Source organism: Microcoleus sp. AT8-B5 (assembly GCF_036705565.1).
Classification (GTDB): Bacteria; Cyanobacteriota; Cyanobacteriia; order Cyanobacteriales; family Microcoleaceae; genus Microcoleus.
In genome coordinates this window covers 1-52239 of record NZ_JAUBUY010000015.1, presented here as the reverse complement: position 1 = coordinate 52239, position 52239 = coordinate 1, and the positions used below count along the sequence as shown (strand labels likewise).

57 protein-coding genes and 3 pseudogenes are annotated in these 52239 nt (G+C 45.9%); 34 read left to right on the top strand and 26 right to left on the bottom strand.

Annotated features, from left to right (window positions below; genetic code table 11):
* The first annotated feature begins 219 nt into the window (after window positions 1–219).
* From QUB39_RS12705 to QUB39_RS12650, 12 genes are all read left to right on the top strand, one after another.
* On the top strand, window positions 220–1065 hold the full coding sequence (locus QUB39_RS12705; RefSeq protein WP_333207696.1) for a hypothetical protein: 846 nt from the start codon (window positions 220–222) through the stop codon (window positions 1063–1065).
* A gap of 3 nt (window positions 1066–1068) precedes the next feature.
* Window positions 1069–2598, top strand: coding sequence for a glucose-6-phosphate dehydrogenase (zwf, locus tag QUB39_RS12700; RefSeq protein WP_333055741.1), 1530 nt, complete (start codon window positions 1069–1071; stop codon window positions 2596–2598).
* 162 nt (window positions 2599–2760) lie between these two features.
* Entirely contained in the window at window positions 2761–4125 is a 1365-nt protein-coding gene (gene opcA, locus QUB39_RS12695; protein ID WP_333207697.1) for a glucose-6-phosphate dehydrogenase assembly protein OpcA, read from the top strand.
* 521 nt (window positions 4126–4646) lie between these two features.
* Window positions 4647–6137, top strand: coding sequence for a cobyrinate a,c-diamide synthase (locus QUB39_RS12690; RefSeq protein ID WP_333055743.1), 1491 nt, complete (start codon window positions 4647–4649; stop codon window positions 6135–6137).
* 151 nt (window positions 6138–6288) lie between these two features.
* Window positions 6289–6780: an ureidoglycolate lyase gene (locus tag QUB39_RS12685; RefSeq protein ID WP_333055744.1), complete on the top strand. Its 492-nt coding sequence runs from the start codon at window positions 6289–6291 to the stop codon at window positions 6778–6780.
* Window positions 6781–6879: 99 nt separating this feature from the next.
* The gene (locus QUB39_RS12680; RefSeq protein WP_333055745.1) at window positions 6880–7800 is read left to right on the top strand and encodes an FkbM family methyltransferase; all 921 of its coding nucleotides are present in this window, start codon (window positions 6880–6882) and stop codon (window positions 7798–7800) included.
* Entirely contained in the window at window positions 7785–8069 is a 285-nt protein-coding gene (locus QUB39_RS12675) for an amidohydrolase family protein (protein WP_333207698.1), read from the top strand. The genes QUB39_RS12680 and QUB39_RS12675 overlap by 16 nt, the downstream gene beginning before the upstream one ends.
* Before the next feature lie 26 nt (window positions 8070–8095).
* Window positions 8096–8404, top strand: coding sequence for a hypothetical protein (locus tag QUB39_RS12670; RefSeq protein WP_333207699.1), 309 nt, complete (start codon window positions 8096–8098; stop codon window positions 8402–8404).
* Window positions 8405–8415: 11 nt separating this feature from the next.
* Window positions 8416–8868 carry a hypothetical protein gene (locus tag QUB39_RS12665; protein WP_333207700.1) on the top strand — a complete coding sequence of 151 codons (453 nt, stop codon included), beginning with the start codon at window positions 8416–8418 and terminating at the stop codon, window positions 8866–8868.
* 95 nt (window positions 8869–8963) lie between these two features.
* Window positions 8964–9365, top strand: a complete 402-nt coding sequence (locus QUB39_RS12660; RefSeq protein ID WP_333207701.1) for a KGK domain-containing protein — start codon at window positions 8964–8966, stop codon at window positions 9363–9365.
* 116 nt (window positions 9366–9481) lie between these two features.
* Entirely contained in the window at window positions 9482–9658 is a 177-nt protein-coding gene (locus QUB39_RS12655; protein WP_333055763.1) for a DUF4089 domain-containing protein, read from the top strand.
* Between the two features lie 13 nt (window positions 9659–9671).
* Window positions 9672–11132, top strand: coding sequence for an AtzE family amidohydrolase (locus QUB39_RS12650; RefSeq protein WP_333207702.1), 1461 nt, complete (start codon window positions 9672–9674; stop codon window positions 11130–11132).
* A gap of 11 nt (window positions 11133–11143) precedes the next feature.
* Here QUB39_RS12650 and rpsU read toward each other — a convergent pair whose 3' ends face one another.
* The 3 genes from rpsU to QUB39_RS12635 form a co-directional block, all read right to left on the bottom strand.
* Window positions 11144–11338, bottom strand: a complete 195-nt coding sequence (gene rpsU / locus QUB39_RS12645) for a 30S ribosomal protein S21 (RefSeq protein WP_006632476.1) — start codon at window positions 11336–11338, stop codon at window positions 11144–11146.
* A 172-nt stretch (window positions 11339–11510) separates the two neighbouring features.
* A protein-coding gene (gene prfB, locus QUB39_RS12640; protein WP_333055751.1) for a peptide chain release factor 2 occupies window positions 11511–12645 on the bottom strand; the annotation gives its coding sequence in 2 pieces (ribosomal slippage) (window positions 11511–12572 and window positions 12574–12645; 1134 coding nt in all).
* Between the two features lie 66 nt (window positions 12646–12711).
* Entirely contained in the window at window positions 12712–12894 is a 183-nt protein-coding gene (locus QUB39_RS12635) for a hypothetical protein (RefSeq protein ID WP_333207703.1), read from the bottom strand.
* A 51-nt stretch (window positions 12895–12945) separates the two neighbouring features.
* Between QUB39_RS12635 and QUB39_RS12630 the strand changes: the two genes are divergently transcribed.
* Window positions 12946–13092, top strand: coding sequence for a hypothetical protein (locus tag QUB39_RS12630; RefSeq protein ID WP_333055753.1), 147 nt, complete (start codon window positions 12946–12948; stop codon window positions 13090–13092).
* A 13-nt stretch (window positions 13093–13105) separates the two neighbouring features.
* On the opposite strand, the gene QUB39_RS12625 is transcribed toward QUB39_RS12630, so the two are convergent.
* Entirely contained in the window at window positions 13106–13324 is a 219-nt protein-coding gene (locus QUB39_RS12625; protein ID WP_333055754.1) for a helix-turn-helix transcriptional regulator, read from the bottom strand.
* Window positions 13325–13623: 299 nt separating this feature from the next.
* Here QUB39_RS12625 and QUB39_RS12620 point away from each other — a divergent pair, with 299 nt between their 5' ends.
* Window positions 13624–14094 (top strand): hypothetical protein, encoded by a 471-nt coding sequence (locus QUB39_RS12620; protein WP_333055755.1) that lies wholly within the window; start codon window positions 13624–13626, stop codon window positions 14092–14094.
* Between the two features lie 403 nt (window positions 14095–14497).
* On the opposite strand, the gene QUB39_RS12615 is transcribed toward QUB39_RS12620, so the two are convergent.
* The 9 genes and pseudogenes from QUB39_RS12615 to QUB39_RS12575 all read right to left on the bottom strand — a co-directional run bounded on the left by QUB39_RS12615 (window position 14498) and on the right by QUB39_RS12575 (window position 21348).
* On the bottom strand, window positions 14498–15886 hold the full coding sequence (locus QUB39_RS12615) for a UDP-glucose/GDP-mannose dehydrogenase family protein (protein ID WP_333055756.1): 1389 nt from the start codon (window positions 15884–15886) through the stop codon (window positions 14498–14500).
* 185 nt (window positions 15887–16071) lie between these two features.
* A pseudogene (locus tag QUB39_RS12610) lies at window positions 16072–16500 on the bottom strand (GDP-mannose 4,6-dehydratase); the annotation flags it as partial.
* A pseudogene (locus tag QUB39_RS12605) lies at window positions 16501–17856 on the bottom strand (LAGLIDADG family homing endonuclease); the annotation flags it as partial.
* Window positions 17839–18357 (bottom strand): annotated as a pseudogene (locus QUB39_RS12600) (GDP-mannose 4,6-dehydratase); the annotation flags it as partial. The pseudogenes QUB39_RS12600 and QUB39_RS12605, both read right to left, overlap by 18 nt.
* Before the next feature lie 742 nt (window positions 18358–19099).
* The gene (locus QUB39_RS12595; RefSeq protein WP_333055764.1) at window positions 19100–19381 is read right to left on the bottom strand and encodes a DUF5615 family PIN-like protein; all 282 of its coding nucleotides are present in this window, start codon (window positions 19379–19381) and stop codon (window positions 19100–19102) included.
* Window positions 19382–19498: 117 nt separating this feature from the next.
* Complete coding sequence (locus QUB39_RS12590) at window positions 19499–19810, bottom strand: DUF433 domain-containing protein (RefSeq protein ID WP_333104155.1); 312 nt, start codon at window positions 19808–19810, stop codon at window positions 19499–19501.
* A gap of 97 nt (window positions 19811–19907) precedes the next feature.
* Window positions 19908–20336 (bottom strand): HNH endonuclease signature motif containing protein, encoded by a 429-nt coding sequence (locus QUB39_RS12585; protein WP_333207704.1) that lies wholly within the window; start codon window positions 20334–20336, stop codon window positions 19908–19910.
* Window positions 20333–20692: a hypothetical protein gene (locus tag QUB39_RS12580; protein WP_333207705.1), complete on the bottom strand. Its 360-nt coding sequence runs from the start codon at window positions 20690–20692 to the stop codon at window positions 20333–20335. The genes QUB39_RS12585 and QUB39_RS12580 overlap by 4 nt, the downstream gene beginning before the upstream one ends.
* Before the next feature lie 167 nt (window positions 20693–20859).
* Window positions 20860–21348, bottom strand: coding sequence for a helix-turn-helix domain-containing protein (locus QUB39_RS12575; RefSeq protein ID WP_333207706.1), 489 nt, complete (start codon window positions 21346–21348; stop codon window positions 20860–20862).
* Between the two features lie 531 nt (window positions 21349–21879).
* Between QUB39_RS12575 and QUB39_RS12570 the strand changes: the two genes are divergently transcribed.
* A complete protein-coding gene (locus tag QUB39_RS12570) occupies window positions 21880–24279 on the top strand; it encodes a calcium-binding protein (protein ID WP_333240464.1) in 2400 nt (799 codons plus the stop codon).
* Between the two features lie 8 nt (window positions 24280–24287).
* Here QUB39_RS12570 and QUB39_RS12565 read toward each other — a convergent pair whose 3' ends face one another.
* Window positions 24288–24413 (bottom strand): hypothetical protein, encoded by a 126-nt coding sequence (locus QUB39_RS12565; protein WP_333207709.1) that lies wholly within the window; start codon window positions 24411–24413, stop codon window positions 24288–24290.
* Window positions 24414–24447: 34 nt separating this feature from the next.
* Here QUB39_RS12565 and QUB39_RS12560 point away from each other — a divergent pair, with 34 nt between their 5' ends.
* From QUB39_RS12560 to QUB39_RS12535, 6 genes are all read left to right on the top strand, one after another.
* On the top strand, window positions 24448–25029 hold the full coding sequence (locus QUB39_RS12560; protein ID WP_333207710.1) for an Imm30 family immunity protein: 582 nt from the start codon (window positions 24448–24450) through the stop codon (window positions 25027–25029).
* A gap of 120 nt (window positions 25030–25149) precedes the next feature.
* A complete protein-coding gene (locus QUB39_RS12555; protein WP_333207711.1) occupies window positions 25150–25623 on the top strand; it encodes a hypothetical protein in 474 nt (157 codons plus the stop codon).
* On the top strand, window positions 25610–26164 hold the full coding sequence (locus QUB39_RS12550; protein ID WP_333207712.1) for a hypothetical protein: 555 nt from the start codon (window positions 25610–25612) through the stop codon (window positions 26162–26164). Before QUB39_RS12555 ends, QUB39_RS12550 begins: the two co-directional genes overlap by 14 nt.
* A 264-nt stretch (window positions 26165–26428) precedes the next feature.
* The gene (locus tag QUB39_RS12545) at window positions 26429–26599 is read left to right on the top strand and encodes a ribbon-helix-helix domain-containing protein (RefSeq protein WP_333051847.1); all 171 of its coding nucleotides are present in this window, start codon (window positions 26429–26431) and stop codon (window positions 26597–26599) included.
* Window positions 26600–26682: 83 nt separating this feature from the next.
* The gene (locus QUB39_RS12540; protein ID WP_333051850.1) at window positions 26683–27021 is read left to right on the top strand and encodes a nucleotidyltransferase domain-containing protein; all 339 of its coding nucleotides are present in this window, start codon (window positions 26683–26685) and stop codon (window positions 27019–27021) included.
* Window positions 27005–27451, top strand: a complete 447-nt coding sequence (locus tag QUB39_RS12535) for a DUF5958 family protein (RefSeq protein WP_333051853.1) — start codon at window positions 27005–27007, stop codon at window positions 27449–27451. Before QUB39_RS12540 ends, QUB39_RS12535 begins: the two co-directional genes overlap by 17 nt.
* Before the next feature lie 332 nt (window positions 27452–27783).
* Here the strand turns inward: QUB39_RS12535 and lepA are convergent, their stop codons facing one another.
* Window positions 27784–29598, bottom strand: a complete 1815-nt coding sequence (gene lepA / locus QUB39_RS12530; RefSeq protein WP_333207713.1) for a translation elongation factor 4 — start codon at window positions 29596–29598, stop codon at window positions 27784–27786.
* A 328-nt stretch (window positions 29599–29926) separates the two neighbouring features.
* Here lepA and QUB39_RS12525 point away from each other — a divergent pair, with 328 nt between their 5' ends.
* Together QUB39_RS12525 and QUB39_RS12520 are read left to right on the top strand one after the other, a co-directional pair.
* Entirely contained in the window at window positions 29927–30154 is a 228-nt protein-coding gene (locus QUB39_RS12525; protein WP_333051858.1) for a hypothetical protein, read from the top strand.
* 545 nt (window positions 30155–30699) lie between these two features.
* Window positions 30700–32622 carry an ATP-binding protein gene (locus QUB39_RS12520; RefSeq protein WP_333207714.1) on the top strand — a complete coding sequence of 641 codons (1923 nt, stop codon included), beginning with the start codon at window positions 30700–30702 and terminating at the stop codon, window positions 32620–32622.
* 180 nt (window positions 32623–32802) lie between these two features.
* Here QUB39_RS12520 and QUB39_RS12515 read toward each other — a convergent pair whose 3' ends face one another.
* Together QUB39_RS12515 and QUB39_RS12510 are read right to left on the bottom strand one after the other, a co-directional pair.
* Complete coding sequence (locus QUB39_RS12515; protein WP_333207797.1) at window positions 32803–33387, bottom strand: transposase; 585 nt, start codon at window positions 33385–33387, stop codon at window positions 32803–32805.
* Between the two features lie 123 nt (window positions 33388–33510).
* A complete protein-coding gene (locus QUB39_RS12510; protein ID WP_333211284.1) occupies window positions 33511–33738 on the bottom strand; it encodes a hypothetical protein in 228 nt (75 codons plus the stop codon).
* A gap of 583 nt (window positions 33739–34321) precedes the next feature.
* Between QUB39_RS12510 and QUB39_RS12505 the strand changes: the two genes are divergently transcribed.
* Window positions 34322–34960, top strand: coding sequence for a transaldolase family protein (locus QUB39_RS12505; RefSeq protein WP_333057543.1), 639 nt, complete (start codon window positions 34322–34324; stop codon window positions 34958–34960).
* Between the two features lie 467 nt (window positions 34961–35427).
* Here the strand turns inward: QUB39_RS12505 and QUB39_RS12500 are convergent, their stop codons facing one another.
* The gene (locus QUB39_RS12500; protein ID WP_333211286.1) at window positions 35428–37497 is read right to left on the bottom strand and encodes a serine/threonine-protein kinase; all 2070 of its coding nucleotides are present in this window, start codon (window positions 37495–37497) and stop codon (window positions 35428–35430) included.
* A 741-nt stretch (window positions 37498–38238) separates the two neighbouring features.
* Window positions 38239–39360: a calcium/proton exchanger gene (gene cax, locus QUB39_RS12495; RefSeq protein ID WP_333211288.1), complete on the bottom strand. Its 1122-nt coding sequence runs from the start codon at window positions 39358–39360 to the stop codon at window positions 38239–38241.
* 46 nt (window positions 39361–39406) lie between these two features.
* Here cax and QUB39_RS12490 point away from each other — a divergent pair, with 46 nt between their 5' ends.
* The 7 genes from QUB39_RS12490 (at window position 39407) to QUB39_RS12460 (ending at window position 45313) form a co-directional block, all read left to right on the top strand.
* Window positions 39407–39532, top strand: coding sequence for a hypothetical protein (locus QUB39_RS12490; RefSeq protein ID WP_333211290.1), 126 nt, complete (start codon window positions 39407–39409; stop codon window positions 39530–39532).
* A 201-nt stretch (window positions 39533–39733) separates the two neighbouring features.
* Window positions 39734–40846, top strand: coding sequence for a DUF262 domain-containing protein (locus QUB39_RS12485; protein ID WP_333211292.1), 1113 nt, complete (start codon window positions 39734–39736; stop codon window positions 40844–40846).
* A complete protein-coding gene (locus QUB39_RS12480; protein WP_333211294.1) occupies window positions 40843–41493 on the top strand; it encodes an MAE_28990/MAE_18760 family HEPN-like nuclease in 651 nt (216 codons plus the stop codon). Before QUB39_RS12485 ends, QUB39_RS12480 begins: the two co-directional genes overlap by 4 nt.
* A 168-nt stretch (window positions 41494–41661) precedes the next feature.
* Window positions 41662–42045 (top strand): VOC family protein, encoded by a 384-nt coding sequence (locus tag QUB39_RS12475; protein ID WP_333211296.1) that lies wholly within the window; start codon window positions 41662–41664, stop codon window positions 42043–42045.
* 248 nt (window positions 42046–42293) lie between these two features.
* Window positions 42294–42890: a Uma2 family endonuclease gene (locus tag QUB39_RS12470; protein WP_333211299.1), complete on the top strand. Its 597-nt coding sequence runs from the start codon at window positions 42294–42296 to the stop codon at window positions 42888–42890.
* Between the two features lie 154 nt (window positions 42891–43044).
* Window positions 43045–44244, top strand: a complete 1200-nt coding sequence (locus QUB39_RS12465; RefSeq protein ID WP_333211300.1) for an FAD-dependent monooxygenase — start codon at window positions 43045–43047, stop codon at window positions 44242–44244.
* Between the two features lie 253 nt (window positions 44245–44497).
* Window positions 44498–45313, top strand: a complete 816-nt coding sequence (locus tag QUB39_RS12460; protein ID WP_333211302.1) for an alpha/beta hydrolase — start codon at window positions 44498–44500, stop codon at window positions 45311–45313.
* Between the two features lie 27 nt (window positions 45314–45340).
* On the opposite strand, the gene QUB39_RS12455 is transcribed toward QUB39_RS12460, so the two are convergent.
* The 6 genes from QUB39_RS12455 to QUB39_RS12430 all read right to left on the bottom strand — a co-directional run bounded on the left by QUB39_RS12455 (window position 45341) and on the right by QUB39_RS12430 (window position 47439).
* Window positions 45341–45883: a hypothetical protein gene (locus QUB39_RS12455; RefSeq protein ID WP_333211305.1), complete on the bottom strand. Its 543-nt coding sequence runs from the start codon at window positions 45881–45883 to the stop codon at window positions 45341–45343.
* A complete protein-coding gene (locus QUB39_RS12450; protein ID WP_333211306.1) occupies window positions 45880–46377 on the bottom strand; it encodes a DUF4365 domain-containing protein in 498 nt (165 codons plus the stop codon). Before QUB39_RS12450 ends, QUB39_RS12455 begins: the two co-directional genes overlap by 4 nt.
* Window positions 46378–46432: 55 nt before the next feature.
* Window positions 46433–46714, bottom strand: coding sequence for a DUF2442 domain-containing protein (locus tag QUB39_RS12445; RefSeq protein WP_333211308.1), 282 nt, complete (start codon window positions 46712–46714; stop codon window positions 46433–46435).
* A gap of 3 nt (window positions 46715–46717) precedes the next feature.
* Complete coding sequence (locus tag QUB39_RS12440) at window positions 46718–46978, bottom strand: DUF4160 domain-containing protein (protein ID WP_333211310.1); 261 nt, start codon at window positions 46976–46978, stop codon at window positions 46718–46720.
* An 85-nt stretch (window positions 46979–47063) separates the two neighbouring features.
* On the bottom strand, window positions 47064–47216 hold the full coding sequence (locus QUB39_RS12435; RefSeq protein WP_333211311.1) for a nucleotidyltransferase domain-containing protein: 153 nt from the start codon (window positions 47214–47216) through the stop codon (window positions 47064–47066).
* 13 nt (window positions 47217–47229) lie between these two features.
* Window positions 47230–47439, bottom strand: coding sequence for a hypothetical protein (locus QUB39_RS12430; protein WP_333211313.1), 210 nt, complete (start codon window positions 47437–47439; stop codon window positions 47230–47232).
* A 222-nt stretch (window positions 47440–47661) separates the two neighbouring features.
* On the opposite strand from QUB39_RS12430, the gene QUB39_RS12425 reads away from it, so the two are divergent.
* The 3 genes from QUB39_RS12425 (at window position 47662) to QUB39_RS12415 (ending at window position 51268) form a co-directional block, all read left to right on the top strand.
* Window positions 47662–47892, top strand: a complete 231-nt coding sequence (locus tag QUB39_RS12425) for a hypothetical protein (protein WP_333057522.1) — start codon at window positions 47662–47664, stop codon at window positions 47890–47892.
* Between the two features lie 96 nt (window positions 47893–47988).
* Window positions 47989–50757 carry a DUF3536 domain-containing protein gene (locus tag QUB39_RS12420; RefSeq protein WP_333211315.1) on the top strand — a complete coding sequence of 923 codons (2769 nt, stop codon included), beginning with the start codon at window positions 47989–47991 and terminating at the stop codon, window positions 50755–50757.
* Window positions 50758–51034: 277 nt separating this feature from the next.
* Complete coding sequence (locus tag QUB39_RS12415; protein ID WP_333057518.1) at window positions 51035–51268, top strand: ferredoxin-thioredoxin reductase variable chain; 234 nt, start codon at window positions 51035–51037, stop codon at window positions 51266–51268.
* A 429-nt stretch (window positions 51269–51697) separates the two neighbouring features.
* Here the strand turns inward: QUB39_RS12415 and QUB39_RS12410 are convergent, their stop codons facing one another.
* Window positions 51698–51931, bottom strand: a complete 234-nt coding sequence (locus QUB39_RS12410; RefSeq protein WP_333035767.1) for a hypothetical protein — start codon at window positions 51929–51931, stop codon at window positions 51698–51700.
* Window positions 51932–52239 lie beyond the last annotated feature (308 nt).

The window sequence follows — 52239 nt, the reverse complement described above, 5'->3', positions numbered from 1 at the left end:
GGGAAAATTTGAGACCAATTGGTCTCAAAAATCCGACAGAGGAAAATCAAATCCCGATTACTTTGGCTCTTGGCGCTAAGTTTTGAATCTCGAACCGGGAAAATTTGAGACCAATTGGTCTCAAAAATCCGACAGAGGAAAATCAACTGCCTTCTCTAGCAGAAATCTCGCCAGAAGATCCAACTCGAATTTTCCATCTCCGACCGCTGAGGAATTGCCATGCAAACTATCAATACCCTAGTAGAAACCGAATATGGCACTGCCCAACTTGATGTAGCTGAACGGACAAGGCTTCAAGAACTAGAATCCATTGTCGAACATGGACTTCAGATATTTTACGAAGTTGGCAAAGCCCTTGATGAGATTCGGGAAGAGAAACTGTACCGTGAAACTCACAAGACTTTTGAGGCTTATTGCCTTGACAACTGGGGCATCGGAAGACGGACAGCAGATCGATTTATTTCAGCAGCGCAGGTTGTCGGAATTTTGAGACCAATTGGTCTCAAAATTCCGACAAAGGAAAATCAAGTCCGTCCTCTAACAGGATTACCCCCAGAGCTACAACTCGAAATTTGGCAAGAAGCTCTGGAGTTATCGCCTAATAGTATGCCCACTGGTGCAGCAGTTCAGCGCCTGGTAGAGCGGCGATTTCCTTCAAACGGAAACGGGCGAACGCCTAAAGATAGTGCTTCGGAAGTCGAGAAGTTGCGATCGGACAATCAGCGGCTCAGAGAGCAAATCCGACAGCAAAACAGAGAAAGGGATAGGCGTGCTGCTGCTGTGGCTTTAGAGTTAGAGCAGTTGCGCTCAGAGAATAGGCAGCTAAAAGCTGAACTGCTACAGCGGGATAAGGATTGGGAAGTTCGACTGGCTTTTGAGAGGAACAAAATTCGCGAGGAGGTTAGGGGAGAACTCAGAGAGGAACTTAAGGCTGAACTCAGGGAAGAAATCAGAGCCGAAATAAAATCTGAGTATCAGGCTCAAATTAAAGAATTGACGGCTAAATATGAAGCCATAATTCAGGATTTATCAGTAAGGTTGACAGCTATGGAAGGAGCAAAATAAGAAATGGTCGCAATACTTGAAAACCCACTGCGCGTCGGTTTGCGAAAAGAACGAGTGCCGGAACCACAAATTCTGGTAATCTTCGGAGCTTCTGGGGATCTGACCCAGCGCAAACTGGTACCTGCAATTTATCAGATGAAGCGCGATCGACGCTTGCCACCGGAAACTACCGTGGTGGGAGTAGCCCGCCGCCCTTGGAGTCACGATTACTTCCGCGAGCAAATGCGCGAAGGCATAGAAGAATTTGGCGGCGGGATTGGCAATGAAGAATTTTGGCAAGAATTCGCTAAAGGTTTGTACTACTGTCCGGGCGACATAGACAACCCCGAAAGCTATCAAAAACTAAAAGCTTTCTTAGCGGAAATCGACGAAGAAAGGAGAACTCGCGGCAATCACATATTTTATCTCTCAGTTTCCCCGAACTTTTTCCCAGAAGCAATTAGGCAACTGGGCGCGGCTCAAATGCTGGTCGATCCAGTAAAACACCGCTTGGTAATTGAAAAACCCTTCGGCCGCGACTTGAGTTCGGCAAAAGCTCTCAACCGAGTCGTGCAGAAGGTTTGCCAAGAACAGCAAGTTTACCGGATAGACCACTATTTGGGTAAAGAAACTGTTCAAAATTTAATGGTGTTCCGGTTTGCTAACGCGATTTTTGAACCGCTGTGGAATCGGCAATTTGTCGATCACGTACAAATTACAGTTGCAGAAACAGTAGGCGTAGAAGACCGGGCCGGTTACTACGAATCCTCTGGGGCGTTGCGGGATATGCTGCAAAACCACTTGATGCAGATTTTCTGTCTGACGGCGATGGAACCGCCGAACTCGCTCGACGCTGACAGCATCCGCACCGAAAAGATGAAAGTTCTGCAAGCAACTCGCTTGGCAGATTTGAATAACTTGGAGTTCTCAGCGATTCGGGGTCAATATTCCGCAGGTTGGATGAAGGGCAAACAGGTGCCAGGATATCACGATGAACCGGGGGTGGCTCCCAATTCGACAACGCCGACTTTTGTGGCGATGAAGTTTATGATTGACAACTGGCGCTGGCAGGGAGTGCCTTTCTACCTGCGAACCGGCAAACGGTTGCCGAAAAAAGTTAGCGAAATTGCGATTCAGTTCCGGGAAGTTCCGCTGCTAATTTTTCAGTCCGCAGCCCAACAAACTACTCCTAACGTTTTGACCATGCGGGTGCATCCGAATGAGGGGATTTCGCTGAGGTTTGAGGCGAAAATGCCGGGGCCGGATTTGCGGACGCGGACGGTGGATATGGATTTCAGTTACGGTTCTTCGTTTGGGGTGACATCTTCGGATGCTTACGATCGCCTGTTAATTGATTGTATGCTGGGCGACCAAACTTTGTTTACCCGTTCTGATGAAGTGGAAGAAGCTTGGCGGGTGGTAACGCCGGCCTTGATGGCTTGGGAATCGTCCAACGACCAAGATTTGGTTCCTAAATACGAAGCCGGTACTTGGGAACCTGCGGAAGCAGAACTGCTAATTAACAGAGATGGCCGCAAGTGGCGAAGACTTTAAGAGCCATTAGTCAGCAGTCATTAGTCCTTAGTTATAGGTCAGCATTAGTATTAGTTATTAGCTAAGAACGGCTAACTAAGAACGGCTAACTAAGGACTAAGGACTAAGGACTAAGGACTAAGGACTAAGGACTAATAACTAATAAGAAAGGAGAAAAGATTTATGACGATGACACCGATGAAAGCTCCGCCTCTGGTTTCGCTACAAAGTCCTAAAGATGTGTCGATCGACCAAATAGAGGCCGAATTGAGTCAAATTTGGGAAAGTTACAGAGAATCGGGGTCGAAGGGCGATTTTCCGATCGCTAGTAGGGCAACAACTTTTACTTTTGTAGTCTACGAACCGGAAGAAACTCAGCGGTTATTGGCGGATCTGGGGTTTTACGACGGGCCGGTGGACGGTATTACCGGGCCGATGACGGCATCTAGCATCAGGGCGGCTCAAAAAGCTTATGGGCTGCCGAGAACTGGCAAACCTAACGCTGAATTGCTGGCGACTTTGCGGGAAGAAGTGGCTCGCAAAAATTCCACAGGCGAGGAGATGGGATCGAGTGGCTTGGGTTCCGGGGGTTCGGGGGTGGCTGACGCGATTGTGGCTGCCAATCCCTGCCGGATTATTGCTCTGTGCCCGACAGCGGGGGAAGATACGGGCGTGCAGGCTCAAGTGGCTGCTTATTGTCCGGTTCACAAGCGCACCAGTGGCAATCTGATCTGCTGCGAGTACATTACGCTGCGGGGTACGGAAGCTGCGCTGGAACGGGTGAGCGGCATTGTGACGGCGTTGACTATCGCTGATTTGCCGACGCTGCTGTGGTGGAAGGCGAATCCTGATGCCGATCGAGGTTTGTTCCAGCGGCTGGCGGCAGTTAGCAGTTCTGTGATTGTTGACTCTAGCAGCTTTGCTGAGTGTGAAGCTGAATTGCTGTTGATGCAAAGTCTGATCGAGGAGGGAATTCCGATCGCGGATCTGAATTGGCGCCGGTTGGCCGCATGGCAGGAGTTGGCTGCTGAGGCTTTTGACGCCCCGGAACGTCGCGCTGCGATTCGGGAAATCGATCGGGTGACGATCGATTACGAACAGGACAATTCTACTCAAGCGCTGATGTATTTGGGTTGGCTGGCGAGCCGGCTTCAGTGGCGTCCGGTTGCTTTCAAACAGGAAGAGGGCGATTACCACATCAAGCGAATTAAATTCGCGGGGCCGGACGAACGGGTTATCGAAGCCGAGTTGGCTGCTATTCCTACTGCTGATTCGGGCGATGTCGCGGGCGATTTGATTGCTCTGCGTTTGAATTCTACAAACGAAAAGGCTGACTGCGGTACGGTTCTGTGTTCGGAAGCGGGCGGCTGTATGCGGATGGAAACAAAGGGTGGCGCTCAAACCGATCGGTTTAACCAGGTGAGTCCTCTGTTCGATCAGGTGACGGAACAGTTGCTGGGTCAGCACCTCCAGAGTTGGGGCCGAGATGTGCTTTACGAAGAAAGTTTGGCAGTGACGGCTCAAATGCTGAAGTTAGCTAAGCGGTAAAAAGAAGTTCGGCAACGGATTGTGTAGCGGATGTAACGGATGTAACGGATGGATGGAATCAGGAGAAAGGAGAAAGGAATAAGCAAGACGGATTGAGTTAATATTCAGTGGGGCAGGCAATGTCTGCCCTACTTTTTTAGGAGTTATGAATTTTAAGTTAGGAGTTTTGAATTAATCCTGTTATTTAACTCAAAACTCTAAATTACTTCCCAAAAGCCACTAAATTACCTCTCTTCTTCTCATTCTTCCTGGGAGCATCTCATATTTGTAAAAATACTTCTTCTGGCTCCTTCCTTCTTCTGGCTCCTTCCTTCTTCCTCTTTCCTTCTTCCTCTTTCCTTCTTCCCCTTTCCTCCTGCCTCCTGCCTCCTGCCTCCTGCCTCAAAACTCCAATTTCTAGCGGAGGGCTGCAAAGGTGAGATGCTCCCTTCTTCCTTCGCGCCCTAGCGCTTACGCGCGGCTTCGCCTAACGCGTCTTCGCGGTTCGTTAAATATGTATTTTTTGTGAATAACCTAGAACTATGGCTTTAGTAATTGCTGGCGAACGCAGCGGTGCGGGAAAGACTACTGTAACGATCGCCCTTTTAGCTTATTTAATCCGTCGCGGCTTGAATGTTCAATCTTTTAAGGTGGGTCCCGATTACATTGACCCGATGTTTCATGCTTTTGTCACCGGTCGCCCCTGTCGCAATTTAGACCCGGTATTAACGTCTGAATCTTATGTAAAAAAGTGTTTTTCTCGTCATATTCAAGATGTCGATTATGCCTTAGTTGAAGGGGTGATGGGACTCTTTGATGGAGTGAGTCGAAGGAATCAGGAATCAGGAAGGCACGACACGGATTTTGACACGGATACACGGATTAATTATCGAAAAGAAGCAGGCAATTATGATTTTTCCTTTGCTTCTACGGCTCATGTTGCTTATTTGCTGAATTTGCCGGTATTGTTTGTGATAGATTGCAGCAGGCTCTCTGGTTCTGTGGCTGCGATCGCCCACGGTTTCCGTTCTTTTAACCCTGAACTTAAATTCGCTGGTTTGGTGCTGAATCGGGTGGCGAGCGATCGACATTTGGAACTGCTTCAAGATGCTCTAAAACCGCTCAATTTACCTATTTTGGGGGTTTTGCGTAGGGATGAGGCTGTTAGTATTCCCGATCGACATTTGGGTTTGATTCCTGCTGAGGAGTTGCCGAATCTTCATGCTGCGATCGATAAACTGGCTGATTTGGCTGCTGTTAGTTTTGACTGGGAGCAACTTTTGCCTTTGTTGGCTGCAACTCGAAATGAGGGGTCTGAGCAACTTTTGGGTAGGCACGGTCTCCCTTCGGGAATTATAACTCAAAAAGATGATGTTGTCAACTGTTTGGGAAAACAATTTGGAGTGAGGATTGCAGTTGCGCGCGATCGGGCTTTTAATTTTTACTATCAGGACAATCTTGATTTGTTGGAAGAGTTGGGTGCCCAGTTGGTATTTTGGAGTCCCCTTGATGACTCGGTGTTTCCTGACAATGTGCAAGGGTTATATTTTGGTGGCGGTTTTCCCGAAGTGTTTGCTCAAAAATTGAGCGGTAATGTTTTAATTCGGGATGCGGTAAGAAGGGCGATTTTTTCGGGAATGCCGACTTATGCGGAGTGCGGCGGTTTGATGTATTTGTGCGATTCTATTGTAGACTTCGATGGCATTTCTTGGCCAGGGGTGGGTGTGTTGGAAACTGCTGCTGCGATGGGTAAGCGTTTGACGCTGGGATACCGAGAAGCTGTGGCGGTGAGGGATAGTTTGGTGTTAACTGCTTTTGATGAGGTTTGGGGACATGAGTTTCATCGATCGCATTTAACTGTTGAACCGAGTAATCCAGTTTATCACAGTTGGAGGTATGGGAAGCGGGGGGAGGTTGAGGCGGTTGCTGAAGGTTGGGGAGTTTGTCAGGTGCACGCTTCTTATTTGCATTTGCATTGGGGGGCTCGGCCTGATATTCCGGCTCGTTTTTTGCAGCAGTGTGCTGATGCGTGATTGTAAGGGTGTTTTGGGCGATCGAGAAAGCGAACTGGATTTTTTTATTTAATTAACCGCAGAGGGCACAGAGGGCACAGAGAAGAGAAGAGAGAGGAGTTACTGTATTAAAATGTTTTTGATGGAAAGCAGGGAGGGGGTGTTGGGATTTATGAGCGAATCAATTTCGACTAAGCAGTTGTTTGCCCAATGGGTGACACGGGAGAATTTTCGGAGTTACGGTCAAGTTATCTTTACGGCTATTGATGGCAAGTCTTTCGATGCTGAGGATGCTCAGTTAAATTTGCAAAATGGTGTTCCTAGATTTTACATTATGCGGCTCCATAAGGAAGGTCGCAAGTTTCGCAAAATTACGCGGCACGTTCAATGTACTCAGTGTTTGGGTTCTTTGGATGGGAAGGATTGGTTGATGGCGGTTGCGCCTCCTGGGGATAGCTATAAACCGAGTTTAGAGGATATGGCTGCTTTTCGGATTCCGGGCAATTGTTTTATTAAGTTAGATGTGGGGACTTGGCACGCTGGGCCTTATTTTGATGCGGATTTTGTTGATTTTTACAATCTGGAATTGAGCAATACTAATGTGGTTGACCATTTTACTTTTGATTTTGTGAAAAATCACAATCTGGAGTTTGAGATTGTCTGAATTTAAGAAAAATTTATCGTAGAATTTTGATAGTATATCAACGAAGCTGATTATACCTGCTTAACCGTGTTTAATAGTTTTGGGAGAGGTCTAATAATTATGAATTATCCACTCTATTCTCTTTTGATTTTACCATATACGCGCCGGGAACTCCCTGGATGGGGAAAATTGATGACACTCACAGGGGTGTACCGGGATGATTTGTGGAAAAATGCTCCTATACGGGAGATTCGAGGCAAGTTCCACGGTTATCGGATGGCGATGGATCTTTCCAAGTGGAACGATCGCATGAGCTATTTTTTAGGCCGTTATTATGACTTGCCCACGCAACTTTTCATCCAAAATGCTGTACAGCCTGGGGACAGTTTTATTGATGCGGGGGCAAATACGGGCATGATTACTCTTTTGGCTGCTTATCATACAGGAACAACGGGATGCGTACACTCTTTTGAACCAAATCCTCTGGCGTTTCAAACATTAAAAGCTGCGGTAACAGACAATGAATTGCAGAAAGTTTCTCTGCACCAGTGTGGGCTTTCTAACGAGCGAAATGAACTGACACTGACAGTGCCTACAGATGTTACTGGTTTGGGTACTTTCGCTCAACTCCCAGAAAAAGATCGAAGTCTGATTTCTAATCAGTATCAAGTACCTGTGTATCGCGGAGATGAAATGCTCCCAGATAATCTTCCTGGTGCTACTTTTATTAAAATTGATGTGGAGGGGTTTGAGGTGAATGTGATTAAAGGTTTCTCCCAAACGCTGCAAAAGCTTCGCCCTGCGGTGTTGACAGAAGTTGTAGGAAGTCATCTGGAACGGGCTGGTTCAAGTGTAGCAGAACTTTGCTCTGTGATGGGTGACTTTGGCTATGAAGCTTTTAACTTGGAGGCGAAACGGGAAGGTTTGGGCCATCGGTTACAATTGTCTAAAGCGCAAGGAGGAAAGATGACTGATGATGTGGTTTGGCTGTATTCTGAGAGTCCTTTATTTTCTCGCCTGCAACAGTGGATGACACACTGATATTGCAGAGGATAAGAATTGCAAGTGCAGGGAAATCTAGGCTGATTTCCCTTTGTTTTAATATGGTCACTGTCAACGGTGCTAAAACTCTCAATCTGGGAGATGATAATTATGGGATAGATGCGGGAAAACCTGCAAATTTGATTGTGTTGGATGCTGAGGATTGTTATGATGCAATTAGGAGGCGCGCTGCGGTTCGATATGTGATTTCGCGGGGTAAGTTGCTCGCGGAAACTGCACCTGCTAAAATGAGTTTTTATGGTATTTGACAAACAATATTTGAAGCTGTTAAATTGTGAATCAAGGTGCTATTCCCGATGAGAGTCCGAGAAATTTGCAGGAGCAACTTCTGTTGCAAGATGCTAAGGCTGGTAATTGTAGAGCAATTCAGGGCGGGCCTGACGATATACTAGGGGATGTTTCCAGATTGGTTGCCCTCTATGGAGGTAATCCCGAAGACTGGTACAAAATAACCAGCATTCAGGCTTTTACAATTAATGGAGCTTCCGTACAAATACACTGGTTTGAAAATGCAAAATTTTTGCAACAAGTTGAATTAAAGTTTAAACGACAATATCCTAAAATAGCACCTAAGAATTTATAGGTAGATAAGTTATGATTGTTCGCTGTATTGCTAAGACTGGGGAAGTTCTGCCGGAAAATTATATTGATCCGGCAAGAGGTTATACTAAAAAGGTTGAATTGCCGTTGACTGTTGGCAAGGAATATGTTGTTTATGCAATCCGATCGTGGCAGGGAATAGTTTGGTACTATATTTGTGATGATAATTACAGTTATTATCCTATACAGACTCCTGCACCGCTGTTTGAAGTAGTTGATAACCGAGTTTCTAAGTATTGGCAGTTTATGCTTGACCCGAATGGGGTGTTAAGGTTTGCTTTTGAGCAGTGGTTTACTGACCCTTATTTTTATGATAAGCTGACGGATCAGGAAGAGGCGGAGGTTGAGATTTTTGAGAAGGTTAAGGAATTGATGGATGCTGAGGATTTTAGTTTGCCTCCGTTAGATGTGGCTGTTGAGAAGTTGCGGGAAACAGTCAGTGTTTGAGTGGGAAAAGTGCGATCGCAAATTGTTTCTTTACCACCTTGACTCACATACCTTCACATGGTATCAAATAGGAAGCAGCATAATTGGGTTAAAAAATGAACGATAAAATTGAAACTCACAATAACTATGAGATACTAGACGGCGAGGATGATGTTTTGTTATTGGGTCAAGCTACTTTTACGGTGGGTAGGTTTAAACAGCTAGCCGGCAGTAACTTTCAGAAGATGCTTCTGACTAATGCACCAGAAACTAACCAACGTCATAAGGCGATAATTCAGTGGATGACAGAGGTACAGATTAACGAAGAAACAAAAATTAGAGGAGGGGAAATAAACTGGAACTCCCCTCAAGAAGGAATTGATTGTCAAATCCTCAAGATAGGTTCTAAGGGTTGGCAAAAAGGAAAGCTTCAAATAGCCATTAATACAAATTTGCACCCTGGGAAACAGCAGGTATGTATAAAGTTTTGTCCTGATGAACCAGCAAAGCAAAAATAGCCTTTAGATGATATCAGACAATCTGAGGAATACAAAAAGCTGAGCAATAATAACTGACTGCCCGATCGCCCTTACAATACAATAATCGATCGCACTCCAAGGCTAGCAAGAAAAAAATGACAAATATAGAAGAATATGTCGATCGCACCGCCGAACTGATAAACTTACCCTTAGACCCGGAACACCGCCCCGGTGTTGTGGTAAACTTAGAGACGATAGCTGCGATCGCCCGACTCGTTACTGAATTCCCTTTACCCCCAGAAGTAGAAGTCGCGCCGGTATTTGAACCCTGATTTTTAACCGCAGATGAACGCAGAGGAACGTAAATTTTTAGCACAAGCGGATGCAGTCGCCACAGCATCATCGGTTAAAAGTGGCAAAATTACAGCGACAGCGGTTGTGACTGCGGCATTAGAACGAATTGCCGATCGAGATAACGTCCTCAATTGCTTTACTGCAATCACTGCATCAAGCGCACTCGCAGCAGCCGAAAATATAGATAATTCAATTGCAAATAACCAAAACCCAGGCCCTTTAGCAGGCGTTCCCTTCGCTGTCAAAAACCTGTTCGACATCGGCGGAATTACCACTCTAGCAGGGTCAAAAATCAACGCTGACAATCCTCCGGCTACCCAGGACGCGGCGGTGGTCGCCCGACTAAAACAAGCCGGGGCTGTGCTTGTAGGTACGCTCAACATGGATGAGTACGCCTACGGTTTCGTCACGGAAAACAGCCACTACGGGCCGACTCGCAATCCCCGCGATACTACGCGCATCGCTGGCGGTTCCAGCGGCGGTTCCGCAGCCGCAGTCGCCGCCGGTTTTGTACCCTTCACCCTCGGTTCTGATACTAACGGTTCCATCCGCGTACCGGCTGCTTTGTGTGGTGTCTTTGGGTTTAAGCCTACTTACGGCCGTTTGTCCAGGGCTGGCGCTTATTTATTTTCGAGTAGTTTGGATTGTGTGGGGCCGTTTGGGCGATCGATCAGAGACATGGCGCTGCTGTACGATATCCTGCAAGGCCCTGATTCTCGTGACCCAGTTTGCACTCAACGCCCGCCAGAACTTTGTTCGTCGCAGTTAAATCAAGGCATCGAAGGATTGCGAATTGCTGTTGCTGACGGGTATTTCGCCACAGGGGCCGAACCGGAAGCAATGGATGCTGTAGAAATAGTTGCTAAAGCATTGACAAATGTCTTGGATTGTGGTAATGACACACAAAAAACAACAAACCCCCCAAAAATAGGGGGGCTTGCGACTGTCAGCATACCGGAATCCGATCGCGCCAGGGCTGCTGCATTTATCATTACCGCCTGCGAGGGCGGAAACTTGCATTTAGACAATTTACGATCGCGCCCTCAAGACTTCGATCCTGCCACGCGCGATCGATTTTTAGCGGGAACCCTGATCCCTGCGACTTGGTACTTGCAAGCGCAGAGATTCAGACAGTGGTACCGCGATCGAATTCGCGAAATATTCCAAGAAACAGACATCATCCTCGCACCCGCCACCCCGATAGCAGCCCCTGAAATTGGCGTCGAGAAAATGGTAATAGCCAGACAAGAAACAAGAGTGCGTCCCAATCTCGGACTGTTCACCCAACCCCTATCATTTATTGGCTTGCCCGTTCTTTGCGTGCCCGTACAGCGGCCCGGCGCTTTGCCCTTGGGGGTACAAATTATTGGTGCTCCCTACAGCGAAGCGGTGATTCTCCGAGTCGCTGCGGTACTAGAATCGCAAGGCATTATATCTGCCGAATCAATTTAGTGCTAATAATTCTAGGGTTTGTTGTTGCGGTGGAAGCGTCTCTTAGTCCTTCTGGCAATAGCTTTGCGCTTCTGCTTTTCCAACGGGGTTTCAAAGTGGCGGTGCTTTCTCATGTCGGGGAAAATGCCCGCTTTAGAAACTTGTCGCTTAAACCGTCGTAGGGCTGACTCAATCCCTTCATTTTCGCCTATTACAACTTGGGTCATTATTTCTCCTTTTGTTCGGTAGATCAAGTTTTATCATATCAAGCTTTTTGGCCGCGCGACCTGTTGAAGGTCGGGCGATCGACCAAAACCCCAAAATTATACCAAATCCGCTGCCATCACGGCTCTTGATTCTTTAGTCTCCACAGGCAGACTTTGTATGTCAAGGCGCCAATTATATTCCCGCGGTTGAATCAGTTTGGGCTACCAACTGATTTTCCTGCCGCAGGTAAGCTTGAATAAACGGCTCTAATTCGCCGTTCATTACATCTGCGATGGCGGTTGTTTCCACTCCAGTACGCAAATCCTTGACCATTTGGTATGGGTGAAAAACATAATTGCGAATTTGGTTGCCCCAAGCTGCCTCTACCATATCGCCGCGAATCTCGGCAATTTCCGAAGCCCGCTGTTCCTTAGCAACCACCAACAGCCTAGCCTTGAGTAATGCCAAAGCTTTTTCCTTGTTTTGCAACTGACTGCGTTCCTCTGTACAGCGGACAGCCAAACCGGTAGGAATGTGAACGATGCGGACTGCGGTTTCTACTTTGTTAACGTTTTGCCCGCCCTTGCCGCCCGCGCGGGAAGTCGTGATTTCCAAATCTTTTTCTGGAATGTCCAACTTGACGGATCGATCGAGAATTGGCATCACTTCAACGCCTGCAAAACTGGTTTGACGCTTGTCGTTAGCATTAAAAGGCGAAATTCTGACCAAACGGTGAGTGCCTTTTTCCGATCGCATATAACCGTAAGCGTAACGGCCGACAATTTCCAAAGAAGCCGATTTAACACCTGCTTCCTCTCCCTCGGAAATTTCCATTAAATGTACTTTGTAACCTTGACTTTCCCCCCAGCGGGTGTACATCCGCAGCAACATTTCGGCCCAATCTTGAGCATCTGTGCCGCCGGCCCCGGCGTTAATTGTCAAAACGGCGCCGCCTTCATCGTAGGGCCCCGATAGTAATTGTTGCAGTTCCCACTGGTCGAGTTCGCGGGTTAACCGAGAAAGACTTGATGAGGCTTCTTGGAACAGGGACTCGTCGGCTTCTAACTCCAGCAGTTCTAAAATAGCTTTAGCATCTTCCAAGCTTGTTTGCCAGCCGCGATATTGGTCTAGATGAGATTTGAAGTCATTAAGTTCTTGGAGGGTTTCTTGAGCTCGATCTTGGTCGTCCCAAAATGCTGGTTGGGCGCAGATTTGCTCTAAGTCTTGAATTTTGGCTGTGAGTGCGGGGATGTCAAAGATAGTCCTGGGTTGTACCCAGTCGATCGGACAATGTTTCGATATTGTGTTTGATGTCTAGAACTTCCACTGTGAGTTCTCCTAGTTGTGGGGTGTATTTTTGAGTTTAGCTGAAATTTTGCTCTAAATGTGCAAATCAATTTTTCAGCAGCACACCAGCTTTGATAAATGAGTCAAGTTTGTCGCCCGTGCACTTCGGGGACTGCTGTTGTTTGGATTCCTGTACGGACATCCAAAACTTTGTCGGCAGTTCGCACTGTCGCTGGGAAATTGATATTCCCGAATTTGTTGGTTCTGGACTGTTTTTAGGATTTCGCACTGAATGTCTGCAAGCTGTTGAACTCCTGGTCTTTGCATAATAGCAAACAGTTTGGTTCTCCTGACGCGCTGCTGCAAGCGAGTTACTTTAATGATAGGCGATCGAGTTTGGTTGCGGGCGATCGACAATTGCTCAAATCATTACATCAAAACTTCGACGATCGCATCAAAAGTCGATCGCTACCACATTATAATTTAAGCAAAACCTTCTACTATTTTTCTAGGATTACCACGAAATCCTCAATCATCACATCAAAAGTTTGAGCCAGCTTGTGAACTGCTGCAAAGTCAACCATTGCCATACCCTGAGAACGGGCATAATTGCTAATCGTACTGTAGCCCACGCCCGATCGCTCCGCAACCTCTTTGAGCGTCCATCCCTTCTGGGCCGCCAACTCTCGAACCCGCAACCTTACTAAGCCTTTGCTCATATTCACTATTTACAAAATTTTGGATTTAGTATAATATATCAAAAAGCGATCGCCCCCGGTCATTCGATTTTAGATTTTAGATTTTAGATTTTAGATTGACTCTAAAGATGAATCTGGTAGCTGGAACGTTGGTCGAAAATTTTGCGCCTCTCATGGCAGAAGTCGGGGCTTGTCTCCGTTTTGCGGCGGAGTCAACGAAACTAAAGACGATCGCCAGTTAAAATTAATCCCGACAGATAATTTCTGTCGATCGCACTTAGCAGAGATAGATTTAGCTACCACCACCAGATGCAACTACAATGATATCAGAAAATCAGTTAAGATCGTCAACTATCAGCGCCTCAAAAATTATTCACAAATCGTCGATCGTCAATCCGCGATCGAGATTTGTCACCGAAGAAACAGTAGCACTCCTGTTCAACATATCACCGGAACAGATATACCGGATCGATTGCTGCCACAACGTGGTGTACGTTCATGCCAAAGGCCTGAGTCGATTTGTCAGCTACGCCGATTTCCCCCCAATCTTAGAAGTAAAACCGCCCTGTGCTCAAGATTTTGTCGCCTGGTACAAACGCTGGAAACGGACACAAGCACCAGAATTTTGGACTAAATTCTATACGTACAACTTCAAAGCGGCTGTTTCAGTTGACAGCTTGCTTGAGTGGGGTAAATTAGTAGCTACAGTTAAATCGGTAATTTCCGCATCAGCGCTGCAACAGCTACGAGATGTTTACGCTCAAGAAAAAACATTGATGGAAAAGTTTTAAAGCAGGCGGGGCGGATAAATCGGCAATTGTTGGCCACCAGCAAGATACAGCATATTCCATGTATATGTAGTACACACTATCTTGTAGTAAGCATCGGTGCGTCGCCACCCATCAATCTGCAAGTTCTATTTAAAAGGTCGCAGATCCGCACCCTACATACAGCGGATTCCAGGTTTATAAAGTACACCCCAGAAACCGGGTTTCTTCTGGATTTCTCGCCAGAAACCGGTTTTATTCAAGAAACCCGGTTTCTCTGTACTTCACTTACCTGGAAAGTGCTGTATTAAAATCACACAACATAAATATAGTGGCTACTGTACTTCATCAACCACCGAATATGCTGTAAATGTAAGGTGCGCTTCGGCGCACCCTACGGGATAGAGGTTCCGATCAAAACTCTTCTTTACCTTCCAATCCCCACATATTGGAAACCAGCCGCTTCTAAAGCCTTCTTGTCTAAGAAATTGCGGCCATCAATCATCACCGGATGATTCATCAACTTCGCCATTTTATCGTAATCTAAATTGCGAAACTGTTCCCAGTCAGTCACCAACACCAAAGCATCGCAACCGTCGGCCAACCTTTCCGGGTCAGTTTCTACCAAAACTCCCGACAAACCGTGACGCATCCCAGTTTGAGAAACAATCGGATCGTAAGCTTTAACTTTCGCTCCCAACCGATTCAAATTCTCGATTAAAATCAGCGCTGGGGCATCCCGCAAATCGTCAGTATCCGGCTTGAAAGTCAAACCCAAAAGTCCGACAGTTTTACCTTTGAGAATCTTCAAAACGTGCTGCAACTTTTCAATAGCAATGAACCGCTGGCGTTGGTTAACTTCCACTGCCGCTTTCAGCAAATGCGCCTCGTAGCCGTAATCGTCAGCAGTGTGAACTAAAGCCGAGACATCTTTGGGGAAACAGGAACCGCCCCAACCAATGCCAGCTTGCAGAAACTTGTTGCCAATCCGTGAATCTAAACCGATACCTCGGGACACTTGACTAACATCTGCACCGACACGATCGCAAATATTAGCAACTTCATTAATAAAGCTAATCTTCGTAGCCAAAAAAGCATTAGCTGCGTACTTAATCATCTCCGCTGAACTGATATCAGTCATCACCACAGGAACTTCCGGCAAAGACTGATTTTCTGCAAACTTGCGATCGACAATCGGCCGATATAACTGTAGCATCATATCCATAGCCCGCCGAGAGTTGCTACCGAGAACAATGCGATCGGGATTAAAAGTATCAAAAACAGCACAGCCCTCCCGCAAAAACTCCGGGTTGCTAACCACATCAAATTGAACACCTTTGTTTGCTGCTACTTCCTCACCAGTAACCTCATCACCGCTGTGAGGTTTTTGACGTTCTGCTAAACCGTCTAGTACAATTCTTCGCACCCAGTCCCCGGAACCGATGGGCACAGTAGATTTATTAACAATGACTTTGTAATCGCCATCGAGGTGAGCTCCTATTCCCCGAGCAACCGCTTCCACGTAGCGAGTATCGCTTTCCCCAGTAGGCAAAGGAGGCGTCCCCACCGCAATAAACAAAATATCCCCGTGAGACACTCCCGCTGCTAAATCCGAAGTAAATTCTAGATTGCCAGATGCAGATGCAGAAGACATTAATTCAGACAGTCCAGGTTCAAAAATAGGCGACTGTCCAGACTTCATTAATTTAACTTTTTCTTCGTTGTTGTCTACGCAAATCACGTGGTGGCCGATGTGGGCCAAACAAGTGCCGGTGACTAAGCCAACATATCCTGTACCGATGACACAAACCTGCATAGAAATCTCCTCAAAGCTAGTAAATAAATTAGATGGGATGTTGAAACAAGAAGGAAGAAGGGAGAAGCCTTTAGTTATCTAGGAGAGAAGGAAAAAACAGCTTGTAGGGGTAGTGCTACCCCTACTCCCCGTGCCTACCCCTAGAGGCCAACCACGGGGGGTTTGCCCCTACAAATCCCCACTCTCTACTTTTGGTTTCCCTCGATGCGATCGCGAAAATCCTTTATAGTCAACTCTAAACCTTGATCCAGCGGCACAGTTGGCTCCCACCCCAACCAAGTTTTAGCACGAGTAATATCCGGTTGTCGCTGTTTTGGATCGTCTTCCGGCAGCGGTTTAAAGATAATTTCTGCCCCTGGATTAATCGTGTTTTGAATTTTTTGTGCCAGTTCCAATATAGTGTATTCGCCGGGATTCCCCAAATTCATCGGCCCGATTTTGTCGCTATTCATCAAACGAATAAATCCTTCCACCAAATCAGAAACGTAGCAGAAACTCCGCGTTTGGGAACCGTCGCCGTATACTGTCAGCGGTTGATTCCGCAAAGCTTGAGCAATAAAATTGCTGACTACTCTGCCGTCATTTTCCAACATCCGGGGGCCATAGGTATTATGACAGCAAACGCAGTAAGTACCGCCTACAAAATTCTCTCCGTCGGGAACAGAAAAGTCGTATACATCCTCATCGATTTCAAACTCTTCTATGGCTTTAACTTTTGCCCAAGCTAAATCCCCTGTGATTTGAGCTTGCAGTTTTTGTTTAGCATTAGCAAGATTGAGAATGCTGTACTCGTCCAACCCTTGAACAGTTATCCGGTAAGACTTGTATTTTTTGCTGTCTCCTTTTCGCACTGTTGTCTCGAATTCCGACACACTTCCAACTATCCCGAATTTAGCTAGAATTAGCACCAGTTTTTCAATGATTTTTTGGCTGGAACTGTTAAACACTAGCAGCGAACCCGTTGTTTTCGCGTCGTGATTCCCGTCGCCTTCCCAGAAACCGTGTAAAAAGTGAACTAACTGTTCTTTGGGAAGTTGCAAAATCCAATTGGGTATATCTTTTTTGGTGCTTAATTCTTTGCCAAACCCCAAAATATTGACAACTAGATCGACTATTATTTTTGACCTGACGTTAACCGATGGCGCTCTTTTCTCCTCTTTGTCAAATCTGATTTCACACTCGCAGCCAAATAACTCTCGCGTCACCCGGATCAGCTTTTCCAGATATTTGACATTTGAGCTAAATACGAGCTGGCGGTCTTTTTCTGTATGAACCAAACAGCCTTCTGCTAAGTAAAATCCCAAAAACCACAGGAAATCACTGACATTTTCGATGTAATTGTTGATTGCTTTGACGGATTGATAGCCAGCTATTTTGTCTTTTTGGGTCAAAGGTAATCCCAATTCTTGCCAAAGTTGCCAGGGAATTTTGTTGCCTGCTTCGTATTTTTTGATGGTGCTGAAGTATTGGCGATTGCTGATTCCTTTTCGAGCGAAATATCCATATATCTGCTCTCTGAATTTTTCTAAGTATGCGATCGCATCCTCGCTGATTACCCACAGCCCTGGTGCATTAACTTTATCGCTGATGTAAAAAGGTTCCAAGGGACGATCGATAAAAGGAATGTAACTGGGAACAGCTACATCATCCCCAACCTTTAAGTCTTTGCCAAATACGGCTTGAGGCAACCCTTGGCTGTCGCGAGTAAACAAACTGTGGTCTTCAGTAATTTTTACTTGTTTGCCCCAGGTTGTTGCAATTTTATACCCTTTCTTCGTCACTTTGTGTTTCCAAATTGCCGAGATTGGTTTTAAGCGCATTTTTCCCTGTTCGTCAAAGCAAGGAACTGAAACATTTGATATGTCACCTCCGATCCGGCTGTAGCATTCCTCAAATGTTTCGTAATAAAGTCGATCTCCTTTGTAATAGAGAACTTTTTGATCGCCTGTCAAACTGTTAAAAATTCGCACAACTCGAATGTCTACACCATTTTGACGGTGGTAATCAAAAGATAAGGTTTCAGCTACTCGCTTCCCTTCGTCGTAACACGATCTGATCCCGATACAATTAACGTTGCCGCGATAATCTTCTGTTTGTGGATGTACGTCAGGATCTCCGTACACTTCGGAAGTGGAAGCGAGAAAGAATCTTGCTTTTACCCGTTTGGCCAATCCCAACATATTCATCGTGCCGATGACGTTTGTTTTAATTGTCTTGACAGGGTTGTACTGATAGTGTATAGGGGAAGCGGGACAAGCCAGATGGTAAATCTGATCTACCTCTAACCGAATCGGTTCCGTGATGTCGTGGCGGATCAGCTCAAAATACGGGTTGTCCAGCCATTTGAGGATATTGCGTTTAGTCCCGGTGTAAAAATTATCCAGGCAGACTACCTCATGTCCTTGGGCCATTAAGCGATCGATTAGGTGGGAACCGAGGAAACCTGCACCGCCTGTGACTAAAATTCTCATTGTGGAAACTGCCGTTCTGTTTAGGGGTAGGACTGGGGTACAAAAATTCAGTCGCTAGAATGAAACTTACTAATAGAATAACAAAATTGCGATCGACGATGTAAACACTTATGCGTCACCTTTATTAAATCTTTAATTAACTTAGCATTTGCCAATACTTTGAACAAAGTGCTATAATTCGCAAATGTCAGCTAGCAATTTTTAGTGAAGCTTCAATATTTTCGCAAAAATACTGTTGACAATAATTCACTTTTGAGTTAATAGGTATTAATTGTTTGTTAGTTGTGATTGGTGAGGCGATCGCTTCTGTCTTGAGTTATCTAAGAAAAGGCTGATTCCCTAGGTATGGCTACGCTTCACGGGCTTGTTTGAGAATAGGTTAATCCAGTTTATGTAAACAGGGCTGACGCGCGTCAATCGATTTTAGATTTTAGATTTTAGATTAAAGAATTGACTTGCGCGAGATAAATGCGGGGGCAATAAGTGATTTTAGATTTTAGATTTTGGATTGATTTGCGCGAGATAAATCACGTGGCGGGTACCACCTTGGAAATTCGCTTGTCAGAGGCTAGAAACCTGGTTTATTCGTAGATAAAGTTGAGCAAGCAAATATTTTTCCGAGAAACCCGGTTTATTTGGCCTTAGTCGCGATCGACTAACTGTGACGACGGTAATTAGAATTATACAGTATCGCTATCCGATCGCGGTGGAATCTCAGCAGCAGTTAAAGTCACGATTATTTTTAAGAAGACTTTGGGTATTCCTGAAGTATAAATGTCTGTTGACTACCTTTAAGATTCTGTTTCATCACCCGAAGCAGACGATTATCCATTGGCTGTGTATCTTGGGTGAAAAATTCATGAAGTACCTGCACTTTGCCTGCATAGTCTCGATCGGCTTTACAAATTACAATTCCTGCATGATTTGAGGTTGTAGAATGGAGATTGATGAAATCTTGACGATTTTCTGTAATGACTACTCGCCCTGCATTTGTCGCGTACATCAAGACTTCATCATCGGGAATTTTTTGATTGGCTTGTCCAGCGCTCTAGGATGTCAAAACATCATAGCCACGCGCTCGCAGTAAATCAACCATTGCGATCGGAAAGTTTTCATTCGAGTAAAACTTTAGCATTTTTAGTTACTCATTTTCAGCAAGCCACAGCTCGATTTCTTCTCGGTTGTGTTCGTAATAGTTCGCAACCGCTTGCAAATCTTGAAGGGTGAGTCCTGGATAATTATAGAGAAGTTCGGATTCAGTTGCGCCCTGTTGTTGGTAGGCGATAATCGTCCAGACGGGAATGCGGGTATCGCGAATTCGCGCTGCACCGCCACAAATTCCTGGAGTTTTGTGAATGGGATTCTGAAGGGTTTGGATGAATTGTAGGGTTTGTGCTAGCAAGTCATCAGGCAGTGTTTCAATGGTTTGGAGAAGTTGTTCTTTGATGGTCATAATCGATCGCCAAAATCTAAAGAGGATATTGTGTTGGGATTACAGCCGACCTATAAGCATCCGTATACAGGTTATGGTGTGGCTTGAACACGATCGATTAATCGGATTTTGTTAACGATCGAATTTTGATCGATAGCTTACGTTCGGTCAGACATTCTGCACGATTAACCTGCAATAAACGCACAGTGACTCGACCGATCGCAGTTAGAGGTTCGATTGTACCACTTTCAGTTTGAAGTTGAAAATGGTCTTCCCAGCTATCTTTTCTAGGGTTGTAAAGTCGAACCACTTCATCTGTTTCTGGATCGAGGGAAGCAATATCGCTGCCTTTATTTTTGTTACAAATTGAGCAAGACAAAGCCTGATTATTTTCTACTGTTTCGCCACTGTGTTTTTCGGCAATGATATGGTCTATTTGATGAGACGATAGGGCGAGTGTTTCTGGGATTAAACAATATTCGCAGTATCCGTTGGCGCGATCGCATACCATTCGTCGCAGACTAGCTGAAACGTAGGTTTTACTCATGCAGCCTCGCTCAGTTTCAGCAGGGCTTGCGCTTTGGCAATGCGTACTAAATGTTCGACAAATTCGTATTGCTGCCACAAACGCTGCTCCATCGGCGTGAGTCCTTCTGTGCGATTTTTCTCTAATAAAGTATCGATGTCAGCTTGAAGATCGTCGGATAAACGCAGGGCTAATACTTCTTGTGGCGAGGGTAAACTTGCTATAAATTCTAATATCTTCGTGAGTCCAGAAAATCCGCTTGAAGGATTGGCTTCGACTTCCCTCAATCCCAGCATCAAAATCTGTGGTAACTCATCTTTGAGAGTATCTAGCCGCAGTGCTAGTTCGTCGGGAATTTGAAGGGTAATTGTTGCCATTTTTTTACTCACTGACGCTCTCATTGAATGGTAGCACAATAGAAGTGCGATCGCCCTTTTGTGAGAAATGCAGTGTGCGATCGCCCCGCGCGATCGGGTAAAGGTGCGATCGCGCTTCCTGATTTTAGTCGCTTCACCCTACCAATCTGTTGAATAGTGGCTAAATTTTAGTTACCATTGTTATCCTTGATGTCTAGATTTTGTATTGATAGTTCTGAAGGTAGCGGTACAGTTATTTGTAGGTATACACCAATTTTTATTTGATTGTTCTCAAAACTTATATTAGTTACATTAACTTTACTATTTTCAGATACACCGTCTTGAATAGGGAATTTAGCAGGTGGCTTAGTTTTATATCCAGCATCCTCAAGCCATTCAGCAATATTTCTCCAATTTTCTATCTTTTCAATGCCTTTACCCACAAAGGCTTTAACGTATTTATAAATAGTGGCACACAGGTCAGTTTCAACACCCTTGGGATTCTTTTTCAGCTTTTCGGCGATTTCAGCGGGACTGAAGCCACAAAGCAACCCCCGCAGATGCAGCTTTTCTACGGGGGTGAGAGGCTTTCCCTTAACGGCGGCCAAGTCCGAGTACAGAGTTTTTAAGTCCCAGCGGCTTTCGGCTTCGACGAAGCGATCGTTTGTGGATGCCATAGATGGGTGTCTCTAAATTTCCTGATGGAATTCTAACATAACTCCTGATGAGTGTCAGTTTATTGCCAGACTCCGCTAGCGTATGATAAGTGAATGCTAAAGCGCAAGTAATGAAATTTAAAAGTCAAAACCTTTGTGGGATGGCTTTTTAGCCGTGACTGACTACAGTTAGCGACCCGACAGGGGAGTAAGGCTGAACTTTGGTAAGTTTCTCGCTTTGACTCTAATTTCGGCCACTGCCAGTAATTTTTTTAATTTATTTTCTGGGATTTTGCATAATTTTCTGGATTTGCCCCTGATAAATAAATGGGAGGCTGCAATGCGCCTTCTGCAGACTGAGTTATTTGTGAGTGCGATCGCGACGAAAGCTTTGCTATGCAAGAGTTTTGCGATAGCAAATCCCTGACTTCGCATAAATTTAGGACGATCGCAGGATCTAAAAATACAGGCTAGCAAGTCATTTTTTTAGAAATGGAGAAAGACTTGTAGCTCGAATAGGCATAAATCTAGTATTCACACTGAGATTGCAACATGAACATTAATGGAACGTTGGCTGACGATACTCTCAATGGCACCCCCGATGCAGATTTAATATTTGGACAACAAGGCTCTGACTTAGTGTTTGGCGGTGATGGAGACGACTTAATCTACGGCAAGCAAGGAGATGACAAGCTATACGGTAATGAAGGTAATGATACCGTCTACGGTGGCAAAGGTAAGGATACAGTTTACGGCGGCAAAGGTGACGATCGGCTATTTGCTAATGCTGGAGATAACTTGATATATGGCAACGAAGGCGAGGATACAGTTGAGGGCGGAATAGATAACGATACAGTTTACGGTGGTAAAGGTAATGACAGCTTGTTTGGCAACTTCGGGGATGACATTCTCTATGGAGATAACGGAGCAGATACCTTAACTGGGGGGAATGGTAACGACACTTTTTTTATTGGTAAAAATACTGGGGGTTCAGAGATTTCGGATGCCGATTTCATTGTTGATTATACAGAGGGTGAGGATGTAATTCAGTTAAGGAACGATGTTGCCTTTGATGACCTCAAGATTTATGTGGGCACAGGGGTTAATGCTGGCTACACAATTATTCAGGATGACTTAACAGGGCAATATTTGGCAGTTTTGGAGGGTGACGCCAGATTGACTATTGCTGATTCTAGCGGGATTGTGAGTTTGACGCCTGCGCCTTTGCCGACTCCGACGCCTGTGACGACTCCGACGCCTGCACCGACACCTGCACCGACACCTGCGCCGACTCCGACGCCTGCGCCTGTGACGACTCCGACGCCTGCGCCGACACCTGTGACGACTCCGACACCGGAGCCCAAGCCTTCAATCACCCCAAGTGCAACGACGCCTGCGCCGACGCCTGTGACAACGCCGACACCTGTGACGACTCCGACGCCTGTGACAACGCCGACGCCTGTGACAACGCCGACACCTGTGACGACTCCGACACCTGTGACGACTCCGACACCTGTGACGACTCCGACACCTGTGACGACTCCGACGCCTGTGACGACTCCGACGCCTGTGACGACTCCGACGCCTGTGACGACTCCGACGCCTGTGACGACTCCGACGCCTGCACCTGTAAAACCGACAGCGTTTGATGAAAAATTCTACCTGGTCAATAATTATGATGTTGCTAAAGCCGTTTTGACTCGTCAAGTGAAAAGTGCTTTAGAACACTACGAGACTGTGGGTAAAGCTCAAGGTCGGGCTAGCGCTCCTTCCCAGGTAAGCACTTTCAACATTACATTCGACTATCGGTTTGATACTGATGGGTTCTTCAATGACCCCAACCGCAAAGCTACTTTGGAAGCAGCAGCAGACTACTGGGAATCTGTCATCCTAGACGAGTTTCCTAATATTGCCACTGGTACCGAGTTTTGGGTACCAAATCCTCAAACTTCAAAATTGGAAAAGGTCGTTTTAGATAACGAAATCGACGATGTGTTGGTATTTGTCGGGGCTCGACCTATCAGGAATTTCGCGGTTGGAGTAACAAACAGCTCTGGTGCTGGTTATAAAGATGAAACCAGTTTTTCGTATGTTTTGCCCGATCGAGTAAATGGAGTCAATTATGAACCTTATTTAGGAAGTCTTTCCTTTGGTTCTGATATTGCATATAGTGTTGACAAAACTCCATATGACTACAGCGATACTCCCAGTGAAAATGGTAATGAGGCTAGCCTTTTTATCACTGCCACCCATGAACTGGCTCATGTACTGGGGTTTATGGGGGCACCTATAAATAGTGCCCGAGTTAATGGTACATCTTTTAATGGTGTCAACGCCAAAGCCGTTAATGGAGGCAATCCCATTCCTGTAAGCAGTGCAACAGATATCACTCATCTAAGCAATATTACAACGCCATCAGGTGTATCGTCTCTGATGGGTAGTGGCGGTGCTTCATTTGCATTTATCCCCACAAAAGTTGACTTAGCCATTTTGGCAGATATTGGCTACAAATTTGACGGATTTACCGTTCAAGATTCAACGCCAACCACTGCAACTGAGGGAGATGATAACGTCATTGGCACAGATTTGCTTGATACTCTCAACGGTTTAGGCGGTAACGATCGCATTTACGGTGTCGCTGGTAATGATAGCCTGATTGGAGGTTCTGGGAATGACCTGCTCTATGGTGGTGGAGGTCAGGATACTTTTGTCTTTGGGGTAGCAAACGGTCAAGATGAGATCGGTGATTTAGCGGCTGATGACAAGATACAGTTAGCTGCTAGTTTTGGTTTTAGCAGTGGAGCTAATGTTTTAGCAGCACCAGGAAACTTCTTTAATGGCCCAAATTCTTTTACTGGAGAGCTTTTTTCTCGGATCACCCTCAGTCCTGGAAATACAATTCAAATATTCCATAAAGATCCCCTAACTGCCGCGAATTTCATCATCCTCTAATCTAGTCGTCAGACAAGTTTAGAATTAAAGCGATCGCCCTTAAGCTCCAAAAGTGCGATCGCCTCCCATTCACCAAAAGTAATCTTCCATGATTTAATTAAAATAGCTAACCCTTTTTCACTACAAACTGGCATGGTCGGGTAATTTTGAGAAAGTGGGAGAGATAAGATGAACGTTACTCAATTAATAGAAACATTAAATGCTAATAAATTTATGCGCTCTAATGAGGAAGTGATGAGTTTTGAATACGCTTTAGCCGAACTTGCCCTACATCTTAACAGCGAATATTTGCCAGAACTCTATCTGGTTTTAGATGACAGATGCGAACAACATGAAGTCATGTATGGTCTCATTCATTTTCTGGAGTCTTTTGAACTCAAAGACCAGTTGCAGGCGTTTATTGATAGCATAGACCGGATGATTGTTAATGCTAAAGAATGGACAATGATTCTAATTTATGGAATTCTCAATCAGGATTTAGCCCGGGATTTATATAGCCAAATGTTACATTCTACTGATTCTAAAAATCGGGATTTGTGTACGCATTTGCTGCGCGAAATAGCCGCTAATGAATCCCCTCCTTTATCTTCCCATGCTGAGTCAGTTATTTCCAGCGCAACTGCGATCGACATTAATATTGATGAAATTCAGAGGGATCTGTCGAGCTTTCTTAAACTCATCCAAGATGGGAATATCTTGGTACTCTTGCAAGACGATCGGCCAATAGCCCAAATTAAACCTATCAAATAAGATGCAAGCCGCTCTCAGGATGAGCGATCGCCCTTAATCTCCAAAAGTGCGATCGCCCTCCTAAAATTAGTTAATGGTATAATCATCCATCGCATACCATGCCGGAGTAAACCACTTATTTTGAATAATGGCACAGATACTTCTGAAGACACTCCAGAAGTTGTAGAACAGGATATAATAGACCAAACGATTGAAGTAGGAAGTGGTTGTGACTGGACAGGCAGTGGAGTAGAACCTCAGTGGCATAATCCAAAATCCATCAAAGCCTACGACCATATCGATCGCCATCATGGCCCAAAACTGAAACCCCTTAATTTTAGAGGCAGGGCGGCATCCAAAAATCAGCCTCAAGGCCAGTGGCTAAATGCTCAAGACTGGGTAAAAGCTGAACAAGTCACACCGAAATATCCCGGTCGTTACATTATAAATTTCAAGCGTTCTATTGGGGAAGTTCACTATCCAGATGGAACAATAATTGAAAATGTTACCCATGCTTTTATTAAAAGGAAACCAGATGGAACATTCAAATCTGCTTATCCTGTTCTCAATGATGCTACGCTGTCCTCATTAGATAGGAGCGATGATGATGAATAACTATAGCAATTTTACAATTCACCTAGAAGAACCTAATGGCGAACAATATGCTGACCCACCAGAGGACTTATTAGGAGAACTTTCGCATTTTGAGTTAGGCCTGAAACTATTTTGCTTTGAAGGCGATCGCCCAGTATCAATAGAAATTGGTGAAAAAAAACTAAAAGTTCTTTTAGACCCCGATATCTGTATGCTCCTAGAAGATGAACTCCCCAAAAAAATTAGTGAGTTATCCCAAGGGAAACCGATCAAAATAGAATTTGTTGAAAGTGTGTGCCTTACTCTTGAATTGCAGCCATTAACCAACGATAAAATTAGCTGTAATTTCAAAGAATTTGGATATTTATCTCCAAACCAGTTTACCCTAAAATCCAGAAATCAACACTTTGAACTGAATAAAACTCAAGTTATAACAGAGTTAAAGGGATTTGTCGAACAACTCATGGAAATGGCTCTAAATGGCGGCTATATCACCCGCGAAGAAAAGCAAGAATTCCTGATGCCACTCCGCGAAATTGCGCCTGCTTCGGCTATTTGTTAATTAAGTACGATCGCCCTTCATCTCCAAAAGTGCGATCGCCGTCGATAATTTGACAGTTAAATTATCAAAAACCCTCCCTCCAAAAAGTTATCCCCGGCGAGAGGGTAAATCAAACACCACTTCAAATCGGATGTTGGGCACTCGTTGCCGAAACAACTGAAGATGTCCCTCCGCATCCGGCTGCGATAGCGACCGACGATCGCCCATTGCAAGCTGGACGGGCGAGGTGGCACAATAGGGGAAACTTCCAACAGATTGCAGGGCATGAGCGACAGCGAGCGGATTTCAGTGGTTTTGCCAACACAGGCTAAAAAGGATCTCGAAAAGTTGTGCGATCTCGAAAAGCGATCGATCTCCAACTTTGTCTACCTTCTGATTCAAGAGGCGATCGATCGAGCAAAAGCATCCGGCAAGCTCCAATCAACAGATGACTGAAACTAAAACTTGATTTATCGTGCTTAATTTTAAAATCGAGAAGTGCGAAAAAACTCGCCTACGGCAATGCTAATATTCATTAAATGAGAGGTGTAAAAACATGGCAAGAAGCAGGCATATCTCCAGAAGATGCCAGGAGAATTCAGAATGCAGCCGATCGGACAAAACAAACCATCATAGTTGTTGGCAGTCGAGCAAACGGGACAAGTACGCCAACTTCTGACTGGGACTATATAATGTTAGGTAACTCTCGCCAGCGGCATTCCGCTAGCAGTTCCGTCCCTCGCGGTACAAGTGGCGGCGAAATTAATACTTCAGGTCGAGAAACGGGAATCGATATTTTTACTGGCCCCCTCATCTCAGGAGAACCTCACGTTATATTTGAGCCAGACTTAGGAGAGGCAAATGAATCTAGCCGATGAAATTACAATCAATCAAATTAAACAAGAATTAATTAGCCAAGAAGATGCAAAAAACTGGTTTTTAAGCTTCCCAACCGAATACCAGCAGGAAATATTGCAGCGGCTATCCTACATGACCCTCCAAGCAGGGGCGCGAGAAGAAGATGTTTCCCTAGCTATTGCCAAATCAAAACTTCGCCCAACTTACACCCCTTGTGTGTTGCTGAGTAGAGGGCGATTAAAAGAACAAATGGCAAAGCTTTTGAAACTGCCGCCCTCAGAATCTATCAAAACCTTTTTCCTGTTAATGAGTTTATTGGCAATTGCCGATGCGCGCAGGTACGGCAAATATTGTCAAGATGGCTGTAGCCACTGGTGGCATCGCGATTTGAGCGATCGCAAAGTTGTAGATGAAATTCAGCGCGAGTTGCAACAAAGCATTCTTGTTTAACTTGTAGTAAGCTGTGATGCGAGGGGGCGATCGCCACTGACGCTGCAGCCATATTCTGGGCCCCCACAGGGACGGGCAAGATGCCCATCCCACAAGAAAACAGACTCTTTGTGGAACAGGCATCTTGCCTGTTCTAGATGACTGCAAACAACTACAAAAAACTGACTCTTTGTGGAACAGGCATCTTGCCTGTTCCTGACAAAATCCCACAATCAAACTGACTCTTTGTGGAACACGCATCTTGCCTGTTCTAGATGACTGCAAACAACTACAAAAAACACACTCTTTGTGGAACAGGCATCTTGCCTGTTCCTGACAAAAAGCCACACAGATTACGAATCTCGATCGAGCTTCAGCACAGCCATAAAAGCCTCCTGCGGCACATCCACAGTACCCACAGACTTCATCCGCTTCTTACCCTTCGCCTGCTTTTGCAGCAACTTTTTCTTCCGCGAAATATCACCGCCGTAACACTTCGCCAACACATCCTTCCGCAAAGCCGGAATGTGCTCCGAAGCAATCACCTTCGCACCAATTGTCGCTTGAATCGGCACCTTAAATTGATGACGAGGAATCAACTCCTTGAGTTTTTCCGTCAACCCGCGGCCCACATTATAAGCCTTATCCCGGTGTACAATCATCGCCAAAGCGTCAACCGGATCGCCATTAATTAAAATGTCCATTTTCACCAACGGATTTTCGCGATAACCGATGAGGTGATACTCCATGCTCGCATAACCGCGCGATCGCGATTTCATCTGGTCAAAAAAGTCCGTCACCACCTCCGCCAAAGGCAACTCGTAAACCAGCGTAGTTCGGCCTTGACTCAGATACTTCATATCCATAAAAATGCCCCGCCGACTTTGAGACAGTTCCATCAGCGCGCCCACATAAGTTTCCGGCGACAGCATTTCTACCCGCACATAAGGTTCCTCAATTTTCTCCCGGTACTGAGGATCGGGCAAGTGGCTCGGATTGTCAATTGTTAACACTTCCCCTTTAATTGTTGTGATTTGATAAACCACAGAAGGAGCCGTAACAATCAAATCCAAATTGTATTCTCTCTCCAATCTTTCTTGCACAATTTCCATGTGCAGCAAACCCAAGAAACCGCAGCGGAAACCAAATCCCATCGCACTCGAAGTTTCCGGTTCGTAAGAAAGCGCCGCATCGTTAAGTTCTAGTTTTTCTAAAGCTTCCCGCAAATCTGGAAATTGGTCAGCATCGATCGGGAACAAGCCGCAAAAAACCATCGGCTTTGCCTCTGTATAACCCGGCCAAGGCTCCGGCGCCGGCTTTTTGACCAAAGTAATCGTATCGCCGACGCGAGCATCAGCTACTGCTTTAATCGCCGCGCCCAGATAACCCACTTCCCCGGCGTGCAGTTCGTCTACTGGAACTTGAGTCGGTGAAAGAATGCCCAATTCATCGATGACATATTCCTTACCCGAAACCATCAACAAAACTCGATCGCCCTTTTTGACACTTCCGTCCATCACCCGGAAATACACAATTACCCCGCGATAAGGGTCGTAATAACTGTCAAAAATTAGCGCCCGCAGCGGTTTGTCAACAGTATCCTGCGGCGGCGGCACTAATTCGACGATCGACTCCAAAATCTCATCTATACCAATTCCTTCCTTAGCCGAAGCCTCAATCGCCCCGCTACAGTCCAGACCGATAATTTCTTCAATTTCCCCTTTTACCCGTTCCGGTTCTGCCCCCGGCAGGTCAATTTTATTTAAAACAGGAATAATTTCCAGATTGTTTCCCAAGGCAAGGTAGACATTTGCCAGGGTTTGTGCTTCCACGCCTTGAGATGCGTCTACCACCAGCAGCGCCCCTTCGCAAGCAGCGAGCGATCGCGACACCTCGTAAGAAAAGTCCACGTGTCCGGGAGTGTCGATCAGATTCAGCACGTACTCCTGACCGTCCTTGGCAGTATAATTCATCCGAGCCGCTTGCAGCTTGATCGTAATGCCGCGTTCGCGTTCGAGATCCATATTGTCTAAAAACTGCTCCTTCATCTCCCGTGCCTGCACAGTCCCAGTCGCCTGCAACAGGCGATCGGCCAAGGTCGATTTTCCGTGGTCGATGTGAGCAATAATCGAAAAATTACGAATGCGAGATACAGGGACGTTAGTCATGTTTTTTATCGAAGAGCTAATCGGCAAAGGATACTTTTTGTTGTATGATTACACAAGCAAGAGTAGAGTGCTTACTTCAACCTCTTACTGGGGATTGAGATGAAACCACAACTGAGGCAAACCTCAAGAGTATCAGTTATTAGCCTTTCAAGTGTCCGATCGAGGCCGGACACCCAAAAGGAAAAAACTTTTCTCTCTCTCATTGTACAGAAAGCGGTTAAGCGGTTGAGGAAAGGTTGGGTGCAAATCAGGGACTGCCAATATCTAGTTCAGTCGGTTGTCATCAAAAGAATTGAAACTTAAGAATTAAAACTAGGATTTTTTAACTATGAGCGAATCAAGAATACCATCCCACAGTTCGTCAGAAAAAGTCGAACTGTCCATCCATATCGATCCTGAACTGCTAGACCAAATTAAGCACTTGACGAATGACCCCAGCAAAGTCATTGAAACAGCAATCAAGCAGTGGCTCAGAGGCGAGCGCCGCGAAGACGAGCTGGCTCTGAGTTTACGCCGCAACCCCCCAGTCCCGCCCCGCGGTGAGTGGAACGACTGAGGTACTCTCGCCCCAGACGGCGCGCGCAAATCTGCAGGCTGTAAAGTTTCTGGCAATGAAATTTCGATCGCGCGGGCGAGATCCTGCAGATTTCGCGGCGAAAGCTACAAGTGGTGGGCGAGTGAACTCGGCTAAATCACAACCTCGGAACTATTCGAGGTGGTGGTTCGCAGCCTCATATTTTGGCGTAATTTTCACATTTGATAGTTAATCGGTGCAGATTCCTAATTTCTCAATCTTAATTTTTATCTTTAAATTACCCAAAACGGCTGAGAACGAATAGTTTTTAGTTTTGAGTTGAGTTCAGAATTAAATAATAAATGTTTTCTGAGTTCATTAATCACTCAATACTCAATAATAGAAGCCTAAAATTTGTGCTAATTGTGAGTTTTGAGCGATAAATGTTTTAATTAAAAAGCCAACAACTTTTTAATTGATTAATAACTCAAAAATTAACAGTAGAAGCATCAAACAATGGGGAGTATTGAGATATTTATTCAAAACTCAAGACTCCAAAATCCGAACTACTTTCATCCCCTACTCTGATGGACTCTAACACAGATTTTCGGCGATCGAGCCTCGCCTCTACAGTTTTTTTTCAAGAGTTAGGGGCAGAATTAGTATTTACCCAAGACGCAAGGGGTAGATATCTATCTTTTTACTGGCAAAAAGCCGAACAGTACAACCTTACAGCAGAACAAATTGTCGTTAGCGAAGCCCTCGAAGAGGATCGCCCCCTCAGCGAAACCCTGCAACCCATCCCCCCCGCGCCTTATCTCGATATCCTGCGGCGGGCGCTCGAAACCCTCGTACCGCAACGGTTCAGCTATCCATTTTCCCACGCCGGACAATATTTTCTCTTCGATTTGACACTCACTCCGGCGATCGACTCAAACGGCAAAGCTACAAAAGTCTTAGTTATGGGAAGGCTGCTGTCTGACAAACCCACAGACAGACGGCCAGACTCCCCAGAATTCATGCTCTATCGAGCTTTGCCATCCCTCTTGGACGCCCGCCAACGAATGTCGCTTCCAGCGAGCCGTATCCCCGGTCGATCGCTCCCTCCCTACTCGGAAATCGATCGTAAAATCATCTCGCAAATCGCTCAAAACCTCCACAAAACCCTCGATTTAGCAACCATTTGGCAGCAAACTGTTAACAGCTTGGGTCAAGTTTTGAACGCGAGTCGCTGCATCATCTGTTCCTACAAAAAAGACAGCGAAAATCTCGAAACATCCCCCTTCCTCGCCTCCGAAAAACAGCAAAAATCGACCGCCTCAGCAGCCGAATTACAACAGTCAATAGCTAGCTACCCCTCGCCCCCGCTTTCCCCAACTCAAATCGAAAATCTCCAATCGAAAACTTTTAAAGTAGTAGCTGAATACCGCCAAGAAGCTTACTCTTCTATGCTGGGAGTAGAACTGCGCGCAGCCGAACAGCCGGGGTGGATTCAAACTTTAGCCACCTTAAAACCAGTAGCAGTCGATTACGCCTCCCCCGCCACCGATCCCTTCCACCGCCATTCCGTGCTCGTAGCAGCTACCTCCTATGAAGACCAACCCAATGCACTGATATGTTTGCACCGCTGCGGCAATTCTCCGAAATGGAGTCCTGTCGAACTCGAATTCGCCCGCGAGTTAGTCGCTCAAGTCGGCAGTGCGATCGCCCACGCTACACTTTACCAAGAATTAGAACACGCTCGCGCCGAAGCCGTAGCTCTTTCCCAACTTAAAAGTCAATTTCTTGCTAATACTTCTCACGAACTCCGCACCCCCCTCAACGGCATCCTCGGCTTCCTAAAACTGCTTATGGACGGCATGGCAGATGACCCGGAAGAAGCGCACCAATTTATCGAAGAAGCTTACCGATCGGCAGTACATTTGTTCAATGTGATTAACGATATTTTGGATGTCGCTAAAATCGAAGCTGGCAAAATGGAGTTAGACCTCGCTCCCGTCAAACTCGGTGAACTGTTGCAACAAGTTGAGGATTTTACACGGGTTCAAGTCGAGCAAAAGCGATTGCAATTTCAAATCCAAAAACCCCCTGTGGAGGACGAGATTATTGTGTATGGCAACTACCAACGCCTGCTTCAAGTAATCTTGAACCTCACGGGCAATGCGATTAAATTTACCGGGGAAGGGGGAATTCGCATCAGTGCCGAGGTTATTAAGAAAAAGGTGACTGTTCACAACCAGCAGTTCCCCGGAATGGTGAAAATCCGAGTCGCTGATACTGGCATTGGGGTTTCTCTCGACAAGCAAGATAAATTATTTGAGTCGTTTTTTCAGGTGGATGGCGATCGTACCAGGCAATACGGCGGCACCGGTTTGGGGTTGGCTATTTCTCAAAAACTGGTAGAAGCAATGGGGGGTACAGTAAATTTTTACAGTATGGGAGAAGGGCTGGGAGCGACTGTTACTTTTACTGTCCCGCTTTATCAAGAACCACTATGTGAACTAACCTGACGGTCAACTGGGTACAGTTAGACCGCAGGCTTCTTTTTCCTTTTTTGCTCATGCTTTTTTGAGTGACGGAGTTCCCCCGCCACTTTCGTAACTCAGACCAATCTTTCTAATAAGTTTAGCTGAGTTTTCATCTCGATCCAAAGATTCTCCACACAGACAAGAATGCCACCGCTCCGATAATTATTTCGGAACTTTATTTAGGCAGTTCCAGCAATTTTGAGAAGTTCCCTTCGGATCAACAAACAAAACGCTTTTACCCAATTTCCATGCGACATATTTTAGGACGCTAGCGAATTGCCCATGAGCAGCATCAAGCATGGATTTATTCAAGCCACTCTTAGCTGATTGACCGTTGGGCAAATAAACCAAATTACCATCCTCAATATCGGTCTTGGGCTTAGCGCGTCTAGTCAGATTTTTGACACTCAAGTCTTCAACAGCTAAAACTTCACATTTCCCGAACAGCTCATGTGCCGTTTTAAACTGAAAATCCAATCTAGCTCTGGCTACGAACTGATGAAGTCTAGAAATCCTGTCCTTGATAACTTTCCAAGGCTTAGAACCCTTAACTCGGTTAGCTAGCTTCGCTTGAAGTCTTGCCAGCTTCGGGGCCGACTTCCTCAAAAATCTAGGATTCTCAACTCTTTCGCCATTAGAAAGAGCGACGTAATTAGGATCGCGAATTAAATAACTTACAATTTTAATTGTTATTGTGGGATGGGCGTCCCGCCCGTCTTTTTTGGACGGGCGGGACGCCCATCCCACTTTCAAGAGTGGAAGTTATTTAATTCTCATTCCTAAGTCCGGGAGTTGTAAGTTTTGAGTTAAACAAAACTTACAACAAAACTCACAAATCATAGCTGGCCCGTTGCGGTAGTGTTCCATAACTTACTCGCGTTTGGAAAGCCCCGCCAGCGACCAAGTTAGGCTCACCATCATTAAGCGGCCTAGAGCCTTCAAACGCTCTTCGGCGTTATTTTCAACCAATTGAGACAGAGTTTCAGAATTAACATTTATCGACAATTCTTCAGCGGTTTCTGCTGACGTTTCCAACTGAGGTTGTTCAGAAGATGTCTCAAGGCTGACTTGTGGCTGCTGATTTTTTTCTTCGGTCATTTTCTGAGTCACATCCTGGAGTTATTGCATACATAACCCTTAATACAAATGTAATTTATTTGTATCCGGGATTTGGCGAGTCAATCGATTTTAGATTTTAGATTTTAGATTTTAGATTGAAGCATTGACTTGCGCGAGATAAATACGTTCGGCAAGTTTCTCGGATACAGGTTTTTGATTTCTCCACGGATGAATCACGTGGCGGGTATCCTGGATGCGGGAATTGTCAAGTTTTCCGTACCCGACAATCGCAGTTACCAACTGACTTAAAAATTGGGATGTCAGTTGTTAGCTATCTTAAATAGCACTTAGCCAATTTTCCTCAGAAAGCCGATTTGTTCACAGATATGTCGTCGTCAACGAATTTTTTGTAAGAAACGGGATTTCTGAGCCTAAGTCCTGTTAAATTCAAAACTCACACACTACTACTGATGATGCACATCACTGAATTGTTATATTTACTTAACAGTAATATTTCCAAGATTCTGATATTGTTAAAGCTTAACAATTAATTTTGCTCGGATTTATCTCAATCTGCAAGCAAGTGTCTGGAAATTATTAACAAACTGAAGGTGTAGAGCCGATGGCAATTTATGTTGATACTGCAATTGTAGCGGAAGCCGCACGGGCGAGCAAGTTCGGATGGATAGCGGGAATTACTACTAATCCGACACTTTTGGCAAAAAGTGAGTTATCTCCTGAGCAAACCCTTAAACAACTGGCACAACTGATTCCAGGGGAAGTGTATTATCAGCTAATGGCATCTGATGTTGATGGCATGGTAGCAGAAGGAAAAGCGGCTTTTGAATTAATTGGACAGCAAACAGTGTTGAAAGTTCCCGCAACGGCGGCTGGTTTTCAAGCAGTCGCGCATTTGTCACCGTCCATTCCTTGCGCGGTGACAGCTATTTACAGTGCGGCCCAGGCCGTTGTTTCAGCAGAAGCGGGGGCTAAATATGCGATCGCCTACGTGAATCGCGCCACCAGATTGTTGGGAGACGGTTTTGCCTTAGTGCGGGATATGGCAAATGTGTTGCACAGAAGTAATACTGAGATTTTGGCAGCTAGCATTAAATCGCCGGAAGAAGCGGTGAAGACATTATTAGCTGGCGCCCATCATTTAACATTGCCTTTTGATGTGTTGCAGGCGATCGCAGTTCACGAATTATCCCAGCAAACAGTTGATGAATTTGCCCAAAACGGGCGGGGAATTTTGGGATAATACCAAATTTATGTGAAAAGTGCAAATTGCGAATTCCTAGTGGGTAATTGGTATGGGTTTTGAATCACTAATATCAAATAGGCTAACATCCGAATGATGCCGATCGTGCGAGCGTCCTGCTCTCGATGATAGCTCACGAGCGGGACTCTAGCTTGCAGGGTAAATTCCGAGTCACCCTATTTGATAAGACTGATGAGTGAGGAATACTAACTAAGGAGCGCGAATTAAATAACTTACAATTTTAATTGTTATTGTGGGATGGGCTCTTATAGCCCGTCTTTTTTGGATGGGCTATAAGAGCCCATCCCACTTTCAAGAGTGGAAGTTATTTAATTCTCATTCCTAATGACTATTGATACCACTCAAAAAAACAATGCAACTATAAGCCATTACTTCAAACCTTACAAAATCAGTCATTACCAAATCTAAAATCTAAAATCTAAAATCTAAAATCTAAAATAGTAGGACTATGGCATTCGCCAAATCTTAATAGTGCGATCGGGACTGGCGCTCACAAAAGTCTTGCTATCTCTGGAAATAGCAACCGAACTCACAAACTGACTGTGACCCGAAAGACTGCTTCTTTCTTTTCCCGTCTTCAAATCCCAAACTATAATATCTCCGCCCCCGCTGATCAAAGTGCGGCTGTCCGGGCTAAAGGCGATCGTCCTCACCCAGCTCGAATGCCCTTTAAAAGTGCGGGTGCGCTTCCCGTCTTGTACGTTCGACAAACGGATCGTGTTGTCGGTGCTAGCACTAGCCACAATTTGCCCGTTGGGGCTAAAAGCCACAGCATTAACCGGGCCCCCGTGACCTGTGATAATTCTTCTGACTTCTCCGGTACCGAGATTCCACAAACGCACAGTCTTGTCCTGGCTGCCGCTAGCGAGAGTTTTACCATCCCGGCTCAAAGCGATCGCGTTTACTCCCCCCGCGTGGCCGCTCAAAGTCCGCAACCTGCTGCCGGTTCTGACATTCCACAAGCGAACAGTTTTGTCATCGCTGCCGCTAGCGAGAGTTTGACCGTCCCTGCTAAAAGCGATCGCATTGACGGCTGCTTTGTGAGCGGCAATCGTCCGCATCCGTCGCCCCGTCTTCAAATCCCAGAGAATCACATTATTATCGCCGCCGCCGCTGGCCAAAATCGAGCTGTTCGGGCTCACCGCCAGCGTGTTGACCGATTTTTTAGAATGCACCGAATTAAGAGTCCGCACCAGGCGTCCCGTCCTCACATTCCAAATTCTAATCGTCCCAAAGCTTGCGCTTACCAAAGTTTGACCGTCAGGCGACAGGGCGATCGCATTTACACTCCCGACATTATCCAAACTTCTTTGCAAAAAATGAGTGGTAGGTAAAGTCGAAAGCAGCCACACGGGGTTTGCCGGAAACACCCCGTAACGCAGCGAACCGTAAATTTGAGACGCGCCAATACTCACCATCAAAACAGCCGTGCCCGCCAGCAACTTCTTTTTCCAATCAAAAACATCTTTCTGGGTCTTGTTCAATCCCGAATTCAGAGGTCTGAGGCGGTTTATGGAGCTCTGTTTCTTCGCCCCACCCTCCCCGGCAGTTGTGCGAATTTTAGTTTGCCCCGTCGTCGGCAACTGAGTCGGCACCTGAGTTTCTGCGCCGTCGAGATTAATTTCCTCCAAGCACTGCAAAACCATCTGGGGACTTTGAGGTCGATTCCCCGGAAAAGGCGCCATCAGATAATCGATCACATTAGCCACGGAGTCGGAAACTTGAGGAGCTCCTTTGCGCCACATTAATCTGCCCGTGCGCGGGTTCTCTGGAAACGCAGTCGGCGGCTTTCCAGTCAGCAAATAAACAAAAGTGCGCCCCAGAGCAAAAAAATCCGACTGCGGAACAGCCTTGCCATTTGTTTGTTCCGGCGGCGTGTAGCCTGGGGAAACAATACCAGTCACATTTTGCCCCTGGCCCACCTTAGCGAAATAAGTCGCCGAAACTTCCCGAGCAGTCCCGAAGTCAATCAGCACTAACTGCCCGTTTGGCTTGCACATAATATTGTGCGGCTTGATATCCCGATGGAAATAGTTGAGGCGGTGAACTTGGTCTAAAATTTCCGACAGTTGTTTGAGCCAGTTTACAGCTTGTTCTTGACTGATCGGGCGGCCCCGATGTTTCAGCCAGTCTTGCAAATTGGCCCCAGCAATTTTCTCCATCACCAGACAGTGAAAAGACTCTGTGCTGTGAGCTGGCGTAAATATAAAATAACCGTCGCGATCGACTTTTGGAATACCTGGATGTCTGAGCCTGACCAATACGTCAGCTTCTTGCTTAAACAGTTCTACAGCTTTGGGATGTTCTTTGAGCAGGACTTTGAGCACTCTTCGGGCGCCGTTGTCGTCCACTTCAAATGTTCTGCCAAAGCCGCCGCCTCCGAGAGGCGCGACTAGCCGATATCGACCTTGCAACAAAAGTTCTGACCCGCAGTGGATACACGCGGATTTGCCAGAGTTGGCTGGATCGGAGGGATTCGGGCATTTGGGATTGAGGCAATAACTCACAGAAGCCACATAACCCTGATTGAGGTTGCTCTATCAAGTTTTACTTTGACACTGCTCTACAAAAGTTGGCTAAACTTATCTAAGTTTCACCATTCAACTAGAAGTATTTTCTAGAGGGTCTGATTCCTGCTTCTGCCAAGAGAGTCGGCTCTTACTTGTCCACAGGCGTAAATTCGGGTGGAGCAGCACCCTATTTTTGAAGTCTCTACAACTATTTATTATTGTCGAAGCTTTTAGCCATTGTTTAACCATTATTTTCAACCAATTTAACGAATCGTGGTATCCCGTTCGACCTTTTTATAGGCTGGTCAGTTTTAAATCGACCGTCGTTTACTGAGTCCAACTCAATTTTCAACTTATGACGATCGTAGCACACCTAGTAAAAGACTCATGAGCACCCTTGATTGAAATCTTCCAACGTCTCTGAAGTCGAGGGAGGCTTTAGTCTTGCTTGACTTCAGCATCCCGTGTTTTTGTATAACCGGGGCAGTGCGATCGAACGATCGGCTTGAGGCCAAAGGTTTTGTTATTTGTCACAGCCGATCGAGGTCACAAATCCCCGATCGCAGCACATAATGTACAAACAGACCAGAAATAATAACGAGAGAGCATCCACATTTCAATTGTACGATCGCAACCACCACTCTCGAAGAAAGAAGTGAGAGTGGGAGAGTGAACGAGTGAGGGAGTGAAAAAATCTGCCTTCTTCCCTCGAACCTCTTCCCTCTTCCTTCAGCACAAGAAAGCCTTTTAAACAAGTCCCTCAATTACCGGATGGAAGTAGAACGCCAGCGCCAAAACCGTATAAGCTGCCAACAGCAAAGTACCTTCTAGCCAGTTAGAATTGCCATCAGAACTGATAGAATTGGCGATCAGCACCGACACCGCAACTGCTACAAGTTCAAACGGGTTGAAATTCAAGTCCATCGGTTGGCCCAAGACAAAACCTGCCAAAACCAACACCGGGGCAACAAACAAAGCAATTTGCAAACTCGAACCCACGGCCACAGAAACCGACAAATCCATTTTATTTTTCATCGCCACCGTCACCGCCGTCGTATGTTCGGCTGCATTGCCAATAATCGGCACTAAAATCACCCCGGTAAACAGTGATGTCAGCCCCAAACGCGCCGTCGCTTCTTCCAGAGTACCCACCAACAGTTCCGACTCGACAGCTACCATCAGGGTACAGGCCAACAGCACCCCAATCCACAGCGGCAGATTGACTTTGTGGTCAGGACCCTCTGGTGCTAAGTTATTTTCGGCTAAATCTTCCAGCATTTCTATTTCTGCTACCCCCGCATCGTACAGATAACTGTGGGTTTTCATCGAAAACAGCAGCGTCAGCACGTAGACGACAATCAGGACTATAGCAACAGCGCTAGAGAGGTTCTGCATAGTTTGCGGAGGGATGCCAATAGAGGTGGCATTAACTGCAGTTGGCACCAAAATGGCAATCACGGCTAAGTTCATCGCTGAAGCATTCAACCGGGCGACTGTCGGCTGAAATTCTTGTTCTTTGTAGCGCAAGCCGCCCAGCAGCATCGCCAATCCCATCACCAGCAGCAGGTTGCTCATAATTGAACCGGTGATGCTGGCTTTGACAACATCTATTAGTCCGGCGTTGAGGGCGACGATGCCGATAATCAGTTCCGTGGCATTTCCGAAGGTAGCGTTCAGCAAACCCCCCAAATTGGCACCGAGGACGACGGCGATTTCTTCGGTGGCCGTCCCCATCCACGCGGCTAGAGGGATGATGGCTAAAGCCGAGGTGACGAAGATTGTGGAGGATTCCCAGCCGAGAAAGTGTCCGGCGATGGAAACTGGGATAAATAACAGCAGGCTGGAAATAATTGTATTTGTGTTTAGCATTTAGATTCTCAAAAGCTGCCAACCGTCAATCATAGCCTGTGACCAAATGAAAAAAAGGGTGAGGGTGAGGGATTTGGGTGTTTGCTTAAAGCTGGGGGTGGGCGATCCTCTTCTGCAAGCTTCGCTAACGGGCGATCGCTGCATGGCGGCTTTCACTGATGTGACAAACTAAGAGAGGGATTTGTTTAGCCGATCGGTTCAATGGATTTTTGTATTCTACCCGATCGATCGCATCAGCTTCCGCATTGTCTTGAGAGCAAAGTTGACTATTTCTGGGCGATCGTTTTTTCAGATGTTCGTAAGCGTGATATAATCTTTAAATATTGCCATTCTGCAAGTATAGCTATACATAATACTTAGGACTGCTTCAGCCATGCCTCTACAAGAAGAGATTGAAAGAACAAGGCAAGAAATTCGGACAGATAGCTACTCAATGTCTATTGGCGAGTGGATCAGTCTTTATGAGAGTAAGGAAATCGATATTCACCCAGAATTTCAAAGGCTTTTTCGTTGGTCGGATTTTCAAAAATCCAGGTTTATAGAATCAATTCTTTTAGGTATACCGATCCCACCAATTTTTGTCAGTCAAAGAGATGATGGGATTTGGGATGTGATCGATGGTTTGCAGAGACTCTCAACCATATATGAATTTGTAGGTATTTTGAAACCAGACAATCAAGAGCAAGATACATCTTCTGCTGTCGCATTACAAGAAACAACTTACTTACCTTCGTTAAAAGGTAAAAAATGGAACGATCCTGACGATAAAGATAACTCTTTAACTCAGGCGCAGCGTTTATTGATAAAAAGAACCAAAATATACGTCTATATTGTTGCAAAAGAAAGTGATGAAATGATTAAATATGAGCTATTTCAGCGGCTGAATACAGGAGGATCGATTGCTACACCGCAAGAAGTAAGAAATTGCATTCTTTTAATGTTGAATAAAGATTTATATAATTTAATGCGTTCACTTGCGAATCGCCATTCATTTAAAAGCTGCATTGCTTTGAGCGATAGACTTTATGAAGAACAGTATGATATGGAATTAGTATTGCGTTTTATTCTTTTCTTCGATATAGATTATGCAAGTCTTCTAACGCTGGGCGGTGATGTTAGCGAGTTTCTAACGGCTAGAATGTATGAAATGGCTATTAAAAAAGATTTGGACAGCACCCACATAGAGACAGCGTTTGATGTGGCATTCAGTATGCTTAATGAAGCTATGGGAGAGGACAGCTTCAAGCGATATAAATCGGAGAATGATAAATTCCTGGGAGGCTTTCTCTTATCGGCATATGAGGTAATAGCATTAGGAATTGGATACAACTATCAAAATCCGGTTCCAACAGACCAATTACCTAATCGTATAAAAAGTATTTGGTCACATCCAACTTATAAACAATGGTCGGGAGCTGGAGTGAATGCAGCAAGACGCTTACCGTATCTTATTCCGCTTGGTAGAGAGGTCTTTTCCCCTTCATGAGCATCCAAACACCGGAACAATTAATCGATAGATTGGCAACGGATCTTGCTTGGCGAAAGAAGGAACTGTCAGAAATGAAATCTTTGATAGAAGCGAAAAATGTTTCTGACCAAAGACATAAAGTATTAGTTCGGAGTGGAGTATGTATTCTCTATTCCCATTGGGAAGGTTTTGTCAAGTTAGCAGCAAACTCTTATCTAGAATATGTTATCTCAAAAAAGCTTACGTATCAGCAGCTTTCTAGTAATTTTTTAGCTTTGGCTATGAAAGAAAAACTTAAAGAGGCTAAGGAGACACATAAGGCATCATTGTATATACCTGTTTGTGAGTTCTTTCTTTCCGAATTAAATCAGAGAGCTATTCTACCTAAAAATGTAATATCTACTGGATCGAATTTATCTTATGACATTTTAAAAGAAATAACTTATAATCTCGGAATTGACTTTTCAATATACTCTACTAAATTGCCAATAATTGATATCAAGCTTGTAAAGACAAGGAACGAAATTGCCCACGGTGAGTATTCGGTGTTTAATAGGGATGCCTATCTAGAGCTAGACAGACACATTATAGGAATGCTCGATATATTTCGGAACCAGATAGAAAATGCTGCTATTGAGAAAAAATTTAGGCGGGATTCACCTTAGATAATGACAACAGGAGCCAATAATTATCAACCATGTCAAGAAAACTAGATTTTTTCCAAAAACAAATCGATCTGCAAGCGGCAAAGTGGCGAGCATCTCATTAAAATTATGATATTGGAAGTGGCAATTCTTGATGTTAAGCCTAATATGACTGGAGCAACATAACATATGAGTGATATCGGTTTCACACACATCGCACTGCCCGTTTCTGATGTCGATCGCACTATCGAATTCTACTCCAAGTATGCTGGAATGCAGGTCGTTCACCGCCGCATCGATGCAGAAACTGGTGTTGCTGTGGTCTGGCTCTCCGATCGCACTCGCCCTTTTGTAATTGTGCTAATTCAAACAGACTCCGTACATCCCGTTCTGTCTCCCTTTGCACACCTCGGAGTAGGTTGCAAAAGCCGCGAATATATGGACGAACTCTGCGACAAAGCACGTCAAGAAGGCGTATTGCTTGAAGAACCAAAAGATTCTGGATATCCGATCGGCTACTGGGCTTTTTTGCGAGACCCGGACGGTCAATCGATTTTAGATTTTAGATTTTAGATTTTAGATTTACTTGCGCGAGATAAATGCGGGGGCAATAAGTGATTTTCGATTTTCGATTTGGGATTGATTTGCGCGAGATAAATCACGTGGCGGGTACCACATGAAGAAATTCGCTTGTCACACGCTGGAACTATCCTACGGGCAAGAAATCGGATTTACAGTGGAGGATGCTACTTAAAGTTATAATAAACAAATCGCCCTGCAAACCCGATCGTTTCTCATCTGGAAATAGACTGGAGAATCAAATGACTGCAGCAATCATCGCACCACCCAGAAAAGAATCGCCCCTTCTGTTTGAGGGACTCACTTGGAGAGAGTTCAAAGCAGTTGAGCAATTGTTAGACCGTCCAGGATATCGACTTTCTTTCCTGGATGGAATTCTGGAGATTAAACTAATGCCTGGAGAACCCCACGAAACCGTTAAAGCAAGAATTGGTGCATTGGTGGAACTGTACCTGCTGATGGCGGGGTTTGACTTTACTCCAACTGGTTCAATGACTCTGGAAAGTGAAACGGGAAAAGTCAAGCGAGAGGCGGATGAATCTTATAAACTTGCTCCCGGTCGCAGGCTACCCGATTTGGCGATCGAAATCGTGTTTTCCAGTGGTGGCATCAACCAACTGGAGGCATACAAGCGGCTGAAGATAAAGGAAGTGTGGTTCTGGGAAGATGGATTGTTAGAGGTTTATCACCTGCGGGGAGAGGGCAATACACTTCATTATGAAAAGGTTTCCAGTAGTGAGGAGGTGAAAGGGATCGATTTGGATTTGTTGTTGCGCTGCATCAATATGGTGAATCATGTTGATGCAGTTAAGACTTTTCAACAGGCACTCCAAAAATAGCTGGGATTAAGAGACTTCTCCAAAAAAGCAGGTTTTGAACAGGCAGGATGCCTGTTCCACGATAATTATGGGAGATGTCTAATAGATCATCGCGCACCCTTTAACCACCTCTGTTCGCATCTCAATATCCGCAACAAGCAATGGAAAATACCAAATGACACAAGTTGTAATTGTCGGAGCGGGGCCAACTGGTGCGGCACTTGCCTTACTGCTGGTGAAACGAGGTATTGCTGTTACCTTGGTTGAGGCGGCAAAAGATTCCTACCGAGTGTTTCGCGGTGAAGGCTTAATGCCCAGCGGATTGGATGCGATCGCCCAAATGGGCTTATCCACAATCCTAGAAGGTGTTCCACACCGACAAATTGATGCCTGGGAGTTCATTGTGGGCGATCGGCAACTATTTCGAGTTGATGAGCCAATGGGGTCAAATCGACCTTGTACACTGGTATCGCAACCGCCTTTGTTAGAAACACTAATTTCAGAAGCTCAGTTGCATCCAGAGTTTGAATTTATCCCAGGTGTTCCCGTAAAAGATTTACTGTACAAAAACGATCGCATTGCGGGTGTAAAGCTAGGAGATGGGCGAGAGATTCCTGCTGCACTTGTCATGGGTACAGATGGTAGAAACTCGGTTGTACGACAGCGTGCAGAATTAGAGTTAGTAAAACAGCAGAATAGTATAGATGTTCTGTGGTTTAAACTTGCCGCTCATCCTCGGTTTGTGGCGGATAATGTATTTTATTCTATCCTGAATGGCGGTAGCGGATTCAGTGTCTTTCATGGGGCAGAATCAGGAAAACTGCATCTGGCTTGGGTGCTATCGGCAGATGACAAAACCGATTGGAAACACACAGACTGGGCAGAAACTTTCGCATCGCGATCGCCTGCGTGGATGGCAGAACATTTCCGCAACTGTGCCGATACGATCGAATCTCCGATGCGATTATCTGTTGTGGTTGGTCGCTGTCCGCGCTGGCATCGACCAGGAATCATACTTTTGGGGGATGCGGCACATCCCATGTCTCCGGTTCGCGCTCAAGGAATTAACATGGCTTTGCGCGATGTAATTGTTGCGGCCAATCACCTTGTACCTTTATTGAAAGCAGGGGCTAATTCTGAGGATATTGACTTAGCATTATCGCGGATTCAGGCAGAACGCGAACCCGAAATTATTCGCGCCCAACAACTTCAAGCACAAGAAGCGTGGAAAGGCGAACAACTACGAAAAAATGGATTATTGCGTTTATTGATGATGCAAGCTGCTCCGTTTTTGGGTGAAAAAATTAAACAATTTTGGGTAAAAGGACAGTATGAATTGCGTCAAGGAGTAACAGAGGTAAAATTGGTTGTGTAAAATGAGGAAATTGGAACCTGACTTACCCGTCCAAACCCAAGAAACCGGGTTTTTACCTTTTCTGCGATGTCTAATATCAATTCCGGTTGTATCGGAATGATTAAACCACAGAGGGCACAGAGGACACAGAGAAAGAGAAGAGTGAGATAATAATTCCGATGTTAACGGATTTGATATAACCGAGTATTTTTGCGAAAAATCCGGTTTCTGACTACCCGTGCGTCTAGGACTATAAAACTTAGGAGAAGTTTTTATGCGATCGACAAATATCAAAGGACCGATCGGCACTATTCACATCATCGAAGCCAGCCCCCCTGCCACCGCTGGGGAGTCGGAGTCGCTGCCGGTGGTGTTCGTGCACGGTATGACGGTTTCTGCGAGCATCTGGGAGGCGCAGCTTGCCCGTGTCGCCCGTACCCGACGGGCGATCGCCCTTGATATGCGGGGACACGGTGATTCTGCACCGCCGGAGGACGGCAACTATGCGCCCGCCTCCTGTGCAGCGGATGTTTTGGCGGTACTGGATGGGCTGGGACTCGATCGAGTGGCGATCGTCGGGCACAGTTTCGGTGCTTGTATTGCCCTCGCCACAGCAGCCGCCGCACCGCACCGCATCGCGCAGTTGATTCTGGCAGACCCACCTGGAGACTTTACCAAGGTGCCTGCAGATGTGCACGAGGAACGCATCGTTCCCTACCAGAGGGCTCTGGAGACGGAGGATTGGCGGGCTGCTGTGGAAACCAGCTTCAATGAGGCGCTGACAGGAAGCAGGGCCGATACGCGCGATCGGATTCTCGCTTGCTTGGCGGCGACTCCACAGGATTGTCTGTCTGGAATGTCTCGCGGGATGTTTGCCTTTGAAGCAGTTAATGCTCTCGATCGCTACCTAGCAGCCCCTGGAACACGGGCCCACGCGATTATTGCTCCCTCAAACACTTTTCCCTTCAGCCTCCACATCCTCCGTCCCACACTGACGACAACTACGATCCCCGATACTGGACACTGGCTGATGCTGGATGCGCCAGAGGCCTTTGCTAGGGAACTTGATATTTGTTTGGAAGGTGTTTAATATAGATTTCGACAAAATCTGTTAGTCTTACCACAATTCATCGAGAGTTAAGTTGTGGGGGTTTTTGAGGATGAAGGCGTTGTTGTCTTTGATTAAGTCACCGCTACAGAGAATCGGTAAGCGTTCTTGATAAGCTTTAATCGCCAAGATATAATCTTTGTCTGCGAGAGAAGTTTGAATTTTCCGCAATTTGTCAGCAATGACCCCTATTAAGGTTATTTCGCCGCTTAATTGGTCTGTGTTGGGGGTGTGAATTTGCATAACAATTCCCTGAATAGTCATGTTGGGAATGCTGGTAAGCAGTTCGCTTAAAATTTCAATTTTTGGGCGATTTTCTGCGTTTTCTAGCGTTTGGATTGCCTCCCGGATGCGGGCTGCATAATCTCCCAGGTTTTCCCGGTTAGGCAGCAATATTTCAAATTCTTCTGCATCGGCTGTTGGTTTGTGCCAAAGTGTGGCATTATCTAAGAAAGGTTGGTCTTCATGCCAGCCGTGAGTTTGTAAGTAATTTCTCAGTTGATTTAGCTCGATTGTTTCGAGAGTTTGGCTATCTTGTACGGTGACTTTCATGGTTGAACTCCTTGGCTAATTCCCTCCATAATTGACTGAAGGGCGGCGACTGTAAATTGGTTGGTTCTAGGGATGGTAACGGTGACAGCGTTTGTGTTTTGTGTTTTTGGCTTTCCCCGCAGCGAGATCCAATATCCGCAGTTTCTGATGCAGAGTTCTGTTTCCGACTGGGTTAACCAGTCTTCGGGTGTTTCTGGGATTAAAACGACAACTAAAATTCGGGGAATGGCGAAGTCATCCATTCTTAAATCGTCGTAGTTTTTGAGTTTGAGGGGGTAGCGGATGGAGCGATCGTCTTGGATGTCTCTTGATGTAGATTTTAACTGCAATTCTAAGCGAGGCGCTCTAATGGGGCCTATCCCGCCTTTCGCAGCTACTCCCCAGTCTACGCTGTCATCGTCTACGAAGGGTTTGTAGAGGGAATAGCCGGCAACGGTGGTGACAGCTTGCAGGTAGATGTTGCTGAATTGTTCTTTTTGTTGGTTAATGTCCACTTTTTACGTAGCGATTATTCTTGTTAACCTGTTTGGTTTTAGCTCGTAGATAAAATTACATCAGGTTGGTTATGGTTTCCTTGATTTGTATCGGTTGGTTGGTGACAATGGAGTAGAGAACATCGGGGTCTAAATCAGCTCCATTTTCCCAGTAAATTGTCCCCCATTCTGGATTTAGTTTGACTTGGTTAAAGTAAGTCAAGTCTTGCAGGGGGGCGAAGATTCCGGTAAATTCGATTAATTGGCTAATGTCAACTACTCCCTCTTGGTTATCTTCAAATTTGATGTGAAGTTGATAATTTTTTAATGGTTGAACTGAGCTAATATCTTTGAGCATTGTTTATTCCAAAGGTGCAATAGGTTCTAATGGTGTTTGAAGTCTGGCAAGTTGCCAATTTTGCATGAGCTCTGTTTGATGAAGGGCAGCCCACTCTACCACTAATCCTAAGATGCGAGGGGAAAGTTTGCCTTCTAGGATTGAGAGGGTTTCGATATCAATGATGGTTTTTTGTTGATTGTAGCGGGCATGAAATTGCGGGGGCGGGTGGTCGTTATAGTACGTCGTGATGATGATGCCTAAAAATCTGCTGAGTTCTGGCATTAGATTGTCTCCTATACAATTATTTCGGCGTCTTTTACCCGAATTTCGTAAGACTAAATCCGCTCAATATATTCTTTAATATTGCTTAAAACGTGCGTTTTGGTTCCAATTCTACTAAAAAATCTACCTCGCGATCTGCTGTTGCTTCACCCCTGGCAACCGAACCTAAAACGCGCACATTTAACGCGGCTGGGTGAGTCGCAATTCTCAGGATATCGGAGGGCTTGGACTTCAGCAATTCCTCAATTCCCCTAACTCCACCCCGGTAGATTTTCCAGAATCATCGCCTCTAACTTGGCACTCTCGGCAAATTGCCTCTCCAACTTCGCCGTCAAATGCAGCCTCTTCTCGTCCAAACCCTCCTCATCCTCCAATGCCTCCGCCTCCGCCCCCACATACCTCTCAGGGGTTAAAATATAACAGTTACCGTTTTGCTTTTTTGTTGCCTTTTGACTCCGCACAATTGTTACAACTCTTCTGGAAAGTACATTTGCAGGAAATCTGCCCCGCCCTAACCCAACTGGCCTAACTTCTCCAGAACTTAGGTAAAAAGCACCTAAAGTATGATGCGAAACTCTGGCTAAACTATTATTCTATAAATCGATCGGGCATTAAACCGATATCCACAATCGCCAAGATTTATCGCCAAATTTTAAATTTTTCCGGCGAAAACTTGCTATTTAATGAATAAGACTTTAAGATCCAGCAATGTAAATCAAAATCTCAATGAGCAGCCCTGCAAGCACGAACCCGAAATGGGTCGCAAGTGCCAAAAAGCAGCAAAAGCTACCTTTTTTAACTCTTTCAACAGCAAAGCATTGGCAAACAAACCAGGGATCGACGGTTGGCATCTTGGAACGAATGCTTTGCTAGCAATACTACAAATGTATCAAAACTTATCTGCCAAAATTTAGCCCGAACAGATGCCTAGCTGTAACTCTTGCTGCGTAAGGTTTCAGTTTCTAAATAGGCTGGTTTTATTGTCTTTAACTACTTGAGGATTCGATCGCATGGTTTCGATTTCTACTACTCAATCCGATGTGCTACCTTTGTCTTCGCCAACCGTAACGGCTGCAACCCAAAGCAGTGCGGCGACTGCAACTGGGGTGTGCGTGACGGTTCACGGTCACTTTTACCAGCCACCCCGGGAAAACCCTTACCTGGACGCGATCGAACGCCAAGCCAGCGCCTCTCCAGCCCACGACTGGAACGAACGCATTGACATCGAGTGCTACCGCCCGAACGCCTTTGCCCGCATACTCAACGATCGGGGCGAAGTCGCGGGGATCGTCAACAACTACGAGTATATGAGCTTCAACATCGGGCCGACCCTGATGAGCTGGCTGGAACGCTACGACCCGGAAGTCTACCAGCGGATTCTGGAAGCCGATCGCAAAAGCTGTCAGCGACTCAACGGTCACGGCAACGCGATCGCCCAAGTCTACAATCACATCATCATGCCCCTCGCTAACGAGCGAGACAAATACACCCAAATTCGCTGGGGGATCGCAGATTTTCGCTCCCGGTTCGATCGCGATCCCGAAGGAATGTGGCTCGCCGAAACCGCCGTAGACTACGCCACCCTCGAAGTTTTAGTCGCTGAAGGCATCCGCTTCATTGTCTTAGCCCCCTCCCAAGCCGAACGCTGCCGCCCGCTAATCGGGCAAAACCAAGAAGGGGAACCAGCGGAAAATTCCGAATGGCACGAAGTCGGCGGGGGTCAAATCGATCCGACTCGCCCGTACCGCTGCTATTTGAAACCGGAAATGCGGTTGATGGCTGACCACCAACTCTCGCCGCTGAGCACTCACTATTTTGGGCGCGGGCACTCCCAAAATTCTGCAGCCCCAACTACCAACACTCCCTACATCGATATCTTTTTCTACGATGGCCCGATCTCGCGGGATATGGGCTTCAATGACGTTCTCAGCAGCAGCCACCACTTGGCCGGGCGCTTGGGTCAAGCAGTGCGGGGAGACCACAGACAGGCTCAATTAATCTGCGTGGCGACGGACGGCGAAACTTTCGGCCACCACAAAAACAGTACGGAAAAATGCCTCGCCTACGCCTTCACAGAAGAGTTTCCCCGCCGCGGTTGGACGGTGACGAATTTTGCTCATTATTTAAGTCAAAATCCGAGCGCTTGGGAAGTTGAACTCAAACCTGTGACGGCCTGGAGTTGCTCTCACGGGGTCGATCGCTGGCAAGATGATTGCGGCTGCGGTGGTGGCGGCGGATGGCACCTCAAATGGCGCCGCCCTCTGCGGGATACTCTCAATTGGCTGCGCGATCGACTGATTCCGATTTACGAAGAAGCAGGGCGCAAGCTGTTGTGCGATCCCTGGAAAGCCAGAGATGAATATATTGAGGTGATCCGGGATCGATCCCCCAGTAATGTTGACAGTTTCCTCCAACGCCATCAAGTGCGCCCCCTCGATGCCGGAGAACAGGTGGACGCCCTGCGACTGCTGGAAATGCAGCGCCACACCCTGTTAATGTTCACTAGCTGCGGCTGGTTTTTTGAAGAAATCTCGCGGCCAGAAGGCGTGCAAATTCTGCGCTACGCGGCCCGGGCGCTCGAATTGGCGGGGGAAGTTACCGGGGTGCAGCTAGAAAAGGATTTTGTCGATCGACTAGCCCTCGTACCCAGCAACGTTGAGTATTTCCAAACAGGGGCCGAAGTTTACCGCAAACTCGTGGTAACAGCCCAAATTAGTCTCAAACAGGTGGCCGCCCACTACGCGATCAGTTCTCTGTTTGCCAAATATCCCCGCGAACAGCGAGTTTACTGCTATCAGGCCCAGCAGGAAGATTTCCAAATTCAGCGCATGGGCTCGATGACTCTGGCTGTGGGTCAATTGCAGTTAACCTCGGAAATTACGCGGGAAACAGAGGTTTTTGTGTTTGCTGCGTTGCACCTCGGCGGCTGGGACTTCCACTGCTGCATTCAGCCTTTTGGCAGCCGCCGATCGTACACTATGCTCAAAGAGCGGCTGTTTGGAGTTATGCAAGAAGCTTCGGCAGCCCACGCGATTCTGGAAATGGTGCGGCTGTTTGGGGATCAGTCCTTTAGCTTGCGGGATTTATTCGCTGAGGAACGCCACCGGATCGTGCAGTTGCTGAGTCAGGAAAATTTGACTCGGTTGGATCAGCTTTACACTCAGGTTTACCGCGAAAATTACGGGGTGATGATGGCGTTCCACCGCGACGAGTTGCCGGTGCCGGTAGAGTTGCAGGTGGCTGCTGAGGTGGCTTTGGGACATCGCTGTTTGACGGCGGCCAAGGCCCTGGAATTGGAAACCGAGGATGTGGAACCGCTGCTGGCCGAAATTGAGGCGATCGCCACTGAAGCCGGCCATCTCCGCTGTCGGTTGAACGTTCCCGAAGTCAAGGAAATTTTGGAAAAGATGGTTTGGCGATCGCTAGACAGGCTGCTGCAAGCAGGATCGGGTGTGGAAGATCGCTCGCCTGTCCAGTTGGAAGCTGAGATCCGCACGATCGAGCGTTTGATTGCTGTGGGCGATCGGCTGAGTCTGGGTTTGTGCTTGGACAAATCGCAGGAACTGTATTTCGATTCTCTGTACAGTCAAATTGTGCCTCTGTGTTTGGGCTGGCTGCAACGGCAAGAGGCCTCGGCGGGCGAAAATGCGGTGGCTGCTGTTGCCTTGGAGATTGCGGGTTCAGGCGGCGGCTGGGAGTTGTCTTCGATCCGGCAGTTGCTGGAGTTGGGTCAAACCTTGGCTGTTGATGTTGAGTGTTGGTTAAATCAGTTAAGTTAATCGTTTCGTGATTAGCCTGCATCAATTCCCGCCCTTGAGAATCCGCCCGATCAAGCTTTAAAGGCCTATCGGGCCTACGGGTTCCACCGAGAATATATCTGTGTTGTGGCTTCCCGGGATCGCGGCGGGCGATCAAAGCACCGACAGATAACCGCCAAGTTTGTTTAAGTTTTCGCTCTACTTGTGGGAAGATAAAAAGACTGTCGCCAAAGCGTACAGGTGTTCTGCACTTGCACGCTTTGTATAGTTGGGAAGAAAGAACACTAAGTTTAAATTTATGAAAGTTGGCGATCGCGTTTGCATTAAAAACTCTGTTGTTGTCTACCACCACCCTGAAAATCGCAGTCAACCATTTGATATTAAGGGTATGGAAGGAGAAGTCGTGGCGATCGTTCACGAATGGCACGGCAGACCGGTCAGTGCTAATTGGCCGGTTCTAGTACAATTTGACAAAAAATTTCGAGCTCACTTCAAAGAGGATGAGGTCGAATTGATATCTTCGGAAGTCTAGCTGTCTCAAAAGTTGAAGCAGCCCAAAGACAAAATCAAATCCCGTCAGTCGATTTTAGATTTTAGATTTTAGATTTACTCCACAGATGAATCTGGAAGCTTGAACTAATATCTAAAATTTTGTGATCGTCGCGACTCCTGTCGGAAAGCAATTATCCGTTTTTGGGCGGGGGTCATTCGATTTTAGATTTTAGATTTTAGATTTTGGATTGACTTGCGCGAGATAAATTCGGGGGACGCAAGGATTTTAGATTTGAGATGCTTTCGATTGACTTGCGCGAGATAAATCACGTGGCGGGTACCACATGAAGAAATTCTTGGTCATATAACAGTTGTAGAGTTTGTAGTGAGGAGTTCAGTTTTTTCTGTGGCTTTTAGTCGATCGACGGGACTAAAGTCCTTACTACAAACCATTTTTTGTTTTCACTCCTTAATTTTTCGACCGTCTGCGGCTGAACCAACCTAAAATATTCCAATCTCCCTGCATTTTCTGCAATTCCTGCTGATGCTGCTTGGCTGTAGCGTAATACCACTGGCAGTGAAGTTCTAGTTCTTGACGGTACTTAATTTCGTCGTAAAACTCGCGGACAATTTGGTGTCTCTGAAAAATTTCGGCCGCGGGAGTCGGTTCTGGGGCAATGTTTTGCAACTCGTGGGGCAGCATGATTGTTTGGGGGCGACTGTGGCTAATATTGGCTGTAATGACTTTAAGCTAACACACTCAATCGATTTTAGATTTTAGATTTTAGATTTTAGATTTTAGGTTTTAGATTTTAGATTTTAGATTTTAGATTTTAGATTTTAGGTTTTAGATTTTAGATTTTAGATTTTAGATTTTAGATTTTAGGTTTTAGATTTTAGATTTTAGATTTTAGATTTTAGATTTTAGGTTTTAGATTTTAGATTTTAGATTTTAGATTTTAGATTTTAGGTTTTAGATTTTAGATTTTAGATTTTAGATTTTAGATTTTA

Coding starts and splice junctions, on each gene's coding strand:
- QUB39_RS12705 (WP_333207696.1), top strand. CDS start 220: ATGCAAACTATCAATACCCTAGTAGAAACCGAATATGGCACTGCCCAA.
- zwf (WP_333055741.1), top strand. CDS start 1,069: ATGGTCGCAATACTTGAAAACCCACTGCGCGTCGGTTTGCGAAAAGAA.
- opcA (WP_333207697.1), top strand. CDS start 2,761: ATGACGATGACACCGATGAAAGCTCCGCCTCTGGTTTCGCTACAAAGT.
- QUB39_RS12690 (WP_333055743.1), top strand. CDS start 4,647: ATGGCTTTAGTAATTGCTGGCGAACGCAGCGGTGCGGGAAAGACTACT.
- QUB39_RS12685 (WP_333055744.1), top strand. CDS start 6,289: ATGAGCGAATCAATTTCGACTAAGCAGTTGTTTGCCCAATGGGTGACA.
- QUB39_RS12680 (WP_333055745.1), top strand. CDS start 6,880: ATGAATTATCCACTCTATTCTCTTTTGATTTTACCATATACGCGCCGG.
- QUB39_RS12665 (WP_333207700.1), top strand. CDS start 8,416: ATGATTGTTCGCTGTATTGCTAAGACTGGGGAAGTTCTGCCGGAAAAT.
- QUB39_RS12660 (WP_333207701.1), top strand. CDS start 8,964: ATGAACGATAAAATTGAAACTCACAATAACTATGAGATACTAGACGGC.
- QUB39_RS12655 (WP_333055763.1), top strand. CDS start 9,482: ATGACAAATATAGAAGAATATGTCGATCGCACCGCCGAACTGATAAAC.
- QUB39_RS12650 (WP_333207702.1), top strand. CDS start 9,672: ATGAACGCAGAGGAACGTAAATTTTTAGCACAAGCGGATGCAGTCGCC.
- rpsU (WP_006632476.1), bottom strand. CDS start 11,338: ATGACCCAAGTTGTAATAGGCGAAAATGAAGGGATTGAGTCAGCCCTA.
- QUB39_RS12625 (WP_333055754.1), bottom strand. CDS start 13,324: ATGAGCAAAGGCTTAGTAAGGTTGCGGGTTCGAGAGTTGGCGGCCCAG.
- QUB39_RS12620 (WP_333055755.1), top strand. CDS start 13,624: ATGATATCAGAAAATCAGTTAAGATCGTCAACTATCAGCGCCTCAAAA.
- QUB39_RS12615 (WP_333055756.1), bottom strand. CDS start 15,886: ATGCAGGTTTGTGTCATCGGTACAGGATATGTTGGCTTAGTCACCGGC.
- QUB39_RS12590 (WP_333104155.1), bottom strand. CDS start 19,810: ATGACCATCAAAGAACAACTTCTCCAAACCATTGAAACACTGCCTGAT.
- QUB39_RS12585 (WP_333207704.1), bottom strand. CDS start 20,336: ATGAGTAAAACCTACGTTTCAGCTAGTCTGCGACGAATGGTATGCGAT.
- QUB39_RS12580 (WP_333207705.1), bottom strand. CDS start 20,692: ATGGCAACAATTACCCTTCAAATTCCCGACGAACTAGCACTGCGGCTA.
- QUB39_RS12575 (WP_333207706.1), bottom strand. CDS start 21,348: ATGGCATCCACAAACGATCGCTTCGTCGAAGCCGAAAGCCGCTGGGAC.
- QUB39_RS12570 (WP_333240464.1), top strand. CDS start 21,880: ATGAACATTAATGGAACGTTGGCTGACGATACTCTCAATGGCACCCCC.
- QUB39_RS12565 (WP_333207709.1), bottom strand. CDS start 24,413: ATGCCAGTTTGTAGTGAAAAAGGGTTAGCTATTTTAATTAAATCATGG.
- QUB39_RS12560 (WP_333207710.1), top strand. CDS start 24,448: ATGAACGTTACTCAATTAATAGAAACATTAAATGCTAATAAATTTATG.
- QUB39_RS12550 (WP_333207712.1), top strand. CDS start 25,610: ATGATGATGAATAACTATAGCAATTTTACAATTCACCTAGAAGAACCT.
- QUB39_RS12545 (WP_333051847.1), top strand. CDS start 26,429: ATGAGCGACAGCGAGCGGATTTCAGTGGTTTTGCCAACACAGGCTAAA.
- QUB39_RS12540 (WP_333051850.1), top strand. CDS start 26,683: ATGAGAGGTGTAAAAACATGGCAAGAAGCAGGCATATCTCCAGAAGAT.
- QUB39_RS12535 (WP_333051853.1), top strand. CDS start 27,005: ATGAATCTAGCCGATGAAATTACAATCAATCAAATTAAACAAGAATTA.
- lepA (WP_333207713.1), bottom strand. CDS start 29,598: ATGACTAACGTCCCTGTATCTCGCATTCGTAATTTTTCGATTATTGCT.
- QUB39_RS12525 (WP_333051858.1), top strand. CDS start 29,927: ATGAGCGAATCAAGAATACCATCCCACAGTTCGTCAGAAAAAGTCGAA.
- QUB39_RS12520 (WP_333207714.1), top strand. CDS start 30,700: ATGGACTCTAACACAGATTTTCGGCGATCGAGCCTCGCCTCTACAGTT.
- QUB39_RS12510 (WP_333211284.1), bottom strand. CDS start 33,738: ATGACCGAAGAAAAAAATCAGCAGCCACAAGTCAGCCTTGAGACATCT.
- QUB39_RS12505 (WP_333057543.1), top strand. CDS start 34,322: ATGGCAATTTATGTTGATACTGCAATTGTAGCGGAAGCCGCACGGGCG.
- cax (WP_333211288.1), bottom strand. CDS start 39,360: ATGCTAAACACAAATACAATTATTTCCAGCCTGCTGTTATTTATCCCA.
- QUB39_RS12490 (WP_333211290.1), top strand. CDS start 39,407: ATGAAAAAAAGGGTGAGGGTGAGGGATTTGGGTGTTTGCTTAAAGCTG.
- QUB39_RS12485 (WP_333211292.1), top strand. CDS start 39,734: ATGCCTCTACAAGAAGAGATTGAAAGAACAAGGCAAGAAATTCGGACA.
- QUB39_RS12480 (WP_333211294.1), top strand. CDS start 40,843: ATGAGCATCCAAACACCGGAACAATTAATCGATAGATTGGCAACGGAT.
- QUB39_RS12475 (WP_333211296.1), top strand. CDS start 41,662: ATGAGTGATATCGGTTTCACACACATCGCACTGCCCGTTTCTGATGTC.
- QUB39_RS12470 (WP_333211299.1), top strand. CDS start 42,294: ATGACTGCAGCAATCATCGCACCACCCAGAAAAGAATCGCCCCTTCTG.
- QUB39_RS12465 (WP_333211300.1), top strand. CDS start 43,045: ATGACACAAGTTGTAATTGTCGGAGCGGGGCCAACTGGTGCGGCACTT.
- QUB39_RS12460 (WP_333211302.1), top strand. CDS start 44,498: ATGCGATCGACAAATATCAAAGGACCGATCGGCACTATTCACATCATC.
- QUB39_RS12455 (WP_333211305.1), bottom strand. CDS start 45,883: ATGAAAGTCACCGTACAAGATAGCCAAACTCTCGAAACAATCGAGCTA.
- QUB39_RS12445 (WP_333211308.1), bottom strand. CDS start 46,714: ATGCTCAAAGATATTAGCTCAGTTCAACCATTAAAAAATTATCAACTT.
- QUB39_RS12440 (WP_333211310.1), bottom strand. CDS start 46,978: ATGCCAGAACTCAGCAGATTTTTAGGCATCATCATCACGACGTACTAT.
- QUB39_RS12425 (WP_333057522.1), top strand. CDS start 47,662: ATGAATAAGACTTTAAGATCCAGCAATGTAAATCAAAATCTCAATGAG.
- QUB39_RS12420 (WP_333211315.1), top strand. CDS start 47,989: ATGGTTTCGATTTCTACTACTCAATCCGATGTGCTACCTTTGTCTTCG.
- QUB39_RS12415 (WP_333057518.1), top strand. CDS start 51,035: ATGAAAGTTGGCGATCGCGTTTGCATTAAAAACTCTGTTGTTGTCTAC.
- QUB39_RS12410 (WP_333035767.1), bottom strand. CDS start 51,931: ATGCTGCCCCACGAGTTGCAAAACATTGCCCCAGAACCGACTCCCGCG.